Annotated in this window: 62 protein-coding genes, 3 tRNA genes and 1 riboswitch (1 of these 66 running past the window's edge); of the genes, 61 read left to right on the top strand and 4 right to left on the bottom strand. The window is 35.1% G+C overall.

Annotated elements, in window-relative coordinates; all coding sequences use genetic code 11:
- The 26 genes from glpX to fabZ form a co-directional block, all read left to right on the top strand.
- A protein-coding gene (glpX, locus tag EDD62_RS05390; protein WP_123807837.1) for a class II fructose-bisphosphatase crosses the window boundary here: on the top strand, nucleotides 1–938 show its 3' portion. The gene continues 37 nt to the left of window position 1, outside the view; the window shows 938 of its 975 coding nt (coding positions 38–975); the start codon falls outside the window, past its left edge; the stop codon is at nucleotides 936–938.
- A 118-nt stretch (nucleotides 939–1,056) separates the two neighbouring features.
- Nucleotides 1,057–2,367, top strand: a complete 1,311-nt coding sequence (gene rho, locus EDD62_RS05385) for a transcription termination factor Rho (protein ID WP_123807836.1) — start codon at nucleotides 1,057–1,059, stop codon at nucleotides 2,365–2,367.
- 107 nt (nucleotides 2,368–2,474) lie between these two features.
- Nucleotides 2,475–2,738, top strand: a complete 264-nt coding sequence (locus EDD62_RS05380; RefSeq protein ID WP_077139771.1) for a type B 50S ribosomal protein L31 — start codon at nucleotides 2,475–2,477, stop codon at nucleotides 2,736–2,738.
- A gap of 98 nt (nucleotides 2,739–2,836) precedes the next feature.
- On the top strand, nucleotides 2,837–3,415 hold the full coding sequence (locus EDD62_RS05375; protein ID WP_077139772.1) for a thymidine kinase: 579 nt from the start codon (nucleotides 2,837–2,839) through the stop codon (nucleotides 3,413–3,415).
- A gap of 14 nt (nucleotides 3,416–3,429) precedes the next feature.
- Nucleotides 3,430–4,509, top strand: a complete 1,080-nt coding sequence (gene prfA / locus EDD62_RS05370) for a peptide chain release factor 1 (protein ID WP_123807835.1) — start codon at nucleotides 3,430–3,432, stop codon at nucleotides 4,507–4,509.
- Entirely contained in the window at nucleotides 4,493–5,326 is an 834-nt protein-coding gene (gene prmC, locus EDD62_RS05365) for a peptide chain release factor N(5)-glutamine methyltransferase (protein ID WP_123807834.1), read from the top strand. The genes prfA and prmC overlap by 17 nt, the downstream gene beginning before the upstream one ends.
- A gap of 6 nt (nucleotides 5,327–5,332) precedes the next feature.
- Nucleotides 5,333–6,331, top strand: coding sequence for an L-threonylcarbamoyladenylate synthase (locus tag EDD62_RS05360; protein WP_123807833.1), 999 nt, complete (start codon nucleotides 5,333–5,335; stop codon nucleotides 6,329–6,331).
- Entirely contained in the window at nucleotides 6,328–6,729 is a 402-nt protein-coding gene (locus EDD62_RS05355) for an arsenate reductase/protein-tyrosine-phosphatase family protein (RefSeq protein ID WP_123807832.1), read from the top strand. Before EDD62_RS05360 ends, EDD62_RS05355 begins: the two co-directional genes overlap by 4 nt.
- A gap of 210 nt (nucleotides 6,730–6,939) precedes the next feature.
- Nucleotides 6,940–7,368, top strand: a complete 429-nt coding sequence (gene rpiB, locus EDD62_RS05350) for a ribose 5-phosphate isomerase B (RefSeq protein ID WP_123807831.1) — start codon at nucleotides 6,940–6,942, stop codon at nucleotides 7,366–7,368.
- A complete protein-coding gene (locus EDD62_RS05345; protein ID WP_123807830.1) occupies nucleotides 7,337–7,891 on the top strand; it encodes a TIGR01440 family protein in 555 nt (184 codons plus the stop codon). Before rpiB ends, EDD62_RS05345 begins: the two co-directional genes overlap by 32 nt.
- A 52-nt stretch (nucleotides 7,892–7,943) precedes the next feature.
- Nucleotides 7,944–9,200, top strand: coding sequence for a serine hydroxymethyltransferase (gene glyA / locus EDD62_RS05340; RefSeq protein WP_077139778.1), 1,257 nt, complete (start codon nucleotides 7,944–7,946; stop codon nucleotides 9,198–9,200).
- 107 nt (nucleotides 9,201–9,307) lie between these two features.
- Nucleotides 9,308–9,937 (top strand): uracil phosphoribosyltransferase, encoded by a 630-nt coding sequence (gene upp / locus EDD62_RS05335; protein WP_123807829.1) that lies wholly within the window; start codon nucleotides 9,308–9,310, stop codon nucleotides 9,935–9,937.
- 13 nt (nucleotides 9,938–9,950) lie between these two features.
- A complete protein-coding gene (wecB, locus tag EDD62_RS05330) occupies nucleotides 9,951–11,084 on the top strand; it encodes a non-hydrolyzing UDP-N-acetylglucosamine 2-epimerase (RefSeq protein ID WP_123807828.1) in 1,134 nt (377 codons plus the stop codon).
- 109 nt (nucleotides 11,085–11,193) lie between these two features.
- Nucleotides 11,194–11,547 carry an ATP synthase subunit I gene (locus tag EDD62_RS05325; RefSeq protein ID WP_077139781.1) on the top strand — a complete coding sequence of 118 codons (354 nt, stop codon included), beginning with the start codon at nucleotides 11,194–11,196 and terminating at the stop codon, nucleotides 11,545–11,547.
- A 16-nt stretch (nucleotides 11,548–11,563) separates the two neighbouring features.
- Complete coding sequence (atpB, locus tag EDD62_RS05320) at nucleotides 11,564–12,289, top strand: F0F1 ATP synthase subunit A (protein ID WP_123807827.1); 726 nt, start codon at nucleotides 11,564–11,566, stop codon at nucleotides 12,287–12,289.
- A 36-nt stretch (nucleotides 12,290–12,325) separates the two neighbouring features.
- Nucleotides 12,326–12,541, top strand: a complete 216-nt coding sequence (gene atpE / locus EDD62_RS05315; protein ID WP_077139783.1) for a F0F1 ATP synthase subunit C — start codon at nucleotides 12,326–12,328, stop codon at nucleotides 12,539–12,541.
- Between the two features lie 104 nt (nucleotides 12,542–12,645).
- Nucleotides 12,646–13,164: a F0F1 ATP synthase subunit B gene (locus EDD62_RS05310; RefSeq protein WP_077139784.1), complete on the top strand. Its 519-nt coding sequence runs from the start codon at nucleotides 12,646–12,648 to the stop codon at nucleotides 13,162–13,164.
- Nucleotides 13,164–13,703, top strand: coding sequence for an ATP synthase F1 subunit delta (gene atpH, locus EDD62_RS05305; RefSeq protein ID WP_123807826.1), 540 nt, complete (start codon nucleotides 13,164–13,166; stop codon nucleotides 13,701–13,703). Before EDD62_RS05310 ends, atpH begins: the two co-directional genes overlap by 1 nt.
- Nucleotides 13,704–13,726: 23 nt before the next feature.
- Nucleotides 13,727–15,235: a F0F1 ATP synthase subunit alpha gene (gene atpA, locus EDD62_RS05300; protein ID WP_123807825.1), complete on the top strand. Its 1,509-nt coding sequence runs from the start codon at nucleotides 13,727–13,729 to the stop codon at nucleotides 15,233–15,235.
- A 38-nt stretch (nucleotides 15,236–15,273) separates the two neighbouring features.
- Nucleotides 15,274–16,143, top strand: a complete 870-nt coding sequence (atpG, locus tag EDD62_RS05295) for an ATP synthase F1 subunit gamma (protein ID WP_077139787.1) — start codon at nucleotides 15,274–15,276, stop codon at nucleotides 16,141–16,143.
- A 21-nt stretch (nucleotides 16,144–16,164) separates the two neighbouring features.
- Nucleotides 16,165–17,577: a F0F1 ATP synthase subunit beta gene (atpD, locus tag EDD62_RS05290; RefSeq protein ID WP_077139788.1), complete on the top strand. Its 1,413-nt coding sequence runs from the start codon at nucleotides 16,165–16,167 to the stop codon at nucleotides 17,575–17,577.
- A gap of 18 nt (nucleotides 17,578–17,595) precedes the next feature.
- Nucleotides 17,596–18,003, top strand: coding sequence for a F0F1 ATP synthase subunit epsilon (locus EDD62_RS05285; protein WP_077139789.1), 408 nt, complete (start codon nucleotides 17,596–17,598; stop codon nucleotides 18,001–18,003).
- Between the two features lie 260 nt (nucleotides 18,004–18,263).
- Nucleotides 18,264–18,545: a DUF1146 domain-containing protein gene (locus EDD62_RS05280; RefSeq protein ID WP_123807824.1), complete on the top strand. Its 282-nt coding sequence runs from the start codon at nucleotides 18,264–18,266 to the stop codon at nucleotides 18,543–18,545.
- Nucleotides 18,546–18,887: 342 nt separating this feature from the next.
- Nucleotides 18,888–20,183: a UDP-N-acetylglucosamine 1-carboxyvinyltransferase gene (murA, locus tag EDD62_RS05275; protein ID WP_123808099.1), complete on the top strand. Its 1,296-nt coding sequence runs from the start codon at nucleotides 18,888–18,890 to the stop codon at nucleotides 20,181–20,183.
- A gap of 230 nt (nucleotides 20,184–20,413) precedes the next feature.
- Nucleotides 20,414–20,599, top strand: coding sequence for a DNA-directed RNA polymerase subunit beta (locus tag EDD62_RS05270; RefSeq protein WP_077139791.1), 186 nt, complete (start codon nucleotides 20,414–20,416; stop codon nucleotides 20,597–20,599).
- 7 nt (nucleotides 20,600–20,606) lie between these two features.
- The gene (gene fabZ, locus EDD62_RS05265) at nucleotides 20,607–21,044 is read left to right on the top strand and encodes a 3-hydroxyacyl-ACP dehydratase FabZ (RefSeq protein WP_077139792.1); all 438 of its coding nucleotides are present in this window, start codon (nucleotides 20,607–20,609) and stop codon (nucleotides 21,042–21,044) included.
- A 278-nt stretch (nucleotides 21,045–21,322) separates the two neighbouring features.
- Here the strand turns inward: fabZ and EDD62_RS05260 are convergent, their stop codons facing one another.
- A complete protein-coding gene (locus EDD62_RS05260; RefSeq protein WP_123807823.1) occupies nucleotides 21,323–21,772 on the bottom strand; it encodes a YwpF family protein in 450 nt (149 codons plus the stop codon).
- Nucleotides 21,773–22,021: 249 nt separating this feature from the next.
- On the opposite strand from EDD62_RS05260, the gene EDD62_RS05255 reads away from it, so the two are divergent.
- The 10 genes from EDD62_RS05255 to EDD62_RS05210 all read left to right on the top strand — a co-directional run bounded on the left by EDD62_RS05255 (nucleotide 22,022) and on the right by EDD62_RS05210 (nucleotide 31,886).
- Nucleotides 22,022–22,603, top strand: a complete 582-nt coding sequence (locus EDD62_RS05255; RefSeq protein ID WP_123807822.1) for a single-stranded DNA-binding protein — start codon at nucleotides 22,022–22,024, stop codon at nucleotides 22,601–22,603.
- 860 nt (nucleotides 22,604–23,463) lie between these two features.
- Nucleotides 23,464–24,051 (top strand): hypothetical protein, encoded by a 588-nt coding sequence (locus EDD62_RS05250; RefSeq protein WP_123807821.1) that lies wholly within the window; start codon nucleotides 23,464–23,466, stop codon nucleotides 24,049–24,051.
- A 182-nt stretch (nucleotides 24,052–24,233) separates the two neighbouring features.
- Nucleotides 24,234–25,331, top strand: coding sequence for a LysM peptidoglycan-binding and 3D domain-containing protein (locus EDD62_RS05245; protein ID WP_123807820.1), 1,098 nt, complete (start codon nucleotides 24,234–24,236; stop codon nucleotides 25,329–25,331).
- Between the two features lie 333 nt (nucleotides 25,332–25,664).
- A complete protein-coding gene (locus tag EDD62_RS05240; RefSeq protein ID WP_123807819.1) occupies nucleotides 25,665–26,771 on the top strand; it encodes a 3D domain-containing protein in 1,107 nt (368 codons plus the stop codon).
- 118 nt (nucleotides 26,772–26,889) lie between these two features.
- Nucleotides 26,890–26,988: riboswitch (TPP riboswitch) on the top strand.
- Between the two features lie 134 nt (nucleotides 26,989–27,122).
- The gene (gene tenA / locus EDD62_RS05235) at nucleotides 27,123–27,818 is read left to right on the top strand and encodes a thiaminase II (protein ID WP_123807818.1); all 696 of its coding nucleotides are present in this window, start codon (nucleotides 27,123–27,125) and stop codon (nucleotides 27,816–27,818) included.
- Nucleotides 27,808–28,614: a bifunctional hydroxymethylpyrimidine kinase/phosphomethylpyrimidine kinase gene (gene thiD, locus EDD62_RS05230; RefSeq protein ID WP_123807817.1), complete on the top strand. Its 807-nt coding sequence runs from the start codon at nucleotides 27,808–27,810 to the stop codon at nucleotides 28,612–28,614. The genes tenA and thiD overlap by 11 nt, the downstream gene beginning before the upstream one ends.
- Before the next feature lie 89 nt (nucleotides 28,615–28,703).
- On the top strand, nucleotides 28,704–29,489 hold the full coding sequence (thiM, locus tag EDD62_RS05225; RefSeq protein ID WP_123807816.1) for a hydroxyethylthiazole kinase: 786 nt from the start codon (nucleotides 28,704–28,706) through the stop codon (nucleotides 29,487–29,489).
- Nucleotides 29,476–30,186: a thiamine phosphate synthase gene (thiE, locus tag EDD62_RS05220; RefSeq protein ID WP_414731057.1), complete on the top strand. Its 711-nt coding sequence runs from the start codon at nucleotides 29,476–29,478 to the stop codon at nucleotides 30,184–30,186. Before thiM ends, thiE begins: the two co-directional genes overlap by 14 nt.
- A 130-nt stretch (nucleotides 30,187–30,316) precedes the next feature.
- Nucleotides 30,317–31,186, top strand: coding sequence for a membrane protein insertase YidC (yidC, locus tag EDD62_RS05215; RefSeq protein WP_123807815.1), 870 nt, complete (start codon nucleotides 30,317–30,319; stop codon nucleotides 31,184–31,186).
- A gap of 229 nt (nucleotides 31,187–31,415) precedes the next feature.
- A complete protein-coding gene (locus EDD62_RS05210) occupies nucleotides 31,416–31,886 on the top strand; it encodes a hypothetical protein (protein ID WP_077139802.1) in 471 nt (156 codons plus the stop codon).
- An 89-nt stretch (nucleotides 31,887–31,975) separates the two neighbouring features.
- Here the strand turns inward: EDD62_RS05210 and cls are convergent, their stop codons facing one another.
- Nucleotides 31,976–33,463 (bottom strand): cardiolipin synthase, encoded by a 1,488-nt coding sequence (cls, locus tag EDD62_RS05205; RefSeq protein ID WP_123808095.1) that lies wholly within the window; start codon nucleotides 33,461–33,463, stop codon nucleotides 31,976–31,978.
- A gap of 217 nt (nucleotides 33,464–33,680) precedes the next feature.
- Between cls and EDD62_RS09185 the strand changes: the two genes are divergently transcribed.
- The 7 genes from EDD62_RS09185 to EDD62_RS05175 all read left to right on the top strand — a co-directional run bounded on the left by EDD62_RS09185 (nucleotide 33,681) and on the right by EDD62_RS05175 (nucleotide 39,441).
- Nucleotides 33,681–33,824 (top strand): Lmo0850 family protein, encoded by a 144-nt coding sequence (locus EDD62_RS09185; RefSeq protein WP_161485356.1) that lies wholly within the window; start codon nucleotides 33,681–33,683, stop codon nucleotides 33,822–33,824.
- 134 nt (nucleotides 33,825–33,958) lie between these two features.
- Nucleotides 33,959–34,672, top strand: a complete 714-nt coding sequence (gene pxpB, locus EDD62_RS05200) for a 5-oxoprolinase subunit PxpB (protein ID WP_123807814.1) — start codon at nucleotides 33,959–33,961, stop codon at nucleotides 34,670–34,672.
- Nucleotides 34,672–35,640, top strand: a complete 969-nt coding sequence (locus EDD62_RS05195; RefSeq protein ID WP_123807813.1) for a 5-oxoprolinase subunit C family protein — start codon at nucleotides 34,672–34,674, stop codon at nucleotides 35,638–35,640. Before pxpB ends, EDD62_RS05195 begins: the two co-directional genes overlap by 1 nt.
- 3 nt (nucleotides 35,641–35,643) lie before the next feature.
- Nucleotides 35,644–36,096 (top strand): acetyl-CoA carboxylase biotin carboxyl carrier protein, encoded by a 453-nt coding sequence (locus EDD62_RS05190; RefSeq protein WP_170152781.1) that lies wholly within the window; start codon nucleotides 35,644–35,646, stop codon nucleotides 36,094–36,096.
- A 9-nt stretch (nucleotides 36,097–36,105) separates the two neighbouring features.
- Entirely contained in the window at nucleotides 36,106–37,455 is a 1,350-nt protein-coding gene (accC, locus tag EDD62_RS05185) for an acetyl-CoA carboxylase biotin carboxylase subunit (protein ID WP_123807811.1), read from the top strand.
- A 5-nt stretch (nucleotides 37,456–37,460) separates the two neighbouring features.
- Nucleotides 37,461–38,219, top strand: a complete 759-nt coding sequence (locus EDD62_RS05180) for a 5-oxoprolinase subunit PxpA (RefSeq protein WP_123807810.1) — start codon at nucleotides 37,461–37,463, stop codon at nucleotides 38,217–38,219.
- Between the two features lie 10 nt (nucleotides 38,220–38,229).
- Complete coding sequence (locus EDD62_RS05175; protein ID WP_123807809.1) at nucleotides 38,230–39,441, top strand: NRAMP family divalent metal transporter; 1,212 nt, start codon at nucleotides 38,230–38,232, stop codon at nucleotides 39,439–39,441.
- A 21-nt stretch (nucleotides 39,442–39,462) separates the two neighbouring features.
- Here the strand turns inward: EDD62_RS05175 and EDD62_RS05170 are convergent, their stop codons facing one another.
- Nucleotides 39,463–40,758, bottom strand: a complete 1,296-nt coding sequence (locus EDD62_RS05170; RefSeq protein ID WP_123807808.1) for an FtsW/RodA/SpoVE family cell cycle protein — start codon at nucleotides 40,756–40,758, stop codon at nucleotides 39,463–39,465.
- Between the two features lie 131 nt (nucleotides 40,759–40,889).
- Between EDD62_RS05170 and EDD62_RS05165 the strand changes: the two genes are divergently transcribed.
- From EDD62_RS05165 to EDD62_RS05100, 15 genes are all read left to right on the top strand, one after another.
- On the top strand, nucleotides 40,890–41,954 hold the full coding sequence (locus tag EDD62_RS05165) for a D-alanine--D-alanine ligase (RefSeq protein ID WP_123807807.1): 1,065 nt from the start codon (nucleotides 40,890–40,892) through the stop codon (nucleotides 41,952–41,954).
- Between the two features lie 41 nt (nucleotides 41,955–41,995).
- Nucleotides 41,996–43,360 (top strand): UDP-N-acetylmuramoyl-tripeptide--D-alanyl-D-alanine ligase, encoded by a 1,365-nt coding sequence (locus EDD62_RS05160; protein ID WP_123807806.1) that lies wholly within the window; start codon nucleotides 41,996–41,998, stop codon nucleotides 43,358–43,360.
- A gap of 149 nt (nucleotides 43,361–43,509) precedes the next feature.
- Nucleotides 43,510–45,024 (top strand): DEAD/DEAH box helicase, encoded by a 1,515-nt coding sequence (locus EDD62_RS05155; RefSeq protein ID WP_123807805.1) that lies wholly within the window; start codon nucleotides 43,510–43,512, stop codon nucleotides 45,022–45,024.
- Nucleotides 45,025–45,185: 161 nt separating this feature from the next.
- Nucleotides 45,186–45,656, top strand: coding sequence for a PH domain-containing protein (locus EDD62_RS05150; RefSeq protein ID WP_077139812.1), 471 nt, complete (start codon nucleotides 45,186–45,188; stop codon nucleotides 45,654–45,656).
- Nucleotides 45,649–47,310: a PH domain-containing protein gene (locus EDD62_RS05145; RefSeq protein WP_123807804.1), complete on the top strand. Its 1,662-nt coding sequence runs from the start codon at nucleotides 45,649–45,651 to the stop codon at nucleotides 47,308–47,310. Before EDD62_RS05150 ends, EDD62_RS05145 begins: the two co-directional genes overlap by 8 nt.
- Nucleotides 47,291–47,746, top strand: coding sequence for a PH domain-containing protein (locus EDD62_RS05140; protein WP_077139814.1), 456 nt, complete (start codon nucleotides 47,291–47,293; stop codon nucleotides 47,744–47,746). The genes EDD62_RS05145 and EDD62_RS05140 overlap by 20 nt, the downstream gene beginning before the upstream one ends.
- The gene (gene acpS / locus EDD62_RS05135; RefSeq protein ID WP_123807803.1) at nucleotides 47,747–48,130 is read left to right on the top strand and encodes a holo-ACP synthase; all 384 of its coding nucleotides are present in this window, start codon (nucleotides 47,747–47,749) and stop codon (nucleotides 48,128–48,130) included.
- Nucleotides 48,127–49,275, top strand: coding sequence for an alanine racemase (gene alr / locus EDD62_RS05130; protein WP_123807802.1), 1,149 nt, complete (start codon nucleotides 48,127–48,129; stop codon nucleotides 49,273–49,275). Before acpS ends, alr begins: the two co-directional genes overlap by 4 nt.
- A gap of 147 nt (nucleotides 49,276–49,422) precedes the next feature.
- Nucleotides 49,423–49,587: a hypothetical protein gene (locus EDD62_RS09180; RefSeq protein ID WP_170152780.1), complete on the top strand. Its 165-nt coding sequence runs from the start codon at nucleotides 49,423–49,425 to the stop codon at nucleotides 49,585–49,587.
- Nucleotides 49,588–49,935, top strand: a complete 348-nt coding sequence (locus EDD62_RS05125) for a type II toxin-antitoxin system PemK/MazF family toxin (RefSeq protein ID WP_077139817.1) — start codon at nucleotides 49,588–49,590, stop codon at nucleotides 49,933–49,935.
- A gap of 61 nt (nucleotides 49,936–49,996) precedes the next feature.
- Nucleotides 49,997–51,007 (top strand): SpoIIE family protein phosphatase, encoded by a 1,011-nt coding sequence (locus EDD62_RS05120; RefSeq protein ID WP_083705811.1) that lies wholly within the window; start codon nucleotides 49,997–49,999, stop codon nucleotides 51,005–51,007.
- 102 nt (nucleotides 51,008–51,109) lie between these two features.
- A complete protein-coding gene (locus EDD62_RS05115) occupies nucleotides 51,110–51,445 on the top strand; it encodes an anti-sigma factor antagonist (RefSeq protein ID WP_123807801.1) in 336 nt (111 codons plus the stop codon).
- Nucleotides 51,438–51,932 (top strand): anti-sigma B factor RsbW, encoded by a 495-nt coding sequence (gene rsbW / locus EDD62_RS05110; protein ID WP_077139819.1) that lies wholly within the window; start codon nucleotides 51,438–51,440, stop codon nucleotides 51,930–51,932. Before EDD62_RS05115 ends, rsbW begins: the two co-directional genes overlap by 8 nt.
- Nucleotides 51,892–52,674 carry an RNA polymerase sigma factor SigB gene (gene sigB, locus EDD62_RS05105; protein WP_077139820.1) on the top strand — a complete coding sequence of 261 codons (783 nt, stop codon included), beginning with the start codon at nucleotides 51,892–51,894 and terminating at the stop codon, nucleotides 52,672–52,674. The genes rsbW and sigB overlap by 41 nt, the downstream gene beginning before the upstream one ends.
- Before the next feature lie 75 nt (nucleotides 52,675–52,749).
- A complete protein-coding gene (locus tag EDD62_RS05100) occupies nucleotides 52,750–54,879 on the top strand; it encodes a Tex family protein (protein WP_123808091.1) in 2,130 nt (709 codons plus the stop codon).
- 62 nt (nucleotides 54,880–54,941) lie between these two features.
- On the opposite strand, the gene EDD62_RS05095 is transcribed toward EDD62_RS05100, so the two are convergent.
- Complete coding sequence (locus EDD62_RS05095; protein WP_077141107.1) at nucleotides 54,942–56,423, bottom strand: catalase; 1,482 nt, start codon at nucleotides 56,421–56,423, stop codon at nucleotides 54,942–54,944.
- 685 nt (nucleotides 56,424–57,108) lie between these two features.
- Between EDD62_RS05095 and EDD62_RS05090 the strand changes: the two genes are divergently transcribed.
- From EDD62_RS05090 to EDD62_RS05080, 3 genes are all read left to right on the top strand, one after another.
- Nucleotides 57,109–57,183 (top strand) — tRNA-Glu (locus EDD62_RS05090).
- A 201-nt stretch (nucleotides 57,184–57,384) separates the two neighbouring features.
- Nucleotides 57,385–57,467: transfer RNA gene (locus EDD62_RS05085), tRNA-Leu, on the top strand.
- A 20-nt stretch (nucleotides 57,468–57,487) separates the two neighbouring features.
- Nucleotides 57,488–57,561, top strand: a tRNA-Gly gene (locus EDD62_RS05080).
- Nucleotides 57,562–57,671 lie beyond the last annotated feature (110 nt).

Genomic DNA, 57,671 nt, shown 5'->3' with positions numbered 1-57,671 from the left:
CTGAAGCAGCGGCATTACAATCTGCGAGATGGGTTGGACAAGGTCTGAAGAATGAGGCAGACGATGCAGCAACAACAGCGATGAGAACTGTATTCGATACAATTCCGATGAACGGTACAGTTGTAATTGGTGAAGGTGAGATGGATGAAGCACCAATGCTATATATTGGTGAAGAATTAGGAATGGGCGATAATGGACCAAATCTAGATATTGCAGTAGATCCACTTGAAGGTACGACAATTGTTGCTAAAGGTGAATGGGGTGCGATTACAGTACTTGGTGTAGCAGATAAAGGCAATTTACTTCATGCACCAGATATGTACATGGAGAAAATCGCAGTTGGTCCTGAATGTAAAGGCAAGGTTGATATCACAAAAAGTGTTCGTGAAAACTTAGAAGCAGTTGCGAAGGCGAAAGGTAAAGATATCACTGAAGTGACAGTGACATTATTAGATAGAGACCGTCATAGTGAATTGATTAAAGAAATTCGCGAAGTTGGTGCGCGTATTAAATTAATCAGTAATGGAGATGTGAATGCAGCGATCAATACTGCATTTGACTTTACTGGCGTTGATATTCTGTTAGGTTCAGGTGGAGCGCCTGAAGGTGTATTAGCTGCGATTGGATTGAAATGTTTAGGTGGTGATTTCCAAGGTGTTTTATTGCCTGAAGATAGCGAACAAGAAGCACGTTGTAGAAAAATGGGTATTGAACCAAATACAGTTATCCCATTAGAAGAGATGGTTAAAGGTGATGACGCAATATATGCAGCGACTGCAGTAACAGATAATGAGTTGATGAAAGGTGTTCAATTCAAAGGGAACTACGCAGAAACGTCATCAATTGTTATGCGTGCAAAATCAGGAACAGTACGCTTTATTAATGGTCGTCATAGCTTGAAGAAAAAGCCTGACCTCGTTGTTAAAGATGAAGATTAAATGATAGAACCGCTTTTAAACACTTAACGAATTTCCGTTAAGTGTTTTTTAATGCGTATCGAAATCATAAAATGAATATGTTATGATTTAAGAGCTTAATATAAGAGGAGTGATTGAAATGGCTGAACGACAACGAACGAGCCCACAATATGAATCGTTTGATGCATTATATAAGAAGCATACAACGAAAGAATTAACCCATAAGGCTAAGGAATTAAAACTAGTTAATTATTCTAAGTTAAATAAAAAAGAACTTGTATTAGCCATTATGGAAGCGCAAATGGAGAAAGATGGAAACTACTATATGGAAGGGATATTAGATGATATTCAGCCAGATGGATTTGGTTTCTTAAGAACGGTAAACTTTTCCAAAGGTGAGAAAGATATTTACATTAGTGCTTCTCAGATTAGACGGTTTGAACTAAAGAAGGGGGACAAAGTTACTGGGAAAGTAAGGAAACCTAAAGATAATGAGAAATATTATGGTCTACTTCAAGTTGACTTCGTCAATGACCAAAACGCTGAAGAAGTTAAAAAAAGACCTCACTTCCAAGCATTAACTCCATTATATCCTTCAGATCCTATCAAGTTAGAAACAACTTCCAATAAATATTCGACTCGTATTATGGATATGATCACACCGATTGGTTTTGGGCAACGTGGATTAATCGTTGCACCACCAAAAGCCGGCAAAACAAGCTTATTAAAAGAAATCGCAAATGCAATTGTCATTAACAAGCCGGAGGCAGAATTATTTATACTTCTAATAGGGGAAAGACCAGAAGAGGTTACCGATTTAGAGCGTTCAGTAGAATCTGCAGAGGTCGTTCATTCGACATTCGATGAACCGCCAACGCATCATGTTAAAGTTGCAGAATTATTGTTAGAGAGAGCAAAACGTATGGTCGAACAAGGGCAGGACGTGATTATTTTAATGGATTCAATTACAAGACTTGCAAGAGCATATAATTTAGTTGTGCCGCCGAGTGGAAGAACATTAAGTGGTGGGCTAGATCCTGCGAGTCTCCATAAACCGAAAGCATTCTTCGGTGCTGCACGAAACATTGAAGGTGGAGGTAGCTTAACAATTTTAGCAACGGCGTTAGTGGATACTGGAAGTAGAATGGACGATATGATTTACGAAGAGTTTAAAGGAACAGGGAATATGGAATTGCATTTAGATAGAGGATTAAGCGAACGAAGGATTTATCCCGCGATTGACATTAAACGCTCATCAACACGTAAAGAAGAGCTGTTAATTCCTGAACGTGAATTATCAATGTTATGGAATCTAAGAAATATATTCACTAACCAGTCAGACTTTACTGAAAAATTCATTCGTAAAATTAAGAAGACGACTTCAAATAAAGAGTTCTTTGAAGCGTTAGAGCAATCCTTATCTTCAGGAAATAAAAATAAATCTTTATAACATCTTGATTTTTGTAAGTTAAGTCTATATAATGTATTAGTATGCATGTGGAACGTCCACAAATCACTCTGTTCCAGATGGTTCAGGGCAAAGGAGCTGAATTAATTATGAAACAAGGAATTCATCCAGAGTACCATAAAGTAATTTATGTTGACTCAACGACAGGTTGGAAATTCTTAAGTGGTTCAACTCAAACTTCAAATGAAACAATGGAATGGGAAGATGGGAACGAATACCCAGTTATCCGTTTGGATATCTCTTCTGATTCACATCCATTCTACACAGGTCGTCAGAAGTTCGCTTCTGCAGATGGTCGTGTTGAACGTTTCAACAAGAAGTTTGGATTCAAATCAAGCAACCAAGAAGACTAATAAGACTTTAAGCCACCATTGCGGTGGCTTTTTTTTATGACGAATAGAATAATTTATATGATATAATAATGAGGTTACTAATGAGTTAGGGTGATACTATGAATGATATCGAAAGAAGCGGACGGATAGAATGTATTACAGGCTCTATGTTTTCCGGTAAAAGTGAAGAATTAATTCGTCGAATTCGTAGAGTATTATATGCTAAGCAAAAGATTGTTGTCTTCAAACCGGAGATAGATCAACGATACAAAAAGCAATCCGTCGTAACACATAATGGCCGTTCTGTTGATGCGATTTCAATAGGTCATTCCAATGAAATACGTGGATATATTACAGATGACATTGATGTCGTGGCGATTGATGAAGCTCAGTTTTTCGACGATGGACTCGTCTATGTCATTCAAAACATTGCGAAGTCTAATATTAGAGTTATTGTTGCAGGTCTTGATATGGACTTTACAGGGAATCCATTTGAACCGATGCCACATATTATGGCGATTGCTGAACAGGTGACGAAGCTTAACGCAGTATGTACTGTATGTGGTGGCATTGCGAGTCGAACGCAACGGTTAATTAATGGAGCGCCTGCCCATATTGATGATCCATTGATTCTTGTCGGTGCAGATGAATCATATGAGCCTAGGTGTCGTGAACACCATATTGTGAAAACAGATTAAGGAGAGTGATTGTTATGTTTGATCAGTTAGAAATTGTAGAAAATCGTTATGAGCAATTAAATGAGTTATTAAGTGATCCAGATGTGGTATCAGATCCGAATAAATTAAGAGAATACTCTAAGGAACAGTCTGATTTAGAAGAGACAGTTCAAGTGTATAGAGAGTATAAAGATGTAAAGACACAACTTGATGAAGCGAAGGAGATGCAAAAAGAAGCGACTGATTCTGATATGAAGGAAATGATTAAAGAAGAAATCGCTGAATTGGAACCGCAAATCGAACCATTCGAAGAGAGGTTAAAACTATTACTGATTCCTAAAGACCCTAACGATGATAAAAACGTTGTTATGGAAATTCGTGGTGCAGCGGGTGGAGATGAAGCGAATATCTTTGCTGGCGATTTATACCGTATGTATTCACGTTATGCTGAAGAGAATGGATTGAAGATTGATGTGATGGAATCAGCGCCTGCAGATCAAGGTGGATTCAAAGAAATCAGTTTCACAATTATCGGGAATGGTGCCTTTAGTAAACTGAAGTATGAAAATGGTGCCCATCGTGTTCAACGTGTACCGACGACTGAGAGTGGCGGTAGAATTCATACGTCTACTGCAACGGTCGCGGTATTACCTGAAGTAGAAGATGTTGAGATTGATATTCGTCAGGAAGATTTGAAGATTGAGACATATCGTTCATCAGGAGCTGGAGGACAGCATGTCAATACGACAGATTCTGCAGTTCGTATTACACATTTACCAACTGGAATTGTTGCGACAAGTTCTGAGAAGTCTCAGATTAAAAACCGTGAAAAAGCAATGAAACTTTTGAAGACAAGAGTATATGACCAAATGGTTCAAGAAGAACAAAGTAAATATGATGAGCAACGTAAATCGGCAGTCGGGACTGGTGATCGCTCTGAGCGAATTAGAACATACAATTACCCTCAAAATCGAGTGACAGATCATCGTATTGGATTAACGATTCAAAAGTTGGATCAAATTATGGAAGGTAATATACAGGAAATCATCGATGCATTAAGTATCGAAGAACAAACGCATAAGTTAGAGGAATTAAATAGTGGCAACGTTATCTAAAAAATCTTTTATAGATGAATGTAAGGTGCAATTTGATGTAGACGAATCATCTATCATTTATTTAATGTGTGAGCGTTTAAATATTGATGAGACGGCGTTTTACATGACGATTAATGAACCAATCGATGAAAACATTGCAATGCAAATTAAAGAGGACCTTATGATGATAGAAGATGCATATCCAATTCAATATGTACTTGGATATGCATATTTTTATGGAGATCGTTACATAGTGAATAAGGATGTGCTCATCCCAAGATTTGATACTGAATTGTTAGTGGATTGGGTTCTTACAGAACATTCAAATGAGTCCAAACAGATTGTAGATGTTGGCACTGGCTCTGGAATTATCGCAATTCAGTTGAAGAGAGAACGCCCGTTGTTTAATGTGACTGCAACGGATATTAGTAATCAAGCATTAGACGTTGCGAGCGCTAACGCATCACACTATGATGTTGCTATTGATTTCAAGCATGCGAATGGGTTAGAAGGTGTGCCTTCATTTGATATATTGATTAGTAACCCTCCATATATTATGCATGATGAGATTGATGTGATGACTGAGTCGACGATCAAATATGAGCCGGATTTAGCATTATTCGCAGAAGATAACGGATTATCAATTTATCGCATGATTCTCACGCAAGCGTGTCGAGAAAATAAACATCAATTTATTTGTTATTTCGAGTTTGGATATAAGCAACAAGACTTATTAACCGAACTCTTTAATCAATTCGATAGAGTCACTGGTTATGAATTTCGGAAAGATTTACAAGGACATGATCGCATGGCAAAAGTATACGTTAAAGCGAGGTGAGCTGAATTGAAACAAGAGACAATCATTATTGATGAGAATGAATCGATGGACAATGAATCATCGACTTTAAGAGAAATGATTAAGAAAGATCGTGTCATTGCATTTCCTACAGAGACGGTTTATGGTCTTGGTGGCAATGCATATAGTGATGAAGCGGTGAAGAGAATATTTCAAGTGAAACAACGACCGGCAGATAATCCATTAATTGTACATATTCATTGTATGGAACAATTGAATGAATTCACTGAACATATACACCCTGATGCGTATCGTTTAATGAAACGGTATTGGCCAGGTCCGATTACATTTATCGTTCCGATTAAACAAGGTATGTTAAGTCATTACGTGACAGCAGGTCTTAATACCGTTGGCGTAAGAATGCCTAATCATGATTTTGCGTTGCAGTTTTTGCGTATTGTTGACACACCGATTGCTGCACCAAGTGCTAATATGAGTGGTCGACCTTCTCCGACGAAATTTTCGCATATAGAATATGATTTGTATGGACGAGCTGATGTTTTAATACGCGGAGATGATTCAATTGTTGGTGTTGAGAGTACTGTGGTTGATACAACGGTTGAGCCATTTGAGATTGTTCGACCAGGTCATATTACAGCCGCTGATATTATGAGAGAAACCGGTTTAGAAGTGATTTATGAATCAACGACAAGTACAACGCCTAAGTCACCTGGAATGAAATACCGCCATTACGCACCGAAGCAACCTGTTTACCCTCTTAAAGAAGACTTTAAGCCAGAGGGTCACGTTGGCGTCATTGCGCCAGCGGAATTAATCAAATCATGGAATAATGTCGTGACGTTTGAACTTTGTGAATCTGTTATAGATGTTAATATAGCGATGAGGAATTTATACAAAGCGCTTCGATTTATGGATGCACAACAAGTTGATACAGTGTATATTTATCAGTTTCCTCGACAAGAGAGATATAATGCTTTGAATAATCGTATCGATAAAGTTATCTCTAGCAAGGAGGAAGATTTATGATCATATTCGTTTGTACAGGCAATACGTGCCGATCACCACTTGCAGAAAGCTATGCAAAAACAAAGCTATCATCAGAAGTACAATCAAGAGGATTATTTGTGACACCCGGAAGTATAGTGTCAGATGAGTCGCTACAATTGATTGAAATGAATGAATTAAGTTCATCGTCAGAGCCACAACAATTAACGCATGAAGACCTTCAAGATTCGACTCTTTATACAATGACCGCTCAACATAAGGACATGATTTTACAGATGAATCCTAATGCGAATGTATTGATGTTGTCGGAAATCATCGGAGTCGAAAATGATGTATTGGATCCATATGGTCAATCTTTTGTGGCTTACGAAAAAGCATTTGAACAAATTAAACATTATATAGATCATATTGATTTATAAGAATGAGTAAGAGTCTAGGACAAAAAAGATCAATAAACTAAAATTTGTTGAACTATTTATGTCTTAGACTTTTTTTATCCGTAATCAGAGTATTTCTAATTTACTCTGAATACCAACTTAATAAGTTTTAGTGTTTTTAATTCTATTTTAGTTTATTATTCATAAATATCTTTAGTATAATAGAGTCAAATGATTAAAGGAGTGTTTGTCATGAAAATTGCAATTGCGAGTGACCATGGTGGATTTAAATTAAAGCAAGAGGTTGCAAAATATTTAAAAGATAATGGTTATGATTTTACGGATTTTGGAACAGATTCAAGTGACTCAGTAGATTATCCTGACTATGCAAAGCCTTTAGGAACTAAAGTATCAGCTGGCGAATTTGATCGTGGCATTTTAATATGTGGTACGGGTATTGGGATGAACATTGCTGCCAATAAAGTGGAAGGTGTGCGTTGTGCTCATGTCCATGATGTATACTCTGCAAAGCTTACTCGTCAACACAATGATAGTAATGTGATTGCAATGGGAGAACGCGTGATTGGGCCTGGACTTGCAGTAGACATCATTGATACTTGGTTAAAAACTGAATTTGAAGGTGGTCGACATGAACGACGTGTCAAAAAGATCGAAGATTGACACTGATCTTGAACGGTTGTTAGAAGAATTAATGAAAATTAATTTCTTTAAAGAAAATGAACTGTGTGTGATTGGTTGCTCTACATCTGAAGTCATTGGTGAGAGAATTGGCACGATGGGTAGTATGGATGTTGCTGAACTCATATATACTAAATTAGACGAAATACAGTCAAAAACTGGTGTTCACTTCGTCTTTCAAGGGTGTGAGCATATAAATCGAGCATTGACGATGGAAAGCGCGATGCTCGAGCCTCATCATACTGTTGTTGACGTATTGCCAGTCAAATCAGCCGGTGGAAGTATGTCTCAATATGCTTATCAACATATACAACAGCCGGTAGTGATTGAACATGTTACAGCACAATGTGGTATTGATATTGGTCAAACAATGATTGGGATGCATATTCAGCACGTAGCAGTGCCGGTAAGAACTAATCAAAAAGTGGTTGGTAACGCTATCGTGACAATCTGTACAAGTCGTCCTAAAAAGATTGGTGGAAATCGTGCGCAATATCATTCATAATATATTTAATGGCTAGACTTTTCTAAAAATTAAAAATGAAAGAGGGATTTCAATGACAAAATTAGAACAATACTCAGTTGCACAAGATAAAGAATTATTTGATGCGATGCAAAAAGAATTAAATCGTCAAAACAATAACATTGAATTGATAGCGTCTGAAAACTTCGTATCACGTGCAGTAATGGAAGCTCAGGGCTCAGTCTTGACGAACAAATACGCTGAAGGATATCCTGGTAAACGTTACTATGGTGGGTGTGAATTCGTTGATATTGTTGAAAACTTAGCGAGAGAACGTGCGAAAGAATTGTTCAAAGCTGATCATGCGAATGTTCAACCGCATTCTGGATCCCAAGCAAATATGGCGGTATATCGTGTTGCATTAAAGCCAGGTGAAACAATATTAGGTATGAATTTAAGTCATGGTGGACATTTAACACACGGTTCTCCAGTAAACTTCAGTGGTCAAACATACAACTTCGTAGAATATGGTGTTCATGAAGAGACAGAAATGATTGATTATGATCATGTTCAACAACTAGCGAAAGAACATCAACCGAAGCTTATCGTAGCAGGTGCAAGTGCATATGGACGTGCGATTGACTTCAAGCGCTTTAGAGAAATTGCTGACAGTGTAGATGCATTGTTAATGGTCGATATGGCACATATCGCAGGATTAGTTGCGGTAGGATTACATGAGAACCCCGTTGAATATGCAGATTTTGTCACAACGACAACACATAAAACGTTACGCGGACCGCGTGGTGGAATGATCTTATGCAAAGAAGAATATGCTAAAGCGATTGATAAATCAATTTTCCCTGGCATTCAAGGTGGACCGTTAGAGCATGTGATTGCAGCGAAAGCTGTTGCATTTGGAGAGGCGTTACGTCCAGAATTTAAAGAATATCAACAACAAGTCATCAATAACGCTAAAGTATTAGCTGAAGAATTGACGAATCAAGGGTTGAAAATTGTATCTAATGGAACAGATAATCACCTTGTGCTTGTTGACCTTCGTCCAGTTGAAGTGACGGGTAAAGTAGCAGAACATGCTTTAGATGAAGTCGGAATTACTTGTAATAAAAACACAGTACCATTTGATCCAGAATCTCCATTTGTCACAAGTGGTATTCGATTAGGTACACCAGCTGTCACAACACGTGGGTTTAATGAAGAAGATATGAAAGTTGTTGCGCGTATTATTGCTGACGTCGTAAAACATCACAATGACGAATCAGTCATTCAACGCTCTAAAGAAGAAGTGACATCATTAACAAATAAATACCCTTTATATAAAGAAGTTTATTAATGCTGTCTTGTCATTATCGCTTCAAGTAATATTTGATAGAAAAACACTTACTCACCATTAGTAATATGTTAAACTAATGGTGAGTTTTTATAATGGAGGCAATGAGAATGGAAAATGTTAAAGTATTAGATCACCCACTTATTCAACATAAATTATCATTTATTAGAGATGAGAGTACAGGGACGAAAGACTTTCGTGAACTGGTCAATGAAGTATCTATGTTAATGGGTTATGAGATTACTAGAGATTTGAAGCTTGAAGATGTAGAAATTAACACACCTGTTGAGAAGATGACTGCAAAGCGATTAGCAGGTAAAAAAGTCGCGATTATTCCAATTCTTCGTGCAGGGCTAGGTATGTCAGAAGGCATATTGAAATTGATTCCTGCAGCAAGAGTAGGTCATGTTGGTTTATATAGAGACCCTGAAACGTTCGAAGCGGTCGAATATTACGTTAAATTCCCTAAAGATATATCGGATCGTAAAGTCATTGTGACTGACCCTATGTTAGCGTCCGGCGTATCGGCAATTGATGCGATTACAGCACTTAAAAAGCGTGGTGCTAATAATATTTCATTTATGTGCATCATTGCGGCTCAAGATGGTGTTGATGCATTGGCTGAAGCGCACCCTGATGTAGATATTTATATCGCTGCATTAGATGAAAAATTAAACCATAAGAAATATATCGTCCCTGGTCTTGGTGATGCAGGTGACAGATTATTCGGAACGAAATAGGAGGACTATTGAAATGAAAAAAATTATGACGATATTCGGTACGAGACCAGAAGCGATTAAAATGGCACCGCTTGTCCTACAACTTAAGAAAGACCCAGAGCTAGAGCCAATCGTAGTGGTTACAGCACAACATCGTGAAATGTTAGACCAAGTATTAGAAATCTTTAATATCACGCCTGACTATGATTTAAATGTAATGAAACAAAATCAAACGTTATCAGAAGTGACATCACGTGTGTTAATGGGATTAGAAGATGTCATCAAAGAAGCTCAGCCAGATATGGTACTTGTTCATGGAGATACGACGACAACATTTACAGGTGCCCTTGCAGCATTCTATAACGAAACTGCTATTGGTCATGTTGAGGCAGGATTACGTACACATAATAAATATTCACCATTTCCAGAAGAAATGAACCGTCAAATGACAGGCGTTATGGCGGATTTACATTTTGCGCCAACGACACAATCAGCACAAAATCTGATCAATGAAAATAAAAAAGAGGAGACTGTTTGCATTACAGGAAATACAGCTATCGATGCATTAAATACAACGGTATCGGATGATTATGTATCAGAAGTGTTAAAATCTCACGACGGATTAAGAACGATATTACTGACAGCGCATCGTCGTGAAAATATAGGCGAACCAATGCATAATATTTTCAAAGCGGTTAAACGAATCGTCGATGAGTATGATGATGTCGCAGTTGTTTATCCAATGCATAAGAACCCTAAAGTAAGAGACATCGCAAAAACATATTTAGATAATCACGATAGAATTGATTTAATTGAACCGTTAGATGTAATTGATTTCCATAACTTTGCTCATCAAGCCCACTTTATATTAACGGATTCTGGTGGAGTTCAAGAAGAAGCGCCATCTCTTGGTAAACCAGTACTCGTGTTAAGAGATACAACGGAACGTCCAGAAGGTGTAGAAGCGGGAACATTGAAGCTTGCTGGAATCGAAGAAGAAAAAATTTATGAGTTGACTAAGGAATTGTTAGATGACGAAGCACTCTATAAATCAATGAGTGAAGCGAGTAATCCATATGGTGACGGTAAGGCATCAGAACGCATTTGTGAAAACATTAAGTATTATTTTAATATTTTAGATGAAAAACCAAAATCATTTAAATTGTAAAATAAAATGTAATGTAAATGTTATTGCAATTGAAGTTTTTATATATTATCATTACTAAAGGAATGTAACAGTTTTCATTTTTTCTGAAAACGGCAGGAGAATTAAATCCATGAAACATTTCAAAATATTTGTGCACTCGTTTCTGAAATATTACTTGGCTGCAATTTTGGCATTTGGTGTAGTCTATTGGTTTACATTGAGTCCAATATTTTTAGGATTAATCATAGGGACAATCGCTTCAACTTTATGTTCATTTGTTTGGTGCATGAAACTTCTAAGAAGTATTGAATCAGACGATATAAATATTGGAACAGGCATGATACATAGAGTTTTAATCGTCTGTGTGGCGTGTAGTTTTTGGATTAAATTTCCTGAGCAAGTTGATGTTTTAGGTGTATTAGTTGGGATTGTGTTGCATTATATCGCAATATTGATATTTTCTACAATCCGCTTAATTAAATAATGAAAGAGGTGAGGTTATGGATCATAAGGCTCCCATCTCCACATATGACTTGTTCGGTTTTCCGATTATGGTGAACTGGTCAACACTTGGCATGGCAGTTGTTGCAGCGATTATCGTCTTTGTTATTGGTATCGTATTAACGCGCAACTTGAAAGTTCGTGCAACAGGTGGACAAGTTTTTATTGAGTGGGTTATGGATTTTGTCAAGGGGATTATAAACAGCAACATGAGTTGGCAAAAGGGTGCAAAGTTTCACTTTCTAGCGATTACTTTGATTATGTTTATTTTCGTATCAAACATGCTAGGATTGCCATTTGCAATAGTTGTTGATCACGTACTTTGGTGGAAATCACCAACTGCAGATCCAACATTTACGTTGACACTTGCAGCGTTAATGGTATTACTTACTCATTATTACGGTGTGAAGGAACGCGGTTTTGGTGGATACGCTAAATCATTCACTGAACCAGTCGCATTTTTAACACCAATCAAAATAATAGAGGAGTTCTCTTCAACATTAACACTTGGCCTACGTTTATACGGTAACATTTTTGCCGGTGAGGTATTACTAGGTTTACTCGCAGGGTTAACAGCATCTTTTGGGATTTTAGGTTTTGTTGGAGCGTTTTTACCAACAATGATTTGGCAAGGGTTCTCAATATTTGTAGGCTCTATCCAATCGTATATTTTCGTTATGTTATCAATGGTATATATGTCACATAAAATTAGTGACGACCATTAAAAATAAATTAAACAAACAAATTAGGAGGAATTATTCATGAATTTATTAGCAGCAGCAATTACAATCGGTTTAGCAGCATTAGGCGCAGGTATTGGTAACGCATTAATCGTATCTCGTACAGTAGAAGGTGTTTCTCGTCAACCAGAATCAAAAGGTGATTTAATGCCAATCATGTTCATCGGTGTAGGTTTAGTTGAGGCCGTTCCAATCATCGGTGTAGTTGTAACTTTATTAATGTTATTCATGTTTTAATTAATAACTTTGACTATCCGGCGAAGTCTTCATATTTATATAAGATTTCGCCATTCTAACGTTTAGAATAATGTCTATGTTGTGTGAAAGGAGTGGAGCGTAAAGTGTTAGATTTATTCGTATTAGGAGCTGCTAGTGGCGGCGGTGTTGAATTTGGTACTATATTCGGCACATTAATAGTGTTTTTAGTTCTACTTTTCTTACTAAGTAAGTATGCGTGGGGCCCACTTAAAAACATTATGGATGAACGTGAACAAATGATTAATCGAGATCTCGATGAAGCGAAACGTGCCCGTGAAGAAGCAACGAAGCTTCAAGAAGAGAATGAACGTAAATTAAATGAAGCAAAACAAGAAATTGACACAATGCTTACAAATGCTAAGAATCAAGCTAAAACTGAGAAACAAGCGATTATTGATGAGGCAACGATGAAGTCGGATCAAATGTTAAAAGATGCACAGACTGAAATTCAAAATGAAAAAGACCGTGCAATGAATGATATTAATGATAAAGTTGCTGAATTATCTATATTAATCGCTGAAAAAGTGTTAAATAAAGAAATTAATGACAAAGATCAAAAAGATCTTGTTGAACAGTATATTCATGAGGCAGGCGATAAATAATGTCAATTCAAAGCGCCAAATCTTATGCACAAAGCTTATTCGATACTGCATTGAAGCATGATAAAGAAAAGAAAGTCCTTAAAGATTTATTAGCAATTCATGATTCTGTGAATGCACAAAAAAAATCATACTTAAACGTTGTAAACCATCCAAAGTTAAGTAAAGATGCAAGAATGGATATGATTAGTAAATCTTTTGGTGAGGCAAACAAATATGTTGTCAATACAATTAAGGTGATGGCATCTAATAATAAATTAGATTTGCTTCCTTATCTATATGAAGCATATGAAGAAGTGTATAACGAACATCTAGGGATTAGAAAAGCAACTGTTGAATCTACATATAAACTATTTGAGACTGAATTAGAACGCATTGGACAAGTTTTCGTTCAAAAGCTAGGTTTGAATAAATTAATTATGAAAAACGAAGTAAATCCATCATTAATTGGTGGTGTTCGAATTAAGATCGATACGAAAGTATACGATGGCTCAATCAAAACAAAATTGAACGATATTAAACAACGAGTTGTGCGTCATTAGAAAAGTGAAAAGGAGTGAATGACATGGCCATAAAAACTGAAGAAATCAGTGCTTTATTGCGCTCTCAAATTGAGAACTACGAACAAGATATGACCGTATCAGACATTGGTACGATTATTCGAGTTGGTGATGGTATTGCACTAGCTCATGGCTTATCAGATGTGATGAGTGGTGAACTTGTAGAATTCAAAAGTGGTGTGTTAGGACTTGCACAAAGTCTTGAAGAGGACAATGTAGGGATTGTAATTTTAGGACCTTACGATGATATTCGTGAAGGTGATGAAGTAAAGCGTACGAACAGAATTATGGAAGTACCGGTTGGTGAAGAATTAATTGGACGTGTTGTAAACCCATTAGGACAACCGATTGATGGTAAAGGTCCTCTTAATACGACGAAAACTCGCCCGATTGAAAGTAAAGCAACAGGTGTTATGGATCGTAAATCTGTTGATGAACCATTACAAACAGGGATTAAAGCGATTGATGCACTAGTACCGATTGGACGTGGACAACGTGAATTGATTATCGGTGACCGTCAAACGGGTAAAACAACCGTCGCAATCGATACAATTCTTAACCCAAAAGATGAAGATATGATTTGTGTTTACGTTGCAATTGGTCAGAAGGAATCAACAGTTCGTTCGACAGTAGAAACTCTACGTCAACACGGAGCGTTAGATTATACAATCGTTGTATCTGCAAGTGCAGCTCAACCATCTCCATTATTATATATAGCACCTTACTCAGGTGTATCAATGGCTGAGGAGTTTATGTTTAATGGTAAGCACGTATTAATCGTATATGATGATTTAACAAAGCAAGCATCTGCATATCGTGAATTATCATTATTACTTAGAAGACCACCAGGACGTGAAGCATATCCTGGGGATGTATTCTACTTACATTCACGTCTATTAGAACGTGCTGCGAAGTTAAATGATGATTTAGGTGGCGGTTCTATTACAGCCTTACCATTTATTGAGACTCAAGCTGGTGATATTTCAGCATACGTTCCAACGAACGTAATCTCTATCACAGACGGTCAAATTTTCTTGCAATCTGACTTATTCTTCTCAGGTGTAAGACCTGCAATTAATGCCGGATTATCAGTATCACGTGTTGGTGGTTCAGCTCAGATTAAAGCAATGAAAAAGGTCGCAGGAACACTACGTCTTGACCTAGCTTCATTCAGAGAATTAGAATCATTCGCTCAATTTGGCTCAGACCTTGATGAAGCAACGAAGTCTAAATTAGAACGTGGTAAACGTACTGTTGAAGTATTGAAACAAGATGCGAATAAGCCACTCACTGTTGATAAACAAGTTGCGATTATTTATGCATTAACAAATGGATATTTAGATGATATCGCTGTTGAAGATATTACTCGTTTCGAAGATGAATTCCTAAGCTGGTTATCGAACAATACTCCAGAGATTTTATCGAACATTAAAGAAACGAAACAACTACCAGATAAAGATGCTTATGATCAAGCAATTACAGCATTCAAGAAAACATTTAGTGCTTCAAAATAAAACATGTGATTAATAAAAAATAGAAGGTGGTGAATTTAATGGGATCGTTAAGAGAAATTAAAGGTCGTATTGGTGCAACGAAAAAAACAAGTCAAATCACAAAGGCGATGCACATGGTATCTAACTCAAAGTTACGTCGTGCTGAAGAGAATGCGGTGAAATATAATCCGTATATGACCAAAGTGAAAGAGACGATTTCTGCCATTGCTCAAGGCGACAATGATTCAACTCACCCAATGTTAAATAAACGACCTATTAAACGCACAGGCTATTTAGTCATTACTTGTGATAGAGGGTTAGCTGGTCCGTATAATTCAAGCATCTTAAAGAAAGTGACAGAACATATTCAACAGAATCATTCTATTGAGGGTGACACATATGAAATATTAGTCATCGGTACTGTCGGTGCTCAATTTTTGAAATCTAGAGGGTATAATGTAACTGAGACGATTACTCATCTTCCAGATCAACCATCATTCCCTGATATAAAGGCGATTACGAATAAAGCGGTAGAGCGATACACAAATGAATCATATGATGAATTGTTAATGTTTTACTCACACTTTATTACAGTGCTAGAACAAAAAGTTGTATCACAACAAGTATTACCGCTTGATCAATTAGATTTCGAATCGGAAGCGACTCAAATGGCAAGCTATGAATTTGAGCCTGACAAAGAATCAATTTTAGAAGTGTTATTACCACAATATGCAGAAAGCTTAATCTATGGTGCACTACTTGATGCAAAAGCAAGTGAGCATGCAGCTCGAATGACAGCAATGAAAGCTGCAACTGATAATGCTAAAGAGCTTATTGATGATTTATCACTTCAATATAATAGAGCGAGACAAGCAGCGATTACACAAGAAATTACCGAAATCGTTGGTGGAGCAGCGGCATTAGAATAAAGTTAGAGGAGGATGAAATTAATGACGAATGGTCAAGTAACTCAAATTATGGGACCAGTTATTGACGTACGCTTTGAGCAAGGTAAATTACCAGCATTAAACAACGCATTGTTCTTAAACGTTGAACGTCAAGGTAAACAACATAAACTAGCATTAGAAGTTGCTCTTCATTTAGGAGATGACGTCGTAAGAACAATTGCGATGGATTCAACAGATGGAGTGCAACGTGGTGCTGAAGTAATTGACTCTGGGGCACCGATCTCTGTTCCTGTTGGTGAAGAAACTTTAGGACGTGTCTTTAACGTATTAGGAGATCATATTGATTTAGGTGAAGAATTACCAGCATCAGTTCGCCGTGATCCTATTCATAGACTGGCCCCGAAATTTGATGAACTTTCTACAAACGTTGAGATTTTAGAAACAGGTATTAAAGTCGTTGACTTATTAGCACCTTATACTAAAGGTGGTAAAATTGGATTATTTGGTGGTGCTGGTGTAGGTAAGACCGTATTAATCCAAGAATTGATCAATAATATTGCTCAAGAACACGGTGGTATTTCAGTATTTGCTGGTGTTGGAGAGCGTACTCGTGAAGGAAATGACTTGTTTTATGAAATGAGCGATTCAGGAGTAATTAAGAAGACTGCTATGGTCTTCGGTCAAATGAATGAGCCACCTGGAGCACGTATGCGCGTTGCATTGAGTGGTTTAACGATGGCGGAATATTTCCGTGATGAACAAGGTCAAGACGTATTATTATTCATAGATAATATTTTCCGTTTTACTCAAGCAGGTTCAGAGGTATCGGCTTTATTAGGTCGTATGCCATCAGCCGTTGGTTATCAACCGACACTTGCAACAGAGATGGGACAATTACAAGAGCGTATTACATCAACAAACGTAGGATCAGTTACGTCAATACAAGCAGTATTCGTACCTGCCGATGACTATACTGACCCGGCACCTGCCACAGCGTTTGCTCACTTAGATGCAACGACTAACTTAGAGCGTAAGTTATCTGAGATGGGAATTTACCCAGCGGTAGACCCATTAGCATCTACATCTAGAGCTTTAACACCAGCTGTCGTTGGAGAAGAGCATTATGAAGTAGCACGTCAAGTACAACAAACGATTCAGAAGTACCGTGAATTACAAGATATCATTGCGATTTTAGGTATGGATGAGTTATCTGAAGAAGATAAGTTGACGGTTGCACGTGCAAGAAGAATTCAATTCTTCTTATCACAAAACTTCCACGTTGCTGAACAATTTACAGGTCAAAAAGGTTCATACGTTCCTGTTAAAGAAACGGTTAAAGGGTTTAAAGAAATCTTAGACGGTAAGTACGATAATGTTCCAGAAGATGCATTCCGTTTAGTCGGAAGCATTGAAGATGTTATTGAAAAAGCTAAAGATATGGGTGTAGAAGCATAATAAATAGGAGGAGATATCATGAATACAATTGAATTAGATATTGTCACTCCTAATGGTAGTGTGTTCCATGAAGAAGCAGCAGAACTCGTTGTGGTTGATACAACGGATGGTGAACGTGGATTTATGGCTAGACATACACCAACTGTTGCACCACTTAAGATTGGTAAGCTTCATGTTCGCACAACGAAAGATACTGAATACTTCGCTGTATCTGAAGGGTTCGTTGAAGTTAGACCAGAGAAAGTGACTGTATTAGTCCAATCTGCTGAGCATGTAGATGATATAGATACTGAACGTGCGAAAGCAGCGCGCGATCGTGCTAAACAATTACTTGAACAATCGAAGAATGAAGACATTGATTTCAAGCGAGCTGATAGAGCGTTAAGACGTGCAATCAATCGTATTGATGTTGCTAAGTTTAGATAATATATTTAAATCATATTAATTTGTATCACTGAATATATGAAAATATATTAGGTGATGTACGATATAATATAAAAAAATGTTATTAATGAGAAAGAACAAACCCTATTAGAGAAGGGTTTGTTCTTTCTTTGTATCATCAATCGTAAATGAAATATATTTAAATTTTAAAGATATATATAAAGAAATAATTCATAAATAAATTATGTATAATATAAGATTAAAAAACATTAAATAAAATAATAAAGCTAAAGGAGAAAATCATGCAAGATTATGCAAATTTAAGCCTGGCCTACGTACTTATATACTTATTGTCTTTTATGTTAGCCTATAATGCTTTGTTGAAACTAAATGTTGAACAATTGTTTAAAAAAGGGAGTGTCATTCAAATCCAAATTTTCGTCATTATGATCTCTACATTATTATCTTTTGGGACTACACAGTTTATTATGGAGTTATTTACACACTCAAGAAATATTCCATTTATATTTCTAATCAATACAATTTGTAATTATTTTGTAACATTAGCAACATTTTTGTTATAAAACCTTTGAATTTTATTATATTTCATATATAATAAAATTGTATTATGTATTTTCTTTAGTTTGTTTTAGTTAGATTGATAAATATTGTTTTATCTCAATAGAAATTGGATATAATATAGTAGCTTTACTTAACATAGAATCATAATGATAAATTATTATTATGAAATGTAAACAATATATCGTGATAAATAATAATTTTTAAAAAAATTATGGATATAGACATTAAACAATGTAATAAGTACTTAAATGACTATATAAATTGTACATATATACAAACATACAAATCTAATAAAGATTAATTTTGAAATATATTATCGCAACATATCGGAGGTTTATTTTATGATAGATGAATTAAGAATTAAAGGGGGCAATCGCCTTCAAGGTGAGGTACATATCGATGGTTCAAAGAATGCTGTACTTCCAATATTAGCTGCAACCTTGTTACCAACTTCAGGTAAATCTGTGTTAACAAATGTGCCGCGTTTAGATGATGTCGCTACAATCACACAAGTACTCGAACATTTAAATGTTGAGGTTGATTCTAAGTTAGAAGATAACACAGTGACATTAGATGCTAGTGGCAATATTAATTCGATGGCTCATTATGACTTTGTGTCTAAAATGAGAGCGAGTGTATTAGTTATGGGGCCATTACTTGCTAGAAATAAACATGCTCATGTTGCGATGCCGGGTGGGTGTGCAATAGGATCACGCCCGATTGATTTACATTTAAAAGGGTTCGAAGCATTAGGTGCGAACATTACAATTGGAAATGGATATATTGAAGGTGTAGTGGAAGATGAATTGAAGGGTGCCGATATTTATTTAGACTTCCCTTCAGTAGGTGCGACTCAGAATATTATGATGGCTGCGGTACTTGCAAAAGGTAAAACGGTTATTGATAATGCTGCACAAGAGCCAGAAATTGTAGACTTGGCTAACTTCTTAAATAGTATGGGTGCAAGCATTAAAGGAGCTGGAACGGCTACGATTCGTATTAAAGGGGTAGAAGAACTGAATGGAGTAAAACATTCCATCATTCCAGATCGTATTGAAGCTGGTACATTTATGGTTGCTGCTGCAATTACGAGAGGTGATGTATTGGTGAAAAATGTAATTCATGAACATTTGAGACCAGTTACATCAAAGTTACGTGAAATGGGAGCAGAAGTAACATTAAATGGCGATTCAATTCGTGTGAATGCGATTGACAAGACTTTACAAGCTGTCACAATCAAGACGAAGGAGCACCCAGGATTTCCGACAGATATGCAAGCACAAATGATGGCGTTAATGTTAACGACAGAAGGTGTGGGTCATATTACTGAGACAATATTTGAAAATCGTTTCATGCACGTTGAAGAATTCAAGCGTATGAATGCTATAATATCTGTTGAAGCAAAGACTGCTGCGATTTCTAACAGTAAGTTAAGTGGAGCGCAAGTGAAAGCAACAGACTTAAGAGCAGCCGCAGCATTAGCACTTGCTGGTTTGGTAGCTGATGGATATACACGTGTTGGTGAATTGAAACATTTAGATCGTGGATATGTTAATTTCGATTATAAATTACAATCATTAGGTGCTGATATCGTAAGAACATCTCGTCAAAAGTATCAAAATGTAACTTCTATGAATTAATCAGTATAAAATAGTAAAGTCATGAATCAATCAGTATATAATTAATAAAATTTACTTTAGAGATTATGAGTTCTATTAAGACTTCTAAATAAAGTATTTAAAAACTATTAGCTAAAATCATGTGATTTGATGATGATTGCTGATAGTTTTTTTGTGAATAACAAGATAAATTAATGATATAATATATATAATTGAAAAATATAATGTATTGAGGGGAAAGAGGTCAGCCTATGAATACTGACAAAGTGGTATTGCGTAAATTTCCATTATTCGCAAGAATTCTTATCGTGTTATATTTGGCGATATTGTTATTTATCGTCGGACTGATGATTGGGTTTGGAATTTTAGGAAATCCGATGGATGTTTTTGATTTAGATACGTGGAAGCATATTGTTGAATTAACAAAAGAAGGGTGAGTTTACTATGTTATCATTTGATGAAATTAAGGAGATTATCCCACATCGCTATCCATTCTTATTGATTGATAAAGTAGTACATGTAGATGAGAATAAAGAGGCTTTTGCTGTGAAGCAAGTTACAGGGAATGAACCTTTTTTTCAAGGTCATTTTCCTAATTATGCAGTGATGCCAGGGGTTTTAATTGTTGAAGCATTAGCTCAAACAGGTGCTGTGGCTTTATTATCTAATGAAGAGAATAGAGGAAAGCTTGCGATGTTTACTGGAATCGATAAGTGTAAATTTAAACGTCAAGTTAAGCCTGGTGATACATTAAAGCTACATGTTGAACTGACAAAAGTTCGTTTACCGATTGGAAAAGGGAAAGCTGTTGCAACGGTAAACGATGAAATTGCTTGTACATGTGAGATTTCATTTGCATTAGTGGATGTAGATGAATCGTAATTAATCTATTTAAAGGTTGTAATTTTGAATAATAAATAATTAATTAATGAAATTACAAAAATAATTCAATCACTTAATAATAAAAGCAACAATTATAAAATAACGCTAATGAGAACAATAAATCCCATTAGCGTTATTTTATATGTAAATTTGTTATTTTAAGTTGTAAAAATAGTAATTATAAGAATTTAGATTAAAAAATGTTCTTATATATAATTTATGAATTCACGAACTATATAAATTTAAAAAACTTATAAAAAAGTTGATAAATAATGAAGTTATTCGATTTCTTCTGAATTGATATGTTCTTCTTTTAACTTTGGCTTAGATTGCATATGACGATCGAATGTCTTTGTCAAATCCTCGCCCGTATGACCTTCTTCTATTAATTGCTTCAATAATTGTTCTGCATAAGTTTGACGTTGAGTATGGATTTTGCAATCCATAATGACAGAAAGCTCATCGTCCAGTTCGAGAAAATCTACAATTTTCGCACTAAATAAAGCGGGGTCATTGGTTGGCCTCGTAATCATTACACGAATATCAATCTGTTCACCTTGCTCATATAATGATTGGAAATATTCTTGATGATCAAGTTCGATGCAAATTTCTAAAAGCCAACCTTCAGTCGTCGGAGATTTATCAATAATGATACCTTCTCTTACTAGGAATTCATTAATTCGTTGTTCGTCCACAATTTGAAAACGTATGACATTAAAAGCACGCATGAAAATCACCTTTCTTTATTTCATTCAATTCATTAATATTAGTTAATAAATGAATTATTACTAAAATATTTATATGTAAAAAATTTTAAAATCTTTTATTTTTAATAGATTATGAATGGTGCTAACAATAAATAAAATATAGTAAGCTAAAAATTTAATTTATGATTAAATCAGTATTATTATATCATGAATTGAACTTTGTCTATATGTTCAAGACAAGATATATTATGTGTGAAAGGAGGTGGACACATGATAAATCGCATTGTCTTAATTGGAAGAGTTGCAAGTGACTATCGATCATACAAATTTGATAATGGTGGTAATGTTATATCATTTATTGTTGCAGTGAATAGACCATTTAAAAACAAATCAACAGATGAAAGAGAAAGCGACTTCTTTATCGTAAAGGCATATAATAAAACGGCAGATATAATTACAACTTATTGTTCTAAAGGAGAACAAATTGGTATTGCAGGGTCACTTCGATCACGTAAATACAAAGGCGATGACAATATAGAACGATATATTAATGAAGTGATTATAGAGACAGTTCAATTAATTGAACCTAAAAAGACAAATCAAGATGTGAAAAATATGATGGATGATATACAATCAGCAGAAGATCTATTTGGTAAGAATAATGATTCTAGCATTGAAAATGTTCAAAACAGTATCAATATAATTAAAAATCATCAAAAATCCCAACAAAGATCTAATGTAAAAACACATGATGAAGATAAAGAATATACGAATCACTCTCAATCAACTAATAATCATATAAATAATGAAGAAATAGGTGATGATAAAAATAAAGAAGCTGTATTAAGCTAATCGTTTAATTGATTAGATTGCTGACAGAAGATGCTCATTAAAATTGAATAAGTATAAAAACACCTACATGTTGATGATGAATTCCTCCTTTAATATTCTTATGAAATATTCTTTATATTAGTTAATTAAGAAGTACTTAAATATAAAATTTGATAAGTTTTACCCCCGACTTATTGAACTTTATTTGATATTAAGTGTTTATCAACAAACAGTTCTATTATTATACATCTATTATTTATATGATTATATGTATAACTATCATATTAAGAAATATTAATGAAGATGATTTCAAGATAATCTACTGCGTTAAATATTAATTAAAATTTTAAATCTCATAATAGATGAATGATACGTTTTTATTATATGAACCATCATCTAAACTCCCTCCTAATAATAAATTTTAATAGATTCTATATATTGCAAAATAGATTGTAAAATGATGAATACTTTAGTTGTTAGGAGTGCTGCCTGACAATTAAGGTATTCTTTAATCATTTCAATGTTAAATTTCCATCTCAAATCGAACCAATAAAAATTAAGATTTATATTAATGTTTTGTCATTGTTATGACTTTAAATTGTTTTTATGAATCCACGTGTGATTAAAATACAATTAAAAGGGTAATCAAAAAATATATGATTTTGGGAAATATATCTAGAAAATAAATTAGTAATTAAGTTGAGAAATATAAATGATGGCCAAATTATTATTTAGCATTAAGTTAAGTAATAAATTTAAAGTCGTTTATACATAGAAAGAAGTCAATGGTGTTTGTATTATTTTGTAACATCATGATTCAATTAATCATATAAAAACATATATAATTAAAAGAAATAAAAAGTAAAATAGGAGGTTATTTCTTGTTAGTTCAAGTGAAGCAGTTCGAACCGACTAAAGTTTATTATAGCGATTACAAGATTATTTTTGAATTAGAGCGTAATGATATTATTCTTAAATTTAATGAGATAGAATATAAATTGGATCAAAGTGGTAAGTTGACGGTGTCTTTTGATAATAATCACGAGATCGACCATACAAATGATGAGCTTTATTTTAAGACGGGTGAAGAAGTTTATAATATTAATATGTACCAATTAAATAAGTACTCGAATATTTCAGAAGTCATTACAAATAAATATTTGTTAAAAGTAAATGCGGCAAAAAAAGGTGAAACAAATTTTGAAATGACAAGTTTTAAAGGGCATTCGATGAAGAAAGTGATTCGAAAAGAAGGTGCTAACTATAATTCATTGAGTATTCAAAATGAAAAAGTGAATAGTGTTTATAATATAGAATATGAAGATGATCATGAACAGATTAATACAAAATTATTAACGGATGAATTAATAGATAGCCTTGAGCATGATAATAAAAAAAGAATAATTGATCATATGTTGAAGAACCATAATATCAAGGGTTTAGAAAGGTTATTTAATGAAGAATCATAATATAAATTCATATAGGTGACACAGCTATGTAATACAACTGTAAAAACATAGCTGTGTTTTTTACGTTGTTGTAACCTATTGCGTCGATTTCTCTGTTACGATGGATATTGAGTTAAAACATATTTATATATGAAATTATTAAAATATGAAATGAATCGTTAATTAATGGAGGATATTATATAATGAAAAAAATCGTAACTGTTGGAGCTGTCGCTGCATTCGCCACTGGGTTAGCATATAATAGTGCTGATGCATCAGAACAAACGAACCATACTGTAAAAACTGGAGATACTTTATTTGCTATCGCACAAAAATATAATACTTCAGTGAGTGAATTGAAATCATTGAACAATATTTCAAGCCATTTAATTTATCCAAACCAGGTGATTAAAGTATCAGCTGGAGAAGAGGAAGTATCAACTCAAGTTGCATCGAAATCAGAAGCTAAAGAATCAAATCAATCAGGCAATGTATCAGCTTCAACATACAAAATACAATCTGGAGACACTTTATATAAAATTGCACAGAAATATAATACTTCTGTATCGGCATTAAAATCATTGAACAATTTATCAAGCGATTTAATTATTGCGGGTCATACATTAAAGGTTTCAGGAGAAGCGACTCCGTCAAAAGTAGAGAATACAACAGTAAAAACAGAAGTGAAAAAAGAAGATATTACACAAAACACTACAAATGTTACTACACATAAGGTGCGCTCTGGAGATACATTAGGTAAAATTGCAAAGCAATACAATACATCAGTTGCAAAATTACAATCATTAAATAATTTATCTTCATATATGATTTATGCTGGAACGACATTAAAAGTAGATGGTGAAGTATCTAAAGTTCAAGCAGCACCGAAGCGTCAAGTTGAAGCAAAACCAGAACCTAAGAAAGCAGCACCACAACAAACGCAAGTTGCTAAGCCTCAAGCTAAGAAAGCACCTGTTACAAGTCAATCTACAGGACGCACTATTCGCGTTGAAGCCACTCACTACACAGCATTCTGTGCTGGATGTATCGGAATTACTGCAGCTGGATACGATGTTCGTAATACAATCTATGCGAAAGGTTTACGTGTTGTTGCTGTAGACCCACGTGTTATTCCATTAGGATCAAAAGTGAGAGTGTCAACACCATATGGTTCATTTGACGCAATCGCTGGTGATACAGGTGGAGCAATTAAAGGAAACAGAATTGATATTTTAGTTGGTTCTCGTGGAGAAGCATTAAACTTAGGACGTGTTGGCGCGACGGTTACTGTATTAAGATAATTTAATTCATTTAATAGTAATTGTTAATTTAATTAAGTAATTTTCTAACAATACTGATTTTTATATACTATACAGAAAGATGTCCGATATTAGGTGTCGGACATCTTTCTGTAATATAACTGTAATTTTTAACTGAATTTATTATCTTCTTGTAACCTATGAAACATTTATATTTGTTAAAGTATTAACTAGTCGAAGCGAGATATGATTTTTATTTAACACAAATAAGTCAATTTATCTCGTATGTATAAAAGTATTAAGCAAGTTTTAGAAACACGAAGCATATAATTAACGAATATTAAATATAGGATTATTATTAGGAGGATTTTTATTATGAAGAAACAAGCATTAACATTAGGTACAGCAGCATTACTTTCAACAGGAATTACAGCAAGTGTAAACGCGGATACTCAACATACAGTTCAAAAAGGTGATACTTTATCAGAACTTGCATTAAACTACAACACAACAGTTGATGCATTAAAATCATTAAATAACTTATCAAGTGAGTTAATTTTAGTAGATCAAAAATTAGTAGTAGATAAAGAAGACTCTGAAGCTGTTAAATACCATGATATTCAAAAAGGTGATACTTTATTCTTAATTGGTAAACAATACGGTAAAACTGTTCAACAATTAAAAGCATTGAATGATTTAGAATCAGACTTAATTATTGCAGGTGAGAAATTAATCGTTGATAAAAAAGAATCAGCGAATAGTGTTGTTCAAAAACCAGTACAACAAAAAGTACATCAACCAGCAGCACCTCAAGTTGCAAAACCAGCAGCTCAAAAAGAAATCAAAGCTGAAAAAGTAGAAGAAAAACAAGAAATCAAGCAACAAGCACAAAACAATGCACAAGCAGCAGAAAAAGCTGAGCAACAAAAGCAACAAGCTGAACGTGTAGCAGCTCAAAAAGCGGCAGAACAAAAAGCGGCAGAACAAAAAGCGGCAGAACAAAAAGCGGCAGAACAAAAAGCGACGGCTGAGCGTCAAGCACAAGCAGAGGCTCGTCAAGCACAACAAGAAAAAATTGCAGCGCAAAAAGCTGCGGAACAAAAAGCAGCAGAAAAACGTGCTCAAGCACAAAAAGCACAACAACAACGTGCTAAAGCACAACAAGTATCTAACGGACGTACAATCCGTGTATCAGCAACACACTATACTGCAGGATGTGCTGGATGTTCAGGAATTACTGCAACAGGCATTGACGTACGTAACTCAATCTATGCAGGTGGTAAGCGTGTCATTGCAGTAGATCCACGTGTCATTCCATTAGGTTCAACAGTTCAAGTGACTACACCATACGGTTCATTCACAGCGATCGCTGGTGATACTGGTGGAGCAATCAAAGGAAATATCATTGATATTTTAGTTGGATCAAAAGGTGAAGCTTACTCTAAAGGACGTACTTCTGCTACAGTAACAATCTTAAACTAATATAAAGTATTAAAAGGATATTATCATATGAAGAGATTTAAGCATAAAGCTTAAGTCTCTTTTTTACTCTATCTTTTATTTGACGAGTTGCGTGTCAAAAGCGTACAATAGAAATAAATAAATCCACTAGGGGTGCCGTGACGGCTGAGATGATGAGTGTCAATCCCTTATACTTGAACTAGATAATGCTAGCGTAAGGAAGTGGGCTTAAAGGTGATAGATTAAGCACCGATATACCCACATGCAAGGGCTGCATTGTGGGTTTTTTATATGTTCAATATATTGTTGCTAACAAATACATAGTTTTGTGAAATATAAATTTATATTATTAATTTTAAGGAGTGTATATGTATGTCACAATCATTAAGTGAGTCACTTAAATCATTAGCGAGTCCAATCATCAATCAAATTTATAATGATGACTTTATTCAATCAATGTTAGATGGATCAACACCTAAAGGAAGTATAGAACACTATTTACGTGCTGATCATCAATATTTGAATGAATTCGCTAAAATTTATGCATTATTGGTTCCGAAAGCACATACGAATGAAGAGATGAACTTCTTGTTATCTCAAATAGACTTTGTCATTAATGGTGAAGTGGATGCACATTATTTTTTATCAGAATATGTAGGCAAAAGCTATGAAGATATTATTAAAGGACACCACCATTGGTATCCGAGTGCAGATCATTATGTGAAACATATGTATTATCAAGTCAATATGAGAGAAGATATTGCTTACACGGTTGCTGCCATGTGTCCTTGCCCATATGTATATCAACAACTTGCATTAAAGATGAAAGAACACCATTCATTAGAAAGCAATCATCCGATGTTAAAGTGGATTGATTTCTATGTCGAAGGTATGGATGAACTGTTAGAGTATTTATTTAATTGGATTGACCAAAGTGCTGAGATGATGTCACAAGATGAAGTAGAAGATGTAAAGATGAATTTCCTACAAAGTTGTGAGCATGAACGTAAGTTCTTTAATATGAGTTATCAACAAGAAGATTGGATGTGGAATAACGATGAACAATAAATTAATGACAACTTTAAGTATTGCAGGAACAGATCCAACGGGTGGTGCAGGTGTATCGGTTGATATGAAAGTATTTCAATCAAGAGGTGTCTATGGGATGGGTGTAACAACGAGTGTCATCGCACAAAATACACTCGGTGTTCAACAAATACACCATTTACCATTAGATATTATAGAAGCACAATTGAACAGTGTCTTTGATGATATTACCCCTGACGCGATTAAGACAGGCATGATTGCAACGAAGGATATGATGGAAGTGGTACTACCTTATATTCAAAATGGTGATATTCCATATGTGTCAGATCCCGTTATGATTGCCAAAAGTGGAGATGCATTAATAGAAGAAGAAACAGTCAACATATTAGTCAATCAATTATTGCCGAATGCAACAGTTGTTACGCCGAACATTCCAGAAGCAGAACGAATTACAAACATGAAGATTGAGACACTTGATGATATTAAATTGTGTGGTAAACGGTTTATTGAAGAGATTGGTTGTGAAAGTGTCGTTGTAAAAGGTGGTCACTTACAAGGAGATGCAACAGACTACTTATTCATTAAAGGTCAAGAAATGATCGTATTAAATGGGGAGCGTTTTGATACAGAACATACACATGGGACAGGTTGTACATTCTCAAGCGTTATTACATCAGAGCTTGCGAAAGGACATAATATTGAAGATGCCGTACGTATTGCGAAAGCTTATATTGAAGCGGCGATCAAACATACACCAGAGTTAGGGCATGGAAGAGGCCCGGTGAATCATTTTGCGTATTCGTCGAATGACGAATAGATAAAACATAAATAAAAATATAGTAACAGGTGCAAATTAAATTGAATGAGTGATGAGGAATTAATAGTAAATGAATAAGGAATGATTCAATGAATTTAAATACATTAAGACAAGTTAATCCATTAGTCGTATGCCAGACTAATAGTGTCGTCACACACATGACAGCAAATCATTTAATTGCATTGGGCGCATCACCTGTCATGAGTGAAGCACCGAATGAACAACATGAAATGCTCCAATATGCTCATGCATTATTGATTAATATCGGCACTTTAAATGATCAGAAGCTTGAGTATATGCATCATGCAATGAAGGTCGCAAATGAACTAGAAGTTCCGATTATACTAGATCCAGTTGGAGCAGGAGCTACATCGTATAGAACGAAAACGGTTCTTAATATGATAGACAAATATAAAATTGCTGTATTGAAAGGGAACTTTGGTGAAATTGCGTCGCTCGTTGGTGCATCAGAGGCAATGAAAGGTGTAGATTCGCAATTTGATGGTAGTGAAGATGACTTGATTGCCATTGCCAAAAAAGCACATGATATGTTTTCGTGTAACATTGTAATTACGGGTGAACGAGATATTATTTATACATCAGATAAATATGAAACATATACATCTGGCACAGTGCTATTTACGAAAATGACAGGGGCTGGGTGTGTGTTAGGGAGTATCATTGGTGCAATGTATTCACCGATGGATAGTTTTGAATCGATAAAATACGCATTATTCACTTATCATACCGCAGGGATGAATGCCGAAGAGATTGTAACATTGGATAGACCCGGTGCATTTCAAGTTGAACTATTAAATCAATTACACCATGTTTCAGACGAAGAAGTGAGGGTGTTATTCGATGATAGAGCATAATGATATGAGTCTTAACAAACATCTACGAAATAATCGTGATCGCTTTAACTTTAGTAGAGAAATGCTCTCTTTATACTACATACAAGGATCAAATGATTCGGCAGGTGAGCCGCTAGAGACGATTGAATTCGCTCTTAAAGGTGGAATCACTTGTTTCCAATATCGAGAGAAAGGGACAAATGCTCTAGAAGGACAAGAAAAAATAAACTTCGCTAAACGTATTCAATCGCTCTGTCATCAATATGAAGTACCGTTCATTGTAAATGATGATGTTGAACTCGCATTACATTGTGATGCCGATGGTATTCATGTTGGACAAGATGATACATCGATTGAAGAGATTTATCCACAATTTAAAGATAAGATTATAGGATTGTCTGTGGGGAATAAGGATGAATATACTAGTTCAAAAGATGTATTACAATATGTAGATTACATAGGAACAGGACCAGTATATAATACACTATCTAAACACGATGCAGGTGATTCAATCGGGACTAAAGGAATACAACAGATGAGAGCAATTGATCAACGTATGCCGATGGTGGCCATTGGTGGTATTCAATCTAACGATATTCAGTCCATTATCGAAGCGGGAGCAGATGGAGTCGCTATCATATCAAGTATTAGTCGAGCGAAAGACCCAGAACTTGCAACGCGTAAGTTGAGAGAAGTGTTGAATCAAGTGAAGCGTTAATCTTATTAATAAGTCATTTAATGGTTAGTAAAATTGTTTAATATAAAAAGGACGGTCTAATAGTTTTTGTTTAAACGTGTCACGACATATGATAAAATACAACTTATGTGAATAATATAGAGGTGACAGAATGAAAAAGAAAATATTTTTACCGTTCTTACTGCTCAGTGTCGCGATGCTGTTAGCAGGGTGTAATTACGAAAACAAAGAAGATCGTACAGGTTTCTTCTATAACGTCTTCGTTGCACCGATGGACTCATTGATACATTGGCTCGGACCAATTTTAGGCCATAACTATGGATTGACGATTATTGTGATTACATTAGTCGTTCGTCTTGCACTATTCCCATTAATGATGAACACATACAAGTCACAAGCTGTAATGCGTGAGAAGATGGCTTTAGTTAAGCCTGAAATGGAGCGTGTTCAAAAGAAAGTGAAAGTCGCAACAACGCAAGAAGAGAAAATGGAAGCACAACAAGAGATGATGGCATTATACAAGAAACATAACATCAATCCTTTAAATATGGGTTGTTTACCAATGTTAATTCAAATGCCAATCGTTTTAGGTTTATACTATGCATTAAGGTTCCCAACAGAAGGCGGGATTACAGAGTATCCGAATTTCTTATGGATGAATTTAACGGAACCAGATATTTTAATTACGCTCGTCGCAGGAATTGCATATGCAGTTCAAGCGTGGATTTCATTGCAATTTATCCCTGAAGAACAGAAGCAACAGATGAAAATCATGATGTTAATTTCACCGATTATGATTATGTGGATCTCATTTATATCTCCATCAGCGTTAGCGTTATACTGGGCAGTCGGTGGTATTTTCATCGTCTTCCAAACGTGGTTAGGGAACAAGTTCTATCGTTCTAAGTCAACAGAGGAGTTAGCGGAATCATCAGAAGAATTGACTCAAGATCAAGCTGAAGAGATCGAACATCGTAAGAATACAGAAGTTCGTTCAAAGAAAAAGAAGAAACGTAAATAACAGTAAGGTGCAATAAGGTACTATTATATATAATAATAGTACCTTATCACTTATTGGAAACTGATTAAGGCATTTAACATGAATATCAGTATATAGAATAGAAATAATATGATAAAGTATATTCCCTTAAAGTTGGATCGATATCTAATTTTGAGGTTTTTTTATGTCTATATATGATATATTAAATGTACGTTATCACTATTATTTAAATAGGCGGTCAATGAAATAGATGAAAAAATATAAAAATATTATCATATCATGGTTAACATTTTGTACTTTATTAATTATAGGCGCAATTTACACGTTCTCTATACCTTATTTCGGTTTTTATGGATTCCAAGCATTGTTTGCTGAACTCGGATTAGAAGACTGGTTGTTTTATGAACTTGCTTTTGATGGTTATTTACTGAATCTAATATATTTTACGGTATTCTTATTCTGTGCCTGGTTATTAATGGAGACGATTGGTACTATTTTGAGATTATTATTGATTAAAGGGGTCATTAGTTTTCGTCATATGATTGTGAAGGTCGTTGCACTTGTCGTGGTCGTACTATTAAATACATTCATTATGAAACATATTATATTAGAAGTTTTTACAACGATTCATATGAGTTATGGATTCTTGATGACATCATATAGTGTGATATACATTATTCAGTTTTTGATCGATAGAATGTATAATGTTGAAAATAAATAAGCATACCTCATCATATGAAGAGGTATGCTTATTTAATAATATAAGTGTATTTTAATACTATTTTGATTGATTATACTTCGTTAAAAATTTTATAAAACCGGAGATATTAATCTTGCGATGGCTTCTTTGCACTTAATGATTAAGCTTCGTTCATTGTATATTTCTTTTGTGAGCTTCGTTGAATGCTTAATATCTTCTTCATACGCTTCAAGTGTTTTTTCTGCAAGTTGTTTATCATAGACGAATGCATTAATTTCGAAGTTCAGTGCAAAGCTACGGTTATCGAAGTTCGCTGTTCCAATGCTTGAAACTTCTCCGTCAATCACCAACGTTTTCGCATGTAGGAATCCTTTCTCGTAGATATAAATATTTGCATTGGTGTCTAATAATTCTCCAACATTGTAGTAAGTACCCCAATAGACGAGTGGATGATCTGGTTTGTTTGGAATCATGATATTCACTTCGACGCCACTCATCGCGACAAGTTTGATTGCGTCTAAAAATGATTGGTCTGGGATGAAGTATGGTGTTTGGATATAGACACTTTGTTTCGCACTGGTAATCATCTTTAAGTAACCGTATTTAATTTGTTCCCATGGTTCGTCGGGACCGCTCGTTCCGATTTGAATTGGGGTAATGTTGCGTGTGTGTTCTGCGTGATGTATTTCTGGACAATAATTTTTATCCAAGATTAATTTTCTATGCTTATGATGTGAGTTCCAATCCGTTGTGAATCGATATTGCAATGCTCGTACTGTTTCACCTGTGATTCTTAGATGATTATCTCGCCAATAGCCGAACTTTTTGTGCGTTCCTAAATATTCATCACCAACATTGAAACCACCAACATAGCCTATGATTCCATCAATAACAACAATTTTACGATGGTTTCGATGATTCATCCGTGTATTAATGATAGGAAACCATGAAGGGAAGAACCGTTCAACTTGACCACCGAGTTTTATGAGTTCTTTAAAGTTTTGATAGTAAAGTGTTCTTGAGCCTAAATCATCGTATAATATTCTAACATGAACCCCTTGTCGTTGCTTTTCAACGAGTAATTCATAAATCGATTTACCAAGTTCGTCCATCTTGAATATGTAGTATTGGACGTGGATATGATGTTTTGCATTCATAATATCACGTTTAAGTTGAGAGAATTTGTTGTGTCCGTCTGTAAATAATGTGATGTCATTATGCGTTGTAATAAATGAATTATTATTGTTGAGTAGTAGTCTAGCGAGTTGATCATGTCGATTAATCGTAGGGTTTCCGAATGACAGTGAATTATCTTTCAAATCTTCGAGCTGTGTTTCAACGTCTTTCTTTATGATGGGTAAAAACTCTTCATTTTTGAAAATTTGTTGCTTATATATTGTTCGTCCGAAGAGTAGGTAGATGATGAATCCGACGATAGGGATAAAGAAAAGAACCAGAATCCATGCCCACGTAGCCATAGCTGTTCTACGTTCTAGAAATATAATGGATAATACGAGTAAGAAGTTGATGATAAATAGCCCGATTAAGATCCAGTTGAATATTTGTGTGAAGTTAATTGAATGCATGAATTCAATCATTGTATCCCATAGATTGATGAAATGTTCCATAGCGTTACCTCTTTTTTGTAGTGATTAATTTTAATTACTTATAGTATATCAATTTTTGAGCCGCATCGTATTGATGTCTTATGATATGATAGAAAAAATTAACAAAATCTTCACATTGAAAGTGTATCTTTCATCCTCATTGGGTAGTATAATATAGATAACCTTAAAGAAACAGGAGTTGATTCGGATGACGAATCGTATGAAAGTAAACCATATCGTATCGATGTTGACAGAGATTGGCGTCAAAGTTTCAAAAACAAAATCACGTGTTGATATTCGTAAATCTATCCCACAAATGAATGTTGAAAAATTGAAATTAGATCGTATTTAATGATATAATACGGTTGTAAATTAAAGTAAAACACTTAAAGTATGCTCACTTTAAGTGTTTTTTTCATCTATAATGTTGTGAAAACGTTTAATAATGCATTGGTCAGCATTTAAGTTAGAAGGAGGTATTTGTACATGGAGACATTTAAAATTACTGAGAATTGTCTATGCTTAATCTTTGGTGAATCGATTGATGAAGAAGTGAATCGTAAAATTGTCAATTTAAAGAATAAGATTGATGATATGCAGATTGATGGGATATATGAAGTTGTTATCTCATACAATCGACTGTATATTTATTTCAATGATGATATATTGACGCACGATGGGTTAATTGACGTAGTGAACACTGTGAATATTGAGGAAGATGATGTGCGTATGCAACGGACCATTGTGATACCGGTTTGTTATGAAGCGCCACATGCTTTAGATATCGATGAACTTGCGCGTGATAATGATTTGACCGTTGAAGAGGTGATTAAGTTACATACAGAGCGTAAATATTTAGTGTATATGCTTGGGTTTATGCCGGGATTCCCTTTTTTAGGTGGGTTAGATGATCGATTAATGAAACCGAGGAAACAAACACCACGTAAAGAAATTCCAGCTGGATCTGTTGGTATTGCCGGTGGACAAACAGGTATGTACCCTTATAAGTCTCCTGGAGGATGGAATATTATTGGTAGAACACCATTAATATTATTCGAATTTGATCGTGAGCCTGAAGTGTATTATGAACCTGGTGATTATATTCAGTTCAAATCGATTACTGCTCAGGAATTTGATGAGATTCAACAGCGTGTGCTTCAGAAGGAGTATGACGTTGAAGTATTGGAAGGTGATGAATAATGAGTATAGAAGTGATACATCCTGGGATGTTTTCAACGATTCAAGATGCCGGTCGACATGGACTACAACATAAAGGGTTATCTCCTGCAGGTGCTATGGATTACAAAAGCTTTATGTTAGGCAATTTGATGTTAGAAAATGATAACCCAGTTAGTATTGAAATGACCATGCAAGGTGGCGTATTCAAATTTAATAGTGATGTTGCATTTATCATTACAGGTGCGGATATGAATGCTGATATTAATGGGGATGCGATATCGAATCAAATCGTCTATAACGCGAAAGCGGGGGAAGTGTTGACGTTTAGACAAGTCAACAATGGTTATAGAACATATTTAACTGTGAAGAATGGATTTGACATTGAAACGATTAAAGGAAGCTACGCTACACATACTAAAATCGGCATCGGTGGATTAAATGGTCGTACACTTCAAGCAGATAATATTATTCCATTGAAGGATCCTAAGACGATGCCTACGAAACGTATTAATACATTTGAAATTGATAAAATGGATCATATCCGTTTCATACCAGGAAAACAATATCATCGATTCAAAGATGTGCATGTCATACCGAATTATGCCTATGAAATCTCTAATACTTCTGACAGAATGGGTATTCGATTAACAGGTGAACGCATTGACGTTAAGCACGGACATGATATCATCTCAGAGCCGATTCCACTGGGTTCAATTCAAGTGTCAACAGACGGCCAACCGATTATCTTAATGAATGATCGTCAGACGGTTGGTGGATATGTAAAACTCGGGACAGTATATTTTGCGGACTTGCCTAAGCTCGCTCAAAAAGCACCAGGTAGTGAGATATATCTTGTTGAAGGAACACTTGAAGAGGCGATCGCTGAGAAAGAAGAAATGATTAATCGACTGAATGAAGTGTCCAACCGAGCATATGACATTCGACATACGAGTCGTCGAATAGAACAATTATTGAAAAGGACGGTGTAGATGATGAGTCAAACAGAAAAGCTAGAACAATTGATTCAAATGATGAATGAAAATGAACTTAAAGTCATCTCAATTAAAGAAGGAGAAGACGAATATTATATCGAGAAAGCAATCAAAGAAGTACAACAAGTACCAATCCAATACCCTCAAATACCTATGGATGGATCACAAACAATGGGTTCAAGTGAGATGAATGACAACAGTGAACAAACAGATCATGTCCAGAAGTCACAACTCGTTGGGACATATTATAATATGCAAGAAGAAGGCGTCAAAGCTCCATTCATTAGTGTCGGCGATAAAGTTGAAAAAGGAGACCGCATCGGTGTAATCGAAGCGATGAAGGTGATGAACGATGTATTCGCTGATGTATCTGGAATCGTCGAAGAAATATATGTGAACAATGGTACACCAGTTGGGTATGATGATCCTTTAATTAGAATCAAAGAAAAGTAGGTGATAGTCATGAAAAAAATACTAATCGCTAATCGGGGAGAAATTGCGATACGTGTCATAAGAACGTGCAAAAAGATGGGCATCAAAACAGTCAGTGTCTATTCCAACACAGATCAAGATGCGCTTCATGTTGCAATGGCTGACGAAGCGTATTGTATTGGTCCGTCAAATGCAAAAGATAGCTACTTAAATATGAATAACATCATCACAGCCGCTGAAATGACTGGTGCGGATGCAATTCATCCAGGTTACGGCTTCCTAGCTGAAAATTCTAACTTTGCTAGACGTTGTGCCGAGAATAACATTATATTTATCGGTCCGACGCCGGAGACGATTGATGCGATGGGTGATAAAGCAGAAGCACGTAAAACGATGGTGAAGGCAGGCGTTCCGGTTATACCTGGTTCAAAAGATGTCATTCCAACGATTGAAGAAGCCCGTCAAAAAGCACATGACATCGGTGCACCACTTGTCATTAAAGCAGTAGCCGGTGGTGGCGGCAAAGGGATGAGAATTGTAAGAGATCTGGAAAACTTTGATAATTTATTTCACTCTGCCAAAAATGAGGCATTAAATGCATTTGGTGATGATAGAGTGTACATAGAGAAATTCATTCGAACGGCACGTCATATTGAAGTTCAAGTGATTGGAGATGGGCACGGTGATGCTGTTCATCTATATGACCGTGACTGTTCGGTCCAACGGAATAACCAGAAGTTAATCGAAGAAGCACCTGCAGTGATTGTGCCACAAGATGTTAAAGATCGAATGACGCTTGATGCAGTTAATGCAGCAAAGAACATTAACTATGCTGGTGCTGGAACACTTGAGTTCTTGTATGTTGAAGAAACAGGTGAATATTACTTCTTGGAGATGAACACGCGAATTCAAGTAGAGCATACCGTGACAGAAATGGTTACAGGCATTGATATTGTTGAACAACAAATCAAAGTTGCATTATTTGATACGTTCGAATTAACACAAGATGATATCCAAGTGACTGGATTCGCACTTGAGTGTCGAATTAACGCTGAAGACCCTGACCACGGTTTTAGACCTTCACCGGGAAAAGTTGAACAACTCTTCTTACCGAGTGGACCGGGCGTTAGAATTGATACATTCTTATATCAAAAATATATGATATCACCGTTCTATGACTCTATGATTGCGAAAGTCATTACATTTGATAACACGAGAGAAGGCGCAATTAATCGAATGAAGCTTGCGCTAGACGAGATGGTCATTGGTCAATTCAAGACAAATCTTTTATATCAATACCGTATTTTACAACATCCAAGGTATATGAATAACTTAATCGATATTAAATTTCTTGAGAAAAACTATTTCCTAGAGGGGTGACATTGATGACTAATACGATAGATTTAAATGCAGATTTAGGTGAAAGTTATGGACCTTTTAAGAAAGGTAATGATGAACAAATCATTCCACTCATTTCATCTGCCAATATTGCTTGTGGGTTTCATGCTGGAGACTATCTTGTGATGGATCAAGCCATACAATTGTGTCGTGAACACGGCACTGGTATTGGAGCTCATCCAGCATATCAAGACATTATGGGATTTGGAAGGCGTCATATGGTCTATTCGTATGATGAAATTGAAGCATTGATAACTTATCAAATTGGTGCGTTATATGCATTTTGCATCCGTCATGGTGTCACATTGAACCATGTTAAACCACACGGTGCATTATATAATGATGCTGCAAAGGATAAACAGTTATCTGAAGCCATTGTCAATGCAATTTATGCAATTGACCCGAAATTAAAAGTGATGGGACTCAGTGGCAGTTTGCTCACTCAAGTTGCCGAAGCTAAAGGAATGACGGCGATTCACGAAGTATTTGCCGATCGGAACTACAATGATGACGGCACACTTGTTTCCAGAACTTTAGACAATGCAATGATAGAAAATACAGAGCAAGCGATAGATCATGTTCTACAGATGGTTACAGAAGGGACAGTGACAACAGTGACAGGTAATAAAATGCCGCTCAAAGCCGATTCAATTTGTGTGCACGGTGATGGTGCACATGCATTACAATTTGTTGAGCAGATTAGTGATGCATTAAAGAAAGAAGGCGTATTCGTCAAAACAATATAGGAGGTCATTTATGGAGCAATATAATAACAACACATTAAATAGAAGAAGGTTAATGCTTGGCGCAATATTCTTAATGGTGACGTCAGCAGTAGGACCGGCATTTTTAACACAGACAGCAGTATTTACAGAACAGTTTGCAGCAAGCTTTGCATTTGCAATAATATTAAGTGTCATTATTGATATTGGAGCGCAGTTAAATATATGGCGAGTGCTTACAGTCGCGAACAAACGTGGACAAGACGTTGGAAATATGGTATTACCAGGACTGGGAAGCTTAATTGCAATTTTAATCGTTATTGGCGGATTAGCATTTAATATTGGTAACATTGCTGGTGCTGGTATGGGCTTTAACGCACTACTTGGATTAGATACTCGAATCGGAGCAATTATTGCTGGAGTATTGGCAATTATTATTTTCTCATCGAGGAATGGAACGAAAGTAATGGACGTTGTGACACAACTACTTGGAATTACATTGTTAGTCATTATCGGGATTGTGATGATTAAAGTACAGCCACCATATCAAGAGGCAGCGACTAAAATGATTATACCAGATGATCCGATGAGTTTAGTCATGCCAATCATTACAATTGTTGGTGGATCTGTTGGAGGATATATTACCTTTGCTGGTGCGCATCGATTAATTGAAGCGGGTGTCACAGGAGAAGAGAATTTAGATTTTGTATCTAAATCGGCGAATATCGGTATTATTACTGCTGGTATTATGAGATTCTTACTGTTCTTAGCCGCATTAGGTGTTATTACAGCGGGCGTTACGTTGAGTAAGGATAATCCACCGGCGACCATCTTTGAGTATGCATTAGGAGATGTAGGTCTTAGAATCTTCGGACTTGTGTTGCTTATTGCGGCGATTACTTCAGTGATTGGTGCGGCGTATACGAGTGCATCATTCTTAAGAAGTTTTCATCCTATATTTGACCGTTATAATAATATTGTCATTATTGGATTTATTATTTTTTCAACGATTGTATTTGCATTTATCGGAAAACCTGTTGTATTACTTATTGTAGCAGGTGCATTTAACGGGATGATTATCCCAATAATATTAACTGCGATTTTAATTGGTTCGAGGAAGAAGTCAATTGTTGGTGATTATCATCATCCAACATGGATGATTGTGTTCGGCTATGTTGCAGTGATTATTACATTATTGGCAAGTTTCATTTCGATTCGAGAAGTTATTAGTATGCTTTTTGGATAAGATAGAAGATTAAAGGAGAGGCTATTGTACAATAGCCTCTCCTTTGTTTTTTGTATCTGATTTTTTATTCTGCTTTTCTTTTTTTTGCAATGTTTTTTCGATGAATTGTTTTGTTTTACGTTTAGAGTAACGCTTTTTACTATAATTCAAATTGTCATGGAAATATATACTCATCACGATTCCAAATCCAACCATTGTACTCCAAAGTGCACTACCACCATAACTAATCAATGGAAGAGGTAGCCCTGTGATTGGTAAAAGCTGAATAGTCATGCCGACGTTTTGGAATACTTGATAGATTAACATTGAAATAAATCCAATGATAAAATAAGCGTTGAAGTTAGACGTTGCAAGTGTTGCGATTCGAATGAGATGAATGAACATTGCTAAGAATAACAAAAGAACGATCGATGAGCCAACAAATCCAAATTCTTCACTAATAATTGTAAAGATGAAATCAGTATGGTTTTCTGGAATATAGATGCGGCCGTTCGTGTAACCAACACCGTTAAATTGTCCTGAACCAATCGCTTTTAATGAATTGATCAAATGATATCCACTTTCTGAGCTATAACTGTATGGATCAAGCCAAGAGTATATTCGTCCAAGTTGATAAGGTTGTATGTTGAATACTTTCTCAATTAAATTTGGCTTAAGAATAATTGTTAAAATAATCGTTGAAGATAGTGCGGCGAATGAAATCAGGACTGGAAGTAAAATCTTCCAACTTACACCGGAAACGACAATCATTCCAAGGATAATGGCAATAAAGACTAGTGTAGTGCCGAGATCATTCTGCAATAAGATACATGCTGCAGGAATTAACGACCATAATGCTATCTTAAAGAGAAGCCTAGTATCATTTGCAATGGTACGTTCAACAATATACTTATTATGCTCTGAAATTGTTCTCGCAAGAATTAATATAAGAATAATCTTCATAAATTCTGACGGTTGCACACTGATTGGACCGAGCTTATACCAACTCTGTGCCCCATTAACAATTGGTGTAAAAGGTGTATTAGGTAAAATAATCAATAAAATTAAGCTCAATGTGCCTAATAAATAAAGAGGAAACGTCAATTTTTTCAATAACTTTGGTTTAATGAAGAGCATCATGATTAAAAACAATGCACCAATCACATAATATAACATTTGTCTCGTAGCGAAATTTGTATTGTATTGGCCGCTCGTCATCGCGCTTTTAATAGAAAAGTAACTAATGATTGCAAAGCAACCGATGAATATAATCAGCCACCAATCGATACGATCAATGATTGAACGCGTTTGGGCATTTTTACGACTTAATGTTTCCATATGATTGCCTCAACTTTCTTTTTCAATATGATAATTTTATCAAATCAAACCTTAAAGTTCCAACTTTTTAAAAGCGAACGTTATAGTGTATAATGAAGTTTACTGAATTGAAGATGTGGGAGTGAAGACGGTTGAAAAAAACAATTGTATTAATTTATGGTGGTAAAAGTGCTGAACATGACATTAGTATTTTAACAGCGCAATCTGTTATGAATGCCATTGATAAGGAGAAGTTTGATGTCCATCCATTATATATTGGGGCAGACGGGGAATGGTTTAAAGGAGAACAGATTAAAGGACAGATAGATGATACGACACTATTGAGGAGTTCAATACCTATTCATAATATGATTCAAGCATTAAGAGAAGTTGATGGGAAAGTTGTTGATATTGTATTCCCATTACTACATGGTCCGAATGGTGAAGATGGCACAATACAAGGATTGCTCGATGTCGCGAATATTCCTTACGTTGGGAATGGTGTGTTGAGTTCGTCAGTAGGGATGGATAAACTTGTTGCTAAACAATTATTTACTCAACGTGGCTTGAAGCAATTACCATATGTTGGTTTCCTTCATTCAGAATGGTTAGAATATGAAGACAGTGTGCTTCATTCGATTGATAAGAAGTTACATTTTCCAATGTTCGTCAAACCAGCAAACCTTGGTTCAAGTTTAGGGATTAGTAAAGTAGAATCAACAGAAGAACTCATTGAAGGCATACGACAAGCTTTCAAATATGATCGTAAAGTTGTCGTAGAACAAGGTGTTACTGCACGTGAGATTGAAGTCGGTGTTATTGGTAATGACGAACTACAAACGACTGAGCCAGGTGAAGTCGTAAAGCAAGTAGATTTCTATGACTATGAAGCGAAATATCAAGAAGGTAATGCTTCTTTACAAATACCTGCACATATCGATGAAGAGCAGAAGAAAGTCATGAGACATATGGCGACACAAGCGTTCAAGGCCGCAGATTGTGCAGGACTTGTTCGAGCAGACTTCTTTTTGACCGAAGATGGTTCTATTTATATCAATGAAATTAACACGATGCCAGGGTTTACTAAGTTCAGTATGTTTCCATTATTATGGGCTAATATGAATCTAGCTTATAGTGAATTAATTGAAACATTGATTAACTTAGGGATCGAGCGCTTCGAACAAAGACAATCCATATCGTTTCAAAAAGATTCATAATAGATTATGATGCATGAACGTCAAAGGAGACATAAAGTATTATGATTAATATTTCAATTGAAGATGTATGTAAATACTGTGATGGAGAGATGTATCACGTTAAGGATTCGACAAAGCAGATTCGCGGTGTAACGATCGATTCCAGAGAGGTACAGCAAGATATGCTATTCATTCCGTTACTCGGTGAGCGGACTGATGGGCATCGCTACGTCCAACAATCAAATGATGATGGTGCATTGATATCGTTATGGCAGAGAGATCAAGCGAATAAACCAGAAGGCGTGCCGTTAATTATTGTTGAAGATACGCTTGTAGCGCTTCAACAAATTGCAAAATATTACTTACAGCGTATTAACCCTAAGGTGATTGGAGTCACGGGCTCGAACGGTAAGACGACGACAAAAGATATGATTTATACAGCCCTTCAATCGACTTATAACGTTCAGAAAACAGAAGGTAATTATAATAATGAGATAGGTATGCCACTAACAATATTATCCTTAAACAAAGATTGTGAAGTAGCCATATTGGAAATGGGAATGGATAGATTTCATGATATTGAGTTGCTATCCAACCTGGCAAAACCTGATATTGCAGTCATTACAAATATCGGTGAATCCCATATGGAACATTTAGGATCTAGAGAGGGTATTGCTAAGGCAAAATCTGAAATTACAATTGGACTAAAAGATGAAGGATTATTAATCATTGATGGTGATGAACCGTTATTATCATCTCATCGACAAGAGACTCGTTATAATACGCTAACGGTTGGTTTAGATGAAACTTCACAAATTTTTGTAGATCAAATTGATATACGTGAAGGAATGATTCAGTTTAAGTCGAATCTTACGGATGAAGGGCAATGGATTAAATTATCGCTACTAGGTGAGCACAATGCAAAGAATGCATTATACAGCTTAGTCGTCGCGAAACAATTGAATGTTGATATGACTGAAGCCATTCATCAATTAGCGACTGTTGAATTAACTCCGATGCGTATGCAACCGATTCAAGGATTGAATGGATCACTAATCATTAACGATGCATACAATGCAAGTCCTACGAGTATGATGAGCGCGATTCGTTCGGTGAGAGACTTAAAAGAAAGAGCAATTCTTGTCTTAGGAGATATGCTTGAAATAGGAGATGAGAAAACATCTTACTATAATTCAATGGCGCAACTTATTAATGAAAGTCCATCGATTGAAGCTGTTTATTTATACGGAGAAGATATCGTCATTTTAGAACAACGGATTGACTGTTATTGTAAGCACTTCGAGGATAAAACCTCTATGACATCTGTATTGCAACAAGAAATGAATGAACAGACAGTGATATTGTTTAAAGGATCACGAGGTTTGAAACTTGAAACAATCATCGATGGGATATTAGCAGATAACTAACTCTTTCGTTGTGTTTTGTATGAAGAGGTGTTATACTTATTGATGTTGATAGTAGAAGAACTACTAAATATAATAGATATGTATAGAATGAATCAGTGCATCATCGATTGCACTGATTGTTTTATGTTTAATTAAAGGAGAATAATATATTGGTAAATTTTAAATCACTAGGGCTTTCTGATCAAACTGTGAAAGCATTAGACGAGTTAGGTTTTACAGAACCGACTCCAATTCAAGAGGAAGCGATTCCTTACATGTTAGAAGGACGCGATGTTTTAGGGCAAGCACAGACAGGTACGGGGAAAACTGGAGCTTTCGGACTACCTCTTGTTGAGAAAGTTCAAGCAAATCAAGGTATTCAAGCAATGGTACTGGCGCCGACAAGAGAACTTGCAGTACAAGTTGCAGAGCAATTGAAATCATTCGGTAAATATCATAATTTACGTGTCATCAATATCTTTGGAGGCGTTCCAATCGAACGTCAAATTCAAGGCCTAAAAAAGAAACCTGAAATTATCGTTGGGACACCAGGTCGTGTCATTGATCATTTAAATCGTCGTACGTTAAAGCCTGAAGATATTCATACGTTAATTCTAGATGAAGCAGATGAAATGATGAATATGGGCTTCATCGATGATATGCGATTCATTATGAGCAAATTACCCGCGCATAATCGTCAGACATTGTTATTCTCAGCGACAATGCCGAAAGCAATCCAACAGTTAGTTCAACAATTTATGAACTCTCCTGAGATTGTCAAGACAATGAATCAACAACAGTCAGACCCACAAATAACTGAGTATTATACAATAGTAAAGGAATTAGAAAAGCTTGAGACATTCACGAACTTCTTAGATGTTCATCAGCCAGAACTCGCAATTTGTTTCGGCCGTACGAAGCGTCGTGTAGATGAATTAACAAGTGCATTAATTGCTAAAGGCTATCGTGCAGAAGGATTACATGGGGATATCACACAATCGAAACGTTTAGAAGTGCTAAAGAAATTCAAAAATGATGCATTAGATATTCTTGTAGCAACAGACGTTGCTGCCCGTGGTTTGGATATTTCAGGTGTAACTCATGTTTATAACTTCGATATTCCGCAAGACACAGAATCGTATACACACCGTATTGGACGTACAGGTCGTGCGGGTAAAGAAGGTGTCGCGATTTCTTTAGTTAATCCGATTGAAATGGACTACATCCGTCAAATTGAGAAAGACAAGAATCGTACGATGCAAGCACTACGTCCACCACATGCTGATGAAGTAATGAAAGCACGTAAAGATGATACAGTTCAACGTGTGAAGGATTTACTTAATAAAGGTGATGAACAACAAGACCGTCATACGAAGACGCTTGCATCTGAATTAATCGAAGAATACGGTGATGTAAATGTTGTGACAGCATTATTGAAAGAAATGATGTCACAAAGTGATGATGTCGATGTACAACTTACATTCGAAAAACCATTATCGAAAAAAGCGCAAAATAAATCACGTGGCCGTAAGCGCGGTGGAAACTTTAAAGGAGGCGGCAAAGGACGTCGCGACTTTAAAGGTGGTAACCGTCGTAAATCAAATGATCGCCCAAATAAATCAGGTGAAGGTCGTAAACCGAAAGCTGGATTTAAAGGACGTACGTTTGCAGATCATAAAAAATAATAGTATAAATTATTTATAACACTTATAAGTCATTAAAAGATAATTTATAAAATATTCAGTAAGCTCATTCTATTATGGAATGGGCTTTTTCTTATTGTAAACAGTGATATAATTGGGATAATTAAAATATAAATATCTATTATAACGAAGGGGTTAATAAAATGAAGGAGATTCAACTCTCTAAGAGAGGAATGTACCACTTGATGTGTATCAATTTTATATGGATGTTACTTATAGCAATTGCTGGTATCTACGGTGTAATAACATATTATATTGATGATTGGGTGGAATGGCCTAAATATGTAATTATCGGATTGCTCGTATTAGCATTTATATATCGAGTGTTTATTTATCCATTTTTATACAAAAAATATACATATTTTACTGTATTCAGACAAATGATGAAGATGAAAACTGGTGCGTTTAGTGTGCATGAACAACATACACCACTTGACAGAATTCAAGAGGTACGTGAGTACCAATCATTTATTCAGAAGATGTTTCATGTGAAGAACGTAGAAATCTTTACTGCAGGGACTGAACTCAAAATCAAAAGTATTGATGAAGCAGCGGCAGATGAGATGGTTGAAAATGTAATGTCATACGTCAAAGGGGTGATGAGTGATGTCTAAACATACGTTGCATCCAATCAGTTATATTTCAACATTATTTACATTTTTGAAGTCTTGGATATTACCGATTGTAATTTTACTATTTTTGAATTTTAGTGAGATATTACATGCATTTCGTAAAATTATGAATGGTGAGTTTTCTATAGGGATGTTTAATGAAATCATCGTACCATTTATCCTCGCAATCATTATGACGGTATTTTATTTGTTCACAGTGATAGAAATATATAGAACACGTTTTTATATTGAAGATCGTGTATTTATACACGAAGAAGGCATATTCTCAAGAGCAACAAAAGAAATAGATATTGATCGTATCCAGTCCATCAATATTAAGCAAAACATCGTTGAACGCATTGCAAAAGCTGCTACTCTTGAAATAACGACACCAGGTCAATCGATTGAAGTTAGTTCTATTAAACTAGCTTTTGCCGAGGCGTTAGAAACACAGTTGATGGAGATGAAACAGAGCACATCGAAAGTTGATAAGGAACATCGCAATATAGTGATTGGTGAAACGAGCCAACATAATGAAGATAAAATATTAGATGAAACGAATGAAATCTCAACAGAGGTTAGATTAGATGGACCGACAAGTGATGATCATTATGTAGACCACGCTCAACCATCTAGAACTCAAAAAGTTGATTATTCATACAAGTTATCAATGAAAGACTTATTACTGATGGGAATGACGAGTGGTGCGATCGGGACATTTTTAACATTAGTATTTTCTGCCCTTGCATTGTTTGATGATTTAATCAACTTTGGACCAATATTTGAATGGATAGAAGTCATTGAAAAATCATTTGGTTCGCATTGGATAGGGATTGTTGTACTTGGCCTAATCTTTACATTGATTGCATTTATATTTGGTACGATTTTAAATGTTATAAAATATTATGATTATACAATGGAAGTCCGTGGTGATTATGTTTATATCAGTTTTGGTTTATTTAATAAAGTGACTCGAAATATTCCAAAGTCTCGTGTACAAGGAATCTATGAATCTCAAAATTTATTTAGGAAGTTCATAGGGTATACAGAATTCAATGTTGTCATTACTTCGGAAGATATGCTAAATGCGGATGACGATAGTGAAGGTACGAAAGTCATGATTTTACCTTTTATAAAAAAAGACGAAGGTTTAAATATAATGCAATCATTATTTACACACTATGAGTTCAACTCGGTGAGACGTTGTATACCATGGAGAGCATTTAATCGTTTTATTTTTTGGGAAACAATCATTTTTGTTGTGGCAATGGGCGTTTGTTATTATTTCGATTTAACATGGGGTTATTATGTAGTAGGCGTCTTATACATTATAGGGATACTATCAAATGTCTATGATATGAGAATGAGTGGTTATGCATTAGGCGATAATGAATTATCGATAACTGATACAGGATTATTCTCAATTTCAACGAACTTTATTCGCTATGATAAAATCATGGAACTAGACTTATCTGATAATTATTTCATGAGAAGAAGAAAACTAAAAAATGTAAATGTTAAAATCGCAGCTGGATTACTATCTCACGATGCTGATTTATATAATGCTGAGGCGGATGATGCGTTGGCGATTCGTAATCATTTTTATCGTTATCATGAAGAGAAGGGTGGGGTAATGCGTGAAGAAATTAGATCCTAGTGCACTGTCAATCTATCGGTTACGAACATCAATTGGATATGGAATTCTGTGGCTTATCATTATAATAGTGATGGTTGTATTAATGTTTTGGATGGATATCGATATACACCGTTATGTATACTATGGACTATGTGGGTTATTAGTTATTACACTGTATCACATTTTGATTCAAACGTACTTATCGTATAAATATTATTCATACCAAATTAACCATGATGAAATCACGATTGAGAGAGGTTTCTTATTTAAAAGAGTTGAACATATTCCAATGAATAGAATATATAATGTTGACTATAACGTTGGAATCATTATGAAACGCTATCGTGTCAAAGCACTTTCTATCTCAACGGCAGCTGGTTTGCATGCGATTCCTATCGTTCGTTCAGAGGAAGCAACAGAGATTCGGAAATTTATCAAGTCAAAGATGGTGAAGTAAGTGATTGTTGGGGTTGGAACTGATATCACGACGGTCAGTCGATTTGAACGAATTATTGAGAAGAACGCGAGATTTGCTGCCAAAATTTTAACACCTTCTGAACTATCAGTGTATAATGATAAAAAAGGAATGAATCAATTGCAATATTTAGCCGGTCGCTTTGCAGTTAAAGAAGCGGTGGCTAAAGCATTTGGTACAGGCATTGGCGAGTTAAATTTTCAACATATAGAATGCTTGAACAATGAGCTAGGCGCACCGATTGTCAATGTGATAAATAATCGTATTGACAGTCGTTATCATAATTTAATGATACATGCATCGATTTCACATAACGAAGATCAAGTTGTCGCCTTTGTAGTGATTGAAGAGGAGTGTGTTGAATGAGTAATAAGCATTACCGTAAGACATATCAAGAAGTGAACTTAAACAATATACAACATAATTACAATGTGTTGAAGCAGAAACACTCGAATAAAACAGTGATTGCAGTGGTGAAAGCAGATGCTTATAGTCTAGGAAGTGTCGAAGTTGCAAAAGCATTAGGTGAAGTTGGTGTTGATTTTTTCTGTGTTGCGACGTTAGATGAAGCCATTGAATTAAGAATGAATGGTATTAAATCTAAAATTTTAATTCTTGGCATTATAGAGCCAAAACATATTAATAAAGCGATACAACACCGCGTTGCCGTCACAGTACCGAGTGTAGAATGGCTCAAGAAAGCACGTGCGAAAGTGAAAGATAAATATGATAAAGATGTATGGATGCACATCAATGTCGATACGGGGATGAATCGTCTTGGTGTGAAGGATATTGAAGATATACATGAAATAATTAAAATCATCCATGATAGTGATTACTTTGTATATGAAGGGATATATACTCATTTCAATAGTTCTGATGTAGACCATAATGAGACAATGAGACAATATGAAGCATTCATTGAAATTGTCGATGCGGTTGAGAGACCACAATATGTCCATTGCCAGAACTCAAGTGCAAGCTTGTTATATGATATGGATGATATGACAGCAATTCGAACGGGATTATCATTGTATGGTTATTATCCAGATTTTACTGACGAACAATTAGTCGAAATCAAATCTCTCTATCCATTAAAACCATCCATGAAGTTATATACACACGTCAATCACGTTAAAACGATTCATCAGAATGAAACTGTAAGCTACAATCAAACGTATCAAGCACAACAAGATACAATCATTGCAACGTTACCCATTGGATATGCGGATGGGTTCACACGCATGATGCAAGGCAGCTATGTAGATTCTAATGACGGCCCGTGCGAAATTGTCGGACGAGTAACAATGGATCATATTATGATTAAAGGGAACGAAAATATGGATGTAGGAGATGTAATTACACTCATCGGTGAAAACCAATCACTCGAAGATGTTGCAAAGGTTAATGGAACGATTAGTTACGAAATGCTAACTCGTATGAGTCGTCGATTGACCAAAAGATATATTAAAGATGATCAGGTATATGAATTCAATCAAATCTTAAAATAAAATTAACAATAAACAACTTTAACTGTCGTTGTAAAGATGTTATGATTAAGTAGACAAAAGGTTTATGCATTTATTGTTTTATTGTTGATTCTAATAACAGAGTATCTCGTTTTGAATCTATACTATGACTTGAGTGGGGGTAGTGTAATGTCTGCAACAATGGTGAACTTTAATACAGTGCTTGCTGAAGGTTACAAAGAAATGAGTGAACTGAATCTAGAAATTTCTAGAGATTATATTGATTTAGAATGTGAAGCTTGTAACTGTAATGAAGACTTTATTTATAGACAAGCTAGTAAAGCTGGTGAATAAATGAAGCGTGGAGATGTATATTTAGCTGATTTATCACCTGTCAAAGGGTCTGAACAAGGTGGTAAACGGCCGGTTGTTATTATTCAAAATAACACAGGGAATAAATATAGCCCAACAGTTATTGTTGCGGCAATTACAGGTAAAATTAATAAAGCGAAGATTCCTACGCATGTAGAAATCGACGCTGATACATACCATTTAGACATGGATTCTGTTATACTATTAGAACAAATTAGGACAATTGATAAGAAACGTTTACTTGAACGTTTGACGAATTTATCCGAGGAAAAGATGAAAGAAGTAGATAATGCATTGGCAATTAGTGTAGACCTTCATCCATTGACATAATCATTTTTAGCATTAAGTTTACTAACTTAATGCTTTTTTTATACAGAAAGGAAGACCTAAGGTGGAAAAACTTGATAATATTATTACTCATTATGAACAAATACTAAAACAGTATAAAAAAAAATCAAAAGAGGAGCATTTGGTTGAACAGGCTCAAAAACTTAGTCAGCAACTCATAGAATTTGAAATATCTCCTGAGGAAGTTGTATCCCTTCATCGTAACATTACGACGACAAATAATTTTAATAAAGATGAAATATTACAGTCACTAGATATACTTATGGAAATTATCTCAGCTTATGGATTTTCTTATCGTGAGTATTTAGATTTATTAAAGAGGGCAGAACAACTTGACCATGATGTGGATGTTGCGGCTAGTTTACAAGAAACAATGCTTCAAACAACTTTCCCAGCAGTTGAAGGCCTAGATATGGGCGTGGTGAGTAAAGCGGCCAAAAAAGTTAACGGGGATTACTATAATGTTTTGACACACTATGATCACAAAGTTAGTTTTGCTATTGCGGATGTTATAGGTAAAGGAATACCTGCGGCACTCGCTATGAGTATGATTAAATTTGGAATGGATTCTTATGGACAGTCAAAAATGCCAGATGATGCATTAAAAAAATTAAATCGAGTTGTTGAGCGGAATATTAATCAAAATATGTTTGTAACCATGTTCTATGGTCTGTACGACTATCAAAATCATCACTTTTATTATTCGTCTGCCGGGCATGAACCTGCTTTTTACTACAGTGCTAAACATCAGACATTTAGTCGTATTAGTACGAAAGGCATTGTCATGGGGGTAACACTAGATGCTCAGTTCGAACAAAAAGAACTTCATTTTGAGCCCGGTGATATTTTAATTGTTGTGACAGACGGAGTTACAGAACTTCGAAAAAATGATGGTGAATTCATAAGTGATGATGAACTAGAACTACTATTTAGAGAACATATTGAATCTACACCGCAAGTTATGGTGAATAATTTATTCGAGTCATTAAATAAACTTCAATATCAAAACAAAAAAGATGATCTAACGTTATTCGTTCTAAAAAGAACTGATTAGATTAAAATCAGATTAAAATTTGTCTTCTAATTATGTTTAAGGGATTACAGATGCGGGTACTTCAATGAATAGTAGGTGAATAATGACTAGGAGTGATGCGATATGAACTTAAATATAGAACAAAGTGAATATGATAAATATTATGATGTAAAGTTAAACGGTGAATTAGATGTGTATACAGCACCTGAACTGCGTTCAGTGTTGGAACCGTTACGCGAAAAGGGAGATAAAGATATTCATATCGACTTAGAAGAGCTATCATATATGGATAGTACGGGTCTTGGAATATTTGTTGGAACGATTAAAGAATTAAATAAAAATGAAAAGAATCTTTATGTTCTGAATGCTTCTGAACGTATATTTAAATTATTCGAAATTACAGGATTAAATGGATTAATGTATGTTAATGAGAAAGCAGAGGTGGACATTGATGAATAATCAATCTTACGAACAAGTTGAGATGAGAATTCCAGCCAAAGCTGAGTACGTTGGACTTGTTAGGTTGTCAATGTCAGGAATATTAAATAGGCAAGGATTTAGCTATGATGATATCGAAGATGTTAAAATAGCATTAAGTGAAGCATTAACAAATGCTGTCAAACATGCTTACTCTAATCAAGAGGATGGACAAATTTCAGTCGGATTTGTAATGTTTGAAGATAAGATTGAAATTATTGTTTCTGATTCAGGAAAAAGTTTCGATTATGAACAGAAGAAAAGAGAGCTTGGTCCATATTCGGAAGAAGAAAATATTAACTTCTTACGTGAAGGAGGGCTTGGTTTATTCTTAATTGAGACATTGATGGATGATGTCAAAGTTCATAAAGATCAAGGTGTGACGATTAGCATGTCAAAATATCTTATGGCTAAAGAGGTGCAACAACATGACCAAGACCAAGGGAACGGACAATTACAAAAACGTTAGTCAAGAGACAATTCTAAAATGGGTCAAAGCGGTTCAACAAGATGATGACCAAATGGCCAAAACCTATCTCGTTGAACATTTTCAAAATCTTGTTGAATCTTTAGCGTACAAATATTCGAAAGGACAGTCACACCATGAAGATTTAGTTCAAGTTGGAATGGTTGGACTATTAGGCTCTATTGAACGATTTGATACGAGTTTTGAACGAAAGTTTGAAGCTTTTTTAGTCCCGACCGTCATCGGTGAAATTAAACGGTATTTACGAGATAAGACATGGAGTGTGCATGTCCCGAGGCGGATTAAAGAATTGGGACCTAAAATAAAAAAAGCGAATGACCAATTAACAAATGAGTTGGGGTACTCTCCAAGTGTGAATGATATTGCAGAGTATTTAGAAGAAGATATTGAGAATGTTTTAGAAGCTATGGAGATGGGCCAAAGCTACAACGCTTTAAGTGTAGACCATAGTATCGAAGCTGATAAAGATGGCTCAACTGTCACGTTATTAGATATTATGGGGAATGACGATTCAGGGTATGATTTAAGTGAAAAACGACTTATGCTACAACGAGTGCTTCCTGTATTGTCAGATCGTGAACGTGAAATTATTCAGTATACATATATTGAGAATTTAAGCCAAAAAGAAACCGGTGAGAAGATTGGTTTAAGTCAAATGCATGTTTCAAGGTTACAACGATCTGCAATTAAGAAGTTAAAAGAAGCAATTGCTAACGAACAATAAGGCTTCCAACCTTAAATGGAAGTCTTATTTTGTATTGTTTAAATTATAGAATGAGAATGAGGAGTTTTTTGTATGATGGATTTAATTAAATCTACAGCTAAACAACTAAATATTAAACCGAGTTCTGTGAAAGCAGTCTTAGAATTGTTAAATGATTCAAATACAGTACCGTTTATCGCGCGATATCGTAAAGAAATGACTGGTGGCTTAACTGAAATAGAGATTAAGCAAATTGATGATATTTATCGATATGAATTAAGTGTAAAAGAGCGGAAAGAACAAGTGATTGCAAATATTGAAGAGCAAGGCTTAATGACAGATGAACTAAGAAATGAAATTATGGTTCAAACAAAATTGCAACGTATTGAAGATTTATACCGACCGTTCAAACAAAAAAAGAAAACACGAGCAACAGAAGCAAAACGAAAAGGATTAGAGCCTTTAGCTAAACTTATGAAAAGTGCACAAAGTGAAGATTTAGAAGGAACTGCTAAAGACTTTTTATCAGAAGAAGTGACAACGGTAGCAGAAGCAATAGACGGTGCAAAAGATATTATTGCGGAAGAAATTAGTGATGATGCAAAGCTTCGAAAATATATATTAGATTTTACATTTAAAAGAGGGTCGATCAAAACTCAAAGAAAAAAGAATATCGATGATCCAAAAAAGATTTATGAACAGTATTATGATTATGAAGAACCATTGAAAGGGTTAGTACCTCATCGAGTCCTTGCGATGAACCGAGCAGAAAAAGAAAAGATGATTTCTGTCAAAATTAAACAAGACGAAGATTTTTTAAATAAATATGTGTACAATCAGAACTTTGATAAAACACATCCATATAAAGATCATTTAGAAGATGTTGTAAAAGATGCGCTGAAAAGATTGATACTCCCAAGTATAGAACGTGAAGTTAGAAATCATTATACAGAAACTGCTGAAGATCAAGCAATTGATGTATTTAGTAAAAACTTACAAGCATTATTACTACAACCACCATTGAAAGGTTTAACAATCCTAGGCGTAGACCCAGCGTATAGAACTGGATGTAAACTCGCAGTTATTAGCGCAACGGGAAGTTTCGTATCGAAGTCAGTGATTTATCCACATCCACCGATAAATAAATTGAAAGAAGCGACTGAAGAAGTTCTTTCGATGATTAAAGCGCATGATGTGCAATTAATTGCAATTGGTAACGGTACTGCTTCTAGAGAAACAGAGCAATTTATTGCTCAAATTATTTCAGAGTATGGGCTAAATGTTCAATTTATTATCGTGAATGAGGCAGGAGCAAGTGTTTATTCAGCAAGTGAAGTGGCACGTGATGAGTTTCCTGAATTTAATGTCGAAGAGAGAAGTGCAGTCAGTATTGCAAGACGTGTATTAGATCCATTAAGTGAACTTGTCAAAATCGACCCAAAGTCAATTGGTGTGGGTCAATACCAACATGATGTAAATCAATCGAAATTAAATGATACATTAACATTTGTTGTCGAGACAGCCGTAAACCAAGTCGGTGTCAATGTTAATACTGCAAGTGCATCGTTAATGCAATACGTATCTGGTTTATCTAGCCGTGTCGTCAATAATATTATTGAATATCGTGAGGAGCATAACGGTTTCACTCATTCTAACCAGATTACGAAAGTTCCTAGACTGGGAGCAAAAACATATGAACAAAGTATTGGATTTTTAAGAATTATAGATGGAGAAGAACCTTTAGATCGTACACCTATTCACCCTGAATCATATCAAGCAACATATAATTTGCTTGATTCTATTGGTTGTACAACTCGTGATTTAGGAACAGACCATCTGAAAGAAGCATTAGATGAAGTAGATATTAATAAACAAAGTGAGTTATTAAATATAGGTCAGATGACGTTAGTAGATATTATTGAAGCATTGAAAACACCCGAACGTGATCCTAGAGATGAATACACTGTTCCTGAATTAAAGTCCGATGTATTGTCGATGGAAGACTTAACTGTCGGAATGAAGTTATCTGGAACAGTTCGTAACGTTGTAGACTTTGGAGCATTCATCGATATTGGTGTTAAACAAGATGGACTCGTTCATATTTCAAAAATGAGCCATCAATTTATTAAGCATCCAATGGATAAGTTGTCTGTTGGTGATATTGTAGAAGTTACAGTGATAGAAATTGATTTAGAAAAAGAGAGAATCGCTTTATCTATGATATAATTTTAACTATAATAAAGAGGGACTTGTTCATATGAACAAGTCCCTCTTTAATAATTAAAAAATTATTTTCCGTTTGCTTCAAGTACTCTTGAAATTTCAATATTTAAACCTTCAGCTAAACGCTCACCATATTCTTTATCTGCTTGGTAACAGTTATAAATATGACGCATCTTCACTTCATCTGTTACAGGCATAATATCAGCGACAGTATTTTGAATTAATCGTTGTTTTTCATCTTCTGATTGTAATCTCCATAATTTACCTGGTTGTTCATAATACATACTATCATCTTCACGGAAATTCCATTCATATGCTGCGCCAGTTAATTCAAGCTCAGGCTCTTTATATTGAGATTGATCTTGATGAGCACCATAGCTATTTGGATAGTAGTTTAATTTAGAACCATAATTACCATCTACACGCATTGCTCCATCTCTTGAGAATGGACAAACCTGAGAAGAATCTACACCTTTAGGTGAGTTGACAGGAATTTGGAAATGGTTAACACCTAAACGATAACGTTGTGTATCACCATAAGAGAATAAACGACCTTGTAACATCTTATCTGGTGAGAATCCAATACCAGGTACAATTGTTGTAGGTGCAAATGCTGCTTGTTCAACTTCAGCAAAATAGTTATCTGGGTTACGGTTTAATTCGAATTCACCAACTTCAATTAATGGGAATTCATCTTTATACCAAACTTTTGTTAAATCAAATGGGTTATATGGCATATTTTTTGCTTGTTCTTCAGTCATAACTTGAATATACATTTTCCACTTAGGGAAGTTACCGTCTTCAATCGCATTATATAAATCACGTTGTGAATGTTCACGATCTTTAGCTACGATATTTTCAGCTTCTGTGTCAGTAAAGTTTTTAATACCTTGTTGAGTTCTAAAATGGAATTTCACCCAATGACGAATCCCTTCAGCGTTGATGAAGCTATAAGTATGTGAACCAAAACCATGCATATGACGGAATCCTGCTGGAATACCGCGATCACTCATTACAATAGTAACTTGATGTAATGCCTCTGGAAGTGAGCTCCAGAAGTCCCAGTTACTTTGTGGGTTATGCATGTTAGTACGTGGATCACGTTTTACAACGTGATTCAAACTTGCAAAAAGCTTAGGATCACGGAAGAAGAACACTGGAGTGTTATTACCAACTAAATCCCAGTTCCCTTCATCTGTGTAAAATTTTAGTGCAAATCCACGAATATCACGTTCAGTATCTGCAGCACCGCGTTCACCTGCAACTGTTGAAAAACGTGCAAACATTTCAGTTTGTTTACCAACTTCACTAAAAATTGAAGCTTTAGTATATTGTGTAATATCATTTGTCACTGTGAATGTACCAAAAGCACCAGAACCTTTCGCATGCATACGACGCTCTGGAATTACTTCGCGATCAAAGTGAGCCATTTGTTCTATGAAATAGTGATCTTGCATTAATAATGGACCACGTGGTCCAGCAGTCATTGAATTCTCACGATCACCAACAGGAGCACCAAAGTTAGTCGTTAAATTACCATATTCCATATCTTTTTTCTCTTGTTCACTATAATCTTTATCAAATTTATTTTCAGTCATAAATAGCCTCCTAGAATGAATAATGTAATGATAATAATAGGTAATTCTATTATTTATAATAATTATAACATAATAATAATTATAAATAAAAGATAAATGTTTTTAAATTCAATTGTATTTTTAAATTAATTTAAAAGAGGAAATACTACATTTTTAATATCTTCCTATATATATTATAGGATATTATTTTATGGAGTTCATAATATATGCTTGTATGACTTTAAACTACTTCTTCCTTATCTAAAAAACAATTTTTTATTACAATATAATATTAGAGCGTACAGAATTAAAAATAAATACAGATCTGCGTGTATAATAAATGAGCTGTATTTAAAGATATGTTATATGTGAAAAAATAAATAAAAGTATTAAATAAATGTATTTATAAAATATACATTATCGTTACTTATTATTTATTAACAACAATTACTTGTGATAATTTATTTGTGATAACGATCTTAAATTAAGTATGTATGAGAGTATGATGGTACAAATAATAATATAAAATTATATAATAAAAAAAGACTATTATATGAAGTAATTATTTACTATAAAATCATAAAATAAAAGTTCAAAAAATATATTGACTGATAAAAAATATTATAGTAATATAAATATCGTTGTTAAATTAATAGGCCCCTTGGTCAAGCGGTTAAGACACCGCCCTTTCACGGCGGTAACACGGGTTCGAATCCCGTAGGGGTCACCATTTGATGCGAATGTCAATTTTAATATTGACGTTGTTGCGAGATATATGGTATATTTAAATAACGGAAAGCGTATTGTAAATAATATTAATTTATTGTTAAGAAAATATAAAAAAATATTAAATTAATCTAAAAATATTATTGACAAGACAATTAACCTTTATTATAATAATTATTGTCGCTTTTGATAAGTCGTTCACCACGCGGTCGTGGCGGAATGGCAGACGCGCTAGGTTGAGGGCCTAGTGAGAGTGATCTCGTGGAGGTTCAAGTCCTCTCGACCGCATCGATTTCTAATTATATATCGCGGGTGTAGTTTAGTGGTAAAACCTCAGCCTTCCAAGCTGATGTTGTCGGTTCGATTCCGATCACCCGCTCCATTTATTTATACCTATATAGAACATTGAAAACTAAATCAAGAAAGTCAACGTTAATTCCGATAGAAGAGTCATTCCCTAAAGGGATGAAGAGAAGCAAGGCAAACTTTTAA

Origin of the sequence: Abyssicoccus albus (genome assembly GCF_003815035.1) — a bacterium.
GTDB classification, from domain to species: domain Bacteria; phylum Bacillota; class Bacilli; order Staphylococcales; family Abyssicoccaceae; genus Abyssicoccus; species Abyssicoccus albus.
The sequence above is the reverse complement of the archived record's forward strand: the minus strand, read 5'-3'. Positions and strand labels throughout refer to the sequence as shown.

Bases quoted from the DNA above. Each gene is read 5' to 3' on its own strand.
- rho (WP_123807836.1), top strand. From the start codon at position 1,057: ATGGCTGAACGACAACGAACGAGCCCACAATATGAATCGTTTGATGCA.
- EDD62_RS05380 (WP_077139771.1), top strand. From the start codon at position 2,475: ATGAAACAAGGAATTCATCCAGAGTACCATAAAGTAATTTATGTTGAC.
- EDD62_RS05375 (WP_077139772.1), top strand. From the start codon at position 2,837: ATGAATGATATCGAAAGAAGCGGACGGATAGAATGTATTACAGGCTCT.
- prfA (WP_123807835.1), top strand. From the start codon at position 3,430: ATGTTTGATCAGTTAGAAATTGTAGAAAATCGTTATGAGCAATTAAAT.
- EDD62_RS05355 (WP_123807832.1), top strand. From the start codon at position 6,328: ATGATCATATTCGTTTGTACAGGCAATACGTGCCGATCACCACTTGCA.
- rpiB (WP_123807831.1), top strand. From the start codon at position 6,940: ATGAAAATTGCAATTGCGAGTGACCATGGTGGATTTAAATTAAAGCAA.
- EDD62_RS05345 (WP_123807830.1), top strand. From the start codon at position 7,337: ATGAACGACGTGTCAAAAAGATCGAAGATTGACACTGATCTTGAACGG.
- glyA (WP_077139778.1), top strand. From the start codon at position 7,944: ATGACAAAATTAGAACAATACTCAGTTGCACAAGATAAAGAATTATTT.
- upp (WP_123807829.1), top strand. From the start codon at position 9,308: ATGGAAAATGTTAAAGTATTAGATCACCCACTTATTCAACATAAATTA.
- wecB (WP_123807828.1), top strand. From the start codon at position 9,951: ATGAAAAAAATTATGACGATATTCGGTACGAGACCAGAAGCGATTAAA.
- EDD62_RS05325 (WP_077139781.1), top strand. From the start codon at position 11,194: ATGAAACATTTCAAAATATTTGTGCACTCGTTTCTGAAATATTACTTG.
- atpB (WP_123807827.1), top strand. From the start codon at position 11,564: ATGGATCATAAGGCTCCCATCTCCACATATGACTTGTTCGGTTTTCCG.
- atpE (WP_077139783.1), top strand. From the start codon at position 12,326: ATGAATTTATTAGCAGCAGCAATTACAATCGGTTTAGCAGCATTAGGC.
- atpH (WP_123807826.1), top strand. From the start codon at position 13,164: ATGTCAATTCAAAGCGCCAAATCTTATGCACAAAGCTTATTCGATACT.
- atpA (WP_123807825.1), top strand. From the start codon at position 13,727: ATGGCCATAAAAACTGAAGAAATCAGTGCTTTATTGCGCTCTCAAATT.
- atpG (WP_077139787.1), top strand. From the start codon at position 15,274: ATGGGATCGTTAAGAGAAATTAAAGGTCGTATTGGTGCAACGAAAAAA.
- atpD (WP_077139788.1), top strand. From the start codon at position 16,165: ATGACGAATGGTCAAGTAACTCAAATTATGGGACCAGTTATTGACGTA.
- EDD62_RS05285 (WP_077139789.1), top strand. From the start codon at position 17,596: ATGAATACAATTGAATTAGATATTGTCACTCCTAATGGTAGTGTGTTC.
- EDD62_RS05280 (WP_123807824.1), top strand. From the start codon at position 18,264: ATGCAAGATTATGCAAATTTAAGCCTGGCCTACGTACTTATATACTTA.
- EDD62_RS05270 (WP_077139791.1), top strand. From the start codon at position 20,414: ATGAATACTGACAAAGTGGTATTGCGTAAATTTCCATTATTCGCAAGA.
- fabZ (WP_077139792.1), top strand. From the start codon at position 20,607: ATGTTATCATTTGATGAAATTAAGGAGATTATCCCACATCGCTATCCA.
- EDD62_RS05260 (WP_123807823.1), bottom strand. From the start codon at position 21,772: ATGCGTGCTTTTAATGTCATACGTTTTCAAATTGTGGACGAACAACGA.
- EDD62_RS05255 (WP_123807822.1), top strand. From the start codon at position 22,022: ATGATAAATCGCATTGTCTTAATTGGAAGAGTTGCAAGTGACTATCGA.
- EDD62_RS05245 (WP_123807820.1), top strand. From the start codon at position 24,234: ATGAAAAAAATCGTAACTGTTGGAGCTGTCGCTGCATTCGCCACTGGG.
- EDD62_RS05240 (WP_123807819.1), top strand. From the start codon at position 25,665: ATGAAGAAACAAGCATTAACATTAGGTACAGCAGCATTACTTTCAACA.
- tenA (WP_123807818.1), top strand. From the start codon at position 27,123: ATGTCACAATCATTAAGTGAGTCACTTAAATCATTAGCGAGTCCAATC.
- thiD (WP_123807817.1), top strand. From the start codon at position 27,808: ATGAACAATAAATTAATGACAACTTTAAGTATTGCAGGAACAGATCCA.
- thiM (WP_123807816.1), top strand. From the start codon at position 28,704: ATGAATTTAAATACATTAAGACAAGTTAATCCATTAGTCGTATGCCAG.
- thiE (WP_414731057.1), top strand. From the start codon at position 29,476: ATGATAGAGCATAATGATATGAGTCTTAACAAACATCTACGAAATAAT.
- yidC (WP_123807815.1), top strand. From the start codon at position 30,317: ATGAAAAAGAAAATATTTTTACCGTTCTTACTGCTCAGTGTCGCGATG.
- EDD62_RS05210 (WP_077139802.1), top strand. From the start codon at position 31,416: ATGAAAAAATATAAAAATATTATCATATCATGGTTAACATTTTGTACT.
- cls (WP_123808095.1), bottom strand. From the start codon at position 33,463: ATGATTGAATTCATGCATTCAATTAACTTCACACAAATATTCAACTGG.
- EDD62_RS09185 (WP_161485356.1), top strand. From the start codon at position 33,681: ATGACGAATCGTATGAAAGTAAACCATATCGTATCGATGTTGACAGAG.
- pxpB (WP_123807814.1), top strand. From the start codon at position 33,959: ATGGAGACATTTAAAATTACTGAGAATTGTCTATGCTTAATCTTTGGT.
- EDD62_RS05195 (WP_123807813.1), top strand. From the start codon at position 34,672: ATGAGTATAGAAGTGATACATCCTGGGATGTTTTCAACGATTCAAGAT.
- EDD62_RS05190 (WP_170152781.1), top strand. From the start codon at position 35,644: ATGAGTCAAACAGAAAAGCTAGAACAATTGATTCAAATGATGAATGAA.
- accC (WP_123807811.1), top strand. From the start codon at position 36,106: ATGAAAAAAATACTAATCGCTAATCGGGGAGAAATTGCGATACGTGTC.
- EDD62_RS05180 (WP_123807810.1), top strand. From the start codon at position 37,461: ATGACTAATACGATAGATTTAAATGCAGATTTAGGTGAAAGTTATGGA.
- EDD62_RS05175 (WP_123807809.1), top strand. From the start codon at position 38,230: ATGGAGCAATATAATAACAACACATTAAATAGAAGAAGGTTAATGCTT.
- EDD62_RS05170 (WP_123807808.1), bottom strand. From the start codon at position 40,758: ATGGAAACATTAAGTCGTAAAAATGCCCAAACGCGTTCAATCATTGAT.
- EDD62_RS05160 (WP_123807806.1), top strand. From the start codon at position 41,996: ATGATTAATATTTCAATTGAAGATGTATGTAAATACTGTGATGGAGAG.
- EDD62_RS05150 (WP_077139812.1), top strand. From the start codon at position 45,186: ATGAAGGAGATTCAACTCTCTAAGAGAGGAATGTACCACTTGATGTGT.
- EDD62_RS05145 (WP_123807804.1), top strand. From the start codon at position 45,649: ATGTCTAAACATACGTTGCATCCAATCAGTTATATTTCAACATTATTT.
- alr (WP_123807802.1), top strand. From the start codon at position 48,127: ATGAGTAATAAGCATTACCGTAAGACATATCAAGAAGTGAACTTAAAC.
- EDD62_RS09180 (WP_170152780.1), top strand. From the start codon at position 49,423: ATGTCTGCAACAATGGTGAACTTTAATACAGTGCTTGCTGAAGGTTAC.
- EDD62_RS05125 (WP_077139817.1), top strand. From the start codon at position 49,588: ATGAAGCGTGGAGATGTATATTTAGCTGATTTATCACCTGTCAAAGGG.
- EDD62_RS05115 (WP_123807801.1), top strand. From the start codon at position 51,110: ATGAACTTAAATATAGAACAAAGTGAATATGATAAATATTATGATGTA.
- rsbW (WP_077139819.1), top strand. From the start codon at position 51,438: ATGAATAATCAATCTTACGAACAAGTTGAGATGAGAATTCCAGCCAAA.
- sigB (WP_077139820.1), top strand. From the start codon at position 51,892: ATGACCAAGACCAAGGGAACGGACAATTACAAAAACGTTAGTCAAGAG.
- EDD62_RS05100 (WP_123808091.1), top strand. From the start codon at position 52,750: ATGGATTTAATTAAATCTACAGCTAAACAACTAAATATTAAACCGAGT.
- EDD62_RS05095 (WP_077141107.1), bottom strand. From the start codon at position 56,423: ATGGAATATGGTAATTTAACGACTAACTTTGGTGCTCCTGTTGGTGAT.